At 64.1% G+C, this 57,671-nt stretch carries 51 protein-coding genes (1 of these 51 running past the window's edge); 29 read left to right on the top strand and 22 right to left on the bottom strand.

Translation table 11 applies throughout. From position 1 onward, the window contains the following. The 3 genes from L6639_RS39065 to L6639_RS39055 form a co-directional block, all read right to left on the bottom strand. Positions 1-229, bottom strand: the beginning of a protein-coding gene (locus L6639_RS39065) for a ribonuclease HII (protein ID WP_237866750.1). The gene continues 545 nt to the left of window position 1, outside the view; the window shows 229 of its 774 coding nt (coding positions 1-229); it begins with the start codon at positions 227-229; the stop codon falls past the left edge of the window. 77 nt (positions 230-306) lie between these two features. Beyond that, complete coding sequence (locus L6639_RS39060; RefSeq protein ID WP_237866747.1) at positions 307-762, bottom strand: VOC family protein; 456 nt, start codon at positions 760-762, stop codon at positions 307-309. 24 nt (positions 763-786) lie between these two features. Continuing rightward, complete coding sequence (locus L6639_RS39055) at positions 787-1,959, bottom strand: PA0069 family radical SAM protein (RefSeq protein WP_237866745.1); 1,173 nt, start codon at positions 1,957-1,959, stop codon at positions 787-789. Positions 1,960-2,169: 210 nt separating this feature from the next. Here L6639_RS39055 and L6639_RS39050 point away from each other — a divergent pair, with 210 nt between their 5' ends. The 4 genes from L6639_RS39050 (at position 2,170) to L6639_RS39035 (ending at position 9,380) form a co-directional block, all read left to right on the top strand. Next, the gene (locus L6639_RS39050) at positions 2,170-4,557 is read left to right on the top strand and encodes a phosphoketolase family protein (RefSeq protein WP_237866742.1); all 2,388 of its coding nucleotides are present in this window, start codon (positions 2,170-2,172) and stop codon (positions 4,555-4,557) included. Next, positions 4,554-5,744 (top strand): acetate/propionate family kinase, encoded by a 1,191-nt coding sequence (locus L6639_RS39045; RefSeq protein ID WP_237866739.1) that lies wholly within the window; start codon positions 4,554-4,556, stop codon positions 5,742-5,744. The genes L6639_RS39050 and L6639_RS39045 overlap by 4 nt, the downstream gene beginning before the upstream one ends. An 83-nt stretch (positions 5,745-5,827) precedes the next feature. Then, entirely contained in the window at positions 5,828-7,756 is a 1,929-nt protein-coding gene (locus tag L6639_RS39040; protein ID WP_237866738.1) for a hypothetical protein, read from the top strand. Positions 7,757-7,766: 10 nt separating this feature from the next. Beyond that, complete coding sequence (locus tag L6639_RS39035) at positions 7,767-9,380, top strand: PEP/pyruvate-binding domain-containing protein (protein ID WP_237866737.1); 1,614 nt, start codon at positions 7,767-7,769, stop codon at positions 9,378-9,380. Here the strand turns inward: L6639_RS39035 and L6639_RS39030 are convergent. After that, positions 9,374-10,213 carry an RMD1 family protein gene (locus L6639_RS39030; protein WP_237866736.1) on the bottom strand — a complete coding sequence of 280 codons (840 nt, stop codon included), beginning with the start codon at positions 10,211-10,213 and terminating at the stop codon, positions 9,374-9,376. The genes L6639_RS39035 and L6639_RS39030 overlap by 7 nt on opposite strands. 322 nt (positions 10,214-10,535) lie before the next feature. On the opposite strand from L6639_RS39030, the gene L6639_RS39025 reads away from it, so the two are divergent. Together L6639_RS39025 and L6639_RS39020 are read left to right on the top strand one after the other, a co-directional pair. Beyond that, positions 10,536-11,111, top strand: coding sequence for a glycosyltransferase family protein (locus L6639_RS39025; protein WP_237866734.1), 576 nt, complete (start codon positions 10,536-10,538; stop codon positions 11,109-11,111). 61 nt (positions 11,112-11,172) lie between these two features. Beyond that, complete coding sequence (locus L6639_RS39020; RefSeq protein ID WP_237866732.1) at positions 11,173-12,102, top strand: bifunctional helix-turn-helix transcriptional regulator/GNAT family N-acetyltransferase; 930 nt, start codon at positions 11,173-11,175, stop codon at positions 12,100-12,102. 197 nt (positions 12,103-12,299) lie between these two features. Here the strand turns inward: L6639_RS39020 and moaB are convergent, their stop codons facing one another. Together moaB and ypfJ are read right to left on the bottom strand one after the other, a co-directional pair. Continuing rightward, on the bottom strand, positions 12,300-12,863 hold the full coding sequence (moaB, locus tag L6639_RS39015) for a molybdenum cofactor biosynthesis protein B (protein ID WP_237866730.1): 564 nt from the start codon (positions 12,861-12,863) through the stop codon (positions 12,300-12,302). A gap of 156 nt (positions 12,864-13,019) precedes the next feature. Further along, positions 13,020-13,964: a KPN_02809 family neutral zinc metallopeptidase gene (gene ypfJ, locus L6639_RS39010; RefSeq protein ID WP_237866729.1), complete on the bottom strand. Its 945-nt coding sequence runs from the start codon at positions 13,962-13,964 to the stop codon at positions 13,020-13,022. Between the two features lie 415 nt (positions 13,965-14,379). Between ypfJ and L6639_RS39005 the strand changes: the two genes are divergently transcribed. From L6639_RS39005 to L6639_RS38995, 3 genes are all read left to right on the top strand, one after another. Next, a complete protein-coding gene (locus L6639_RS39005) occupies positions 14,380-15,510 on the top strand; it encodes a site-specific DNA-methyltransferase (protein ID WP_271606938.1) in 1,131 nt (376 codons plus the stop codon). A gap of 82 nt (positions 15,511-15,592) precedes the next feature. Further along, positions 15,593-15,919 carry a hypothetical protein gene (locus L6639_RS39000; protein ID WP_237866727.1) on the top strand — a complete coding sequence of 109 codons (327 nt, stop codon included), beginning with the start codon at positions 15,593-15,595 and terminating at the stop codon, positions 15,917-15,919. 119 nt (positions 15,920-16,038) lie between these two features. Beyond that, the gene (locus L6639_RS38995) at positions 16,039-16,719 is read left to right on the top strand and encodes a glutathione S-transferase family protein (protein WP_237866725.1); all 681 of its coding nucleotides are present in this window, start codon (positions 16,039-16,041) and stop codon (positions 16,717-16,719) included. Between the two features lie 52 nt (positions 16,720-16,771). Here the strand turns inward: L6639_RS38995 and L6639_RS38990 are convergent, their stop codons facing one another. The 4 genes from L6639_RS38990 to L6639_RS38975 form a co-directional block, all read right to left on the bottom strand. Beyond that, the gene (locus tag L6639_RS38990) at positions 16,772-18,781 is read right to left on the bottom strand and encodes a methyl-accepting chemotaxis protein (protein ID WP_237866722.1); all 2,010 of its coding nucleotides are present in this window, start codon (positions 18,779-18,781) and stop codon (positions 16,772-16,774) included. 225 nt (positions 18,782-19,006) lie between these two features. Next, complete coding sequence (locus L6639_RS38985) at positions 19,007-21,550, bottom strand: HWE histidine kinase domain-containing protein (RefSeq protein WP_237866721.1); 2,544 nt, start codon at positions 21,548-21,550, stop codon at positions 19,007-19,009. After that, positions 21,547-22,131, bottom strand: a complete 585-nt coding sequence (locus tag L6639_RS38980) for a biliverdin-producing heme oxygenase (protein WP_237866720.1) — start codon at positions 22,129-22,131, stop codon at positions 21,547-21,549. Before L6639_RS38980 ends, L6639_RS38985 begins: the two co-directional genes overlap by 4 nt. A 111-nt stretch (positions 22,132-22,242) precedes the next feature. After that, the gene (locus tag L6639_RS38975) at positions 22,243-22,689 is read right to left on the bottom strand and encodes a nuclear transport factor 2 family protein (RefSeq protein ID WP_237866718.1); all 447 of its coding nucleotides are present in this window, start codon (positions 22,687-22,689) and stop codon (positions 22,243-22,245) included. A gap of 90 nt (positions 22,690-22,779) precedes the next feature. Here L6639_RS38975 and L6639_RS38970 point away from each other — a divergent pair, with 90 nt between their 5' ends. Then, entirely contained in the window at positions 22,780-23,697 is a 918-nt protein-coding gene (locus L6639_RS38970; RefSeq protein WP_237866714.1) for a LysR family transcriptional regulator, read from the top strand. A gap of 71 nt (positions 23,698-23,768) precedes the next feature. Here the strand turns inward: L6639_RS38970 and L6639_RS38965 are convergent, their stop codons facing one another. Next, on the bottom strand, positions 23,769-24,389 hold the full coding sequence (locus L6639_RS38965; RefSeq protein WP_237866713.1) for a glutathione S-transferase family protein: 621 nt from the start codon (positions 24,387-24,389) through the stop codon (positions 23,769-23,771). Between the two features lie 129 nt (positions 24,390-24,518). Between L6639_RS38965 and L6639_RS38960 the strand changes: the two genes are divergently transcribed. Further along, entirely contained in the window at positions 24,519-25,796 is a 1,278-nt protein-coding gene (locus tag L6639_RS38960; RefSeq protein ID WP_237866712.1) for a flavin-dependent oxidoreductase, read from the top strand. A gap of 71 nt (positions 25,797-25,867) precedes the next feature. Here L6639_RS38960 and L6639_RS38955 read toward each other — a convergent pair whose 3' ends face one another. Further along, positions 25,868-26,293, bottom strand: coding sequence for a PaaI family thioesterase (locus tag L6639_RS38955; protein ID WP_237866711.1), 426 nt, complete (start codon positions 26,291-26,293; stop codon positions 25,868-25,870). A 197-nt stretch (positions 26,294-26,490) separates the two neighbouring features. Next, on the bottom strand, positions 26,491-27,591 hold the full coding sequence (mutY, locus tag L6639_RS38950) for an A/G-specific adenine glycosylase (RefSeq protein WP_237866770.1): 1,101 nt from the start codon (positions 27,589-27,591) through the stop codon (positions 26,491-26,493). Positions 27,592-27,713: 122 nt separating this feature from the next. Between mutY and L6639_RS38945 the strand changes: the two genes are divergently transcribed. The 9 genes from L6639_RS38945 to L6639_RS38905 all read left to right on the top strand — a co-directional run bounded on the left by L6639_RS38945 (position 27,714) and on the right by L6639_RS38905 (position 37,937). Continuing rightward, positions 27,714-28,205: a DUF721 domain-containing protein gene (locus L6639_RS38945; RefSeq protein ID WP_237866709.1), complete on the top strand. Its 492-nt coding sequence runs from the start codon at positions 27,714-27,716 to the stop codon at positions 28,203-28,205. 132 nt (positions 28,206-28,337) lie between these two features. Beyond that, entirely contained in the window at positions 28,338-28,994 is a 657-nt protein-coding gene (locus L6639_RS38940; RefSeq protein WP_237866708.1) for a DsbA family protein, read from the top strand. Positions 28,995-29,210: 216 nt separating this feature from the next. Next, positions 29,211-32,675, top strand: a complete 3,465-nt coding sequence (gene smc / locus L6639_RS38935; protein WP_237866705.1) for a chromosome segregation protein SMC — start codon at positions 29,211-29,213, stop codon at positions 32,673-32,675. Positions 32,676-32,806: 131 nt separating this feature from the next. Then, positions 32,807-33,787, top strand: a complete 981-nt coding sequence (locus tag L6639_RS38930) for a small ribosomal subunit Rsm22 family protein (protein WP_237866769.1) — start codon at positions 32,807-32,809, stop codon at positions 33,785-33,787. Between the two features lie 135 nt (positions 33,788-33,922). Then, positions 33,923-34,483, top strand: coding sequence for a LemA family protein (locus L6639_RS38925; protein WP_237866699.1), 561 nt, complete (start codon positions 33,923-33,925; stop codon positions 34,481-34,483). A gap of 31 nt (positions 34,484-34,514) precedes the next feature. Next, on the top strand, positions 34,515-35,771 hold the full coding sequence (locus tag L6639_RS38920) for a M48 family metallopeptidase (protein ID WP_237866698.1): 1,257 nt from the start codon (positions 34,515-34,517) through the stop codon (positions 35,769-35,771). A gap of 208 nt (positions 35,772-35,979) precedes the next feature. Beyond that, positions 35,980-36,732, top strand: a complete 753-nt coding sequence (locus tag L6639_RS38915) for a P-loop NTPase family protein (RefSeq protein WP_237866696.1) — start codon at positions 35,980-35,982, stop codon at positions 36,730-36,732. A 60-nt stretch (positions 36,733-36,792) separates the two neighbouring features. Next, positions 36,793-37,461 (top strand): hypothetical protein, encoded by a 669-nt coding sequence (locus L6639_RS38910; protein WP_237866694.1) that lies wholly within the window; start codon positions 36,793-36,795, stop codon positions 37,459-37,461. Positions 37,462-37,604: 143 nt separating this feature from the next. Then, positions 37,605-37,937, top strand: coding sequence for a GIY-YIG nuclease family protein (locus L6639_RS38905; protein ID WP_237866693.1), 333 nt, complete (start codon positions 37,605-37,607; stop codon positions 37,935-37,937). 17 nt (positions 37,938-37,954) lie between these two features. Here L6639_RS38905 and L6639_RS38900 read toward each other — a convergent pair whose 3' ends face one another. The 7 genes from L6639_RS38900 to petA form a co-directional block, all read right to left on the bottom strand. After that, positions 37,955-38,494, bottom strand: a complete 540-nt coding sequence (locus L6639_RS38900; RefSeq protein WP_011085277.1) for an adenine phosphoribosyltransferase — start codon at positions 38,492-38,494, stop codon at positions 37,955-37,957. Positions 38,495-38,503: 9 nt separating this feature from the next. Continuing rightward, positions 38,504-40,669, bottom strand: coding sequence for an anthranilate synthase component I (locus L6639_RS38895; protein WP_237866690.1), 2,166 nt, complete (start codon positions 40,667-40,669; stop codon positions 38,504-38,506). 231 nt (positions 40,670-40,900) lie between these two features. After that, positions 40,901-41,500, bottom strand: a complete 600-nt coding sequence (locus tag L6639_RS38890; RefSeq protein ID WP_237866689.1) for a hypothetical protein — start codon at positions 41,498-41,500, stop codon at positions 40,901-40,903. Positions 41,501-41,560: 60 nt separating this feature from the next. Further along, positions 41,561-41,986, bottom strand: a complete 426-nt coding sequence (locus tag L6639_RS38885) for a hypothetical protein (RefSeq protein WP_237866688.1) — start codon at positions 41,984-41,986, stop codon at positions 41,561-41,563. 114 nt (positions 41,987-42,100) lie between these two features. Further along, the gene (locus L6639_RS38880; protein WP_237866686.1) at positions 42,101-42,775 is read right to left on the bottom strand and encodes a dienelactone hydrolase family protein; all 675 of its coding nucleotides are present in this window, start codon (positions 42,773-42,775) and stop codon (positions 42,101-42,103) included. A 148-nt stretch (positions 42,776-42,923) separates the two neighbouring features. After that, positions 42,924-44,987: a cytochrome b/c1 gene (gene fbcH, locus L6639_RS38875; RefSeq protein WP_237866685.1), complete on the bottom strand. Its 2,064-nt coding sequence runs from the start codon at positions 44,985-44,987 to the stop codon at positions 42,924-42,926. Positions 44,988-45,049: 62 nt separating this feature from the next. Then, on the bottom strand, positions 45,050-45,580 hold the full coding sequence (gene petA / locus L6639_RS38870) for a ubiquinol-cytochrome c reductase iron-sulfur subunit (RefSeq protein ID WP_092227410.1): 531 nt from the start codon (positions 45,578-45,580) through the stop codon (positions 45,050-45,052). 280 nt (positions 45,581-45,860) lie between these two features. Between petA and L6639_RS38865 the strand changes: the two genes are divergently transcribed. The 7 genes from L6639_RS38865 (at position 45,861) to L6639_RS38835 (ending at position 51,023) form a co-directional block, all read left to right on the top strand. Further along, positions 45,861-46,319: a tRNA (cytidine(34)-2'-O)-methyltransferase gene (locus L6639_RS38865; RefSeq protein ID WP_237866684.1), complete on the top strand. Its 459-nt coding sequence runs from the start codon at positions 45,861-45,863 to the stop codon at positions 46,317-46,319. A 19-nt stretch (positions 46,320-46,338) separates the two neighbouring features. Continuing rightward, complete coding sequence (queE, locus tag L6639_RS38860) at positions 46,339-46,971, top strand: 7-carboxy-7-deazaguanine synthase (protein WP_237866683.1); 633 nt, start codon at positions 46,339-46,341, stop codon at positions 46,969-46,971. A 14-nt stretch (positions 46,972-46,985) separates the two neighbouring features. Next, positions 46,986-47,351 carry a 6-pyruvoyl trahydropterin synthase family protein gene (locus L6639_RS38855; RefSeq protein ID WP_237866682.1) on the top strand — a complete coding sequence of 122 codons (366 nt, stop codon included), beginning with the start codon at positions 46,986-46,988 and terminating at the stop codon, positions 47,349-47,351. Between the two features lie 4 nt (positions 47,352-47,355). After that, positions 47,356-48,255 carry an oxygen-dependent coproporphyrinogen oxidase gene (gene hemF, locus L6639_RS38850; protein WP_377819154.1) on the top strand — a complete coding sequence of 300 codons (900 nt, stop codon included), beginning with the start codon at positions 47,356-47,358 and terminating at the stop codon, positions 48,253-48,255. Then, the gene (locus L6639_RS38845) at positions 48,246-48,998 is read left to right on the top strand and encodes an HAD family hydrolase (RefSeq protein ID WP_237866681.1); all 753 of its coding nucleotides are present in this window, start codon (positions 48,246-48,248) and stop codon (positions 48,996-48,998) included. Before hemF ends, L6639_RS38845 begins: the two co-directional genes overlap by 10 nt. 329 nt (positions 48,999-49,327) lie before the next feature. Continuing rightward, positions 49,328-50,572, top strand: coding sequence for an ABC transporter substrate-binding protein (locus L6639_RS38840; RefSeq protein ID WP_237866677.1), 1,245 nt, complete (start codon positions 49,328-49,330; stop codon positions 50,570-50,572). Positions 50,573-50,804: 232 nt separating this feature from the next. Next, entirely contained in the window at positions 50,805-51,023 is a 219-nt protein-coding gene (locus L6639_RS38835; RefSeq protein WP_237866676.1) for a YodC family protein, read from the top strand. Between the two features lie 326 nt (positions 51,024-51,349). Here L6639_RS38835 and L6639_RS38830 read toward each other — a convergent pair whose 3' ends face one another. Together L6639_RS38830 and L6639_RS38825 are read right to left on the bottom strand one after the other, a co-directional pair. Then, a complete protein-coding gene (locus L6639_RS38830; RefSeq protein ID WP_237866674.1) occupies positions 51,350-52,156 on the bottom strand; it encodes a substrate-binding periplasmic protein in 807 nt (268 codons plus the stop codon). A gap of 449 nt (positions 52,157-52,605) precedes the next feature. Further along, on the bottom strand, positions 52,606-54,084 hold the full coding sequence (locus L6639_RS38825) for a DUF1254 domain-containing protein (RefSeq protein WP_237866672.1): 1,479 nt from the start codon (positions 54,082-54,084) through the stop codon (positions 52,606-52,608). A gap of 910 nt (positions 54,085-54,994) precedes the next feature. Between L6639_RS38825 and L6639_RS38815 the strand changes: the two genes are divergently transcribed. Both L6639_RS38815 and trpS read left to right on the top strand, forming a co-directional pair. Next, a complete protein-coding gene (locus L6639_RS38815) occupies positions 54,995-56,215 on the top strand; it encodes an acyltransferase family protein (protein WP_237866671.1) in 1,221 nt (406 codons plus the stop codon). Between the two features lie 299 nt (positions 56,216-56,514). Further along, positions 56,515-57,516 (top strand): tryptophan--tRNA ligase, encoded by a 1,002-nt coding sequence (gene trpS / locus L6639_RS38810; RefSeq protein ID WP_237866669.1) that lies wholly within the window; start codon positions 56,515-56,517, stop codon positions 57,514-57,516. Positions 57,517-57,671 lie beyond the last annotated feature (155 nt).

The raw sequence follows: 57,671 nt of genomic DNA, 5'->3' as shown, positions 1-57,671 counted from the left end.
CGTCGATGCCGCGCGGGATGCGGTCGGGGTCGAGAATCACGGCGGCGGCCACCACGGGGCCGGCGAGCGGCCCGCGGCCGGCCTCGTCGCAGCCCGCGACCGGCCAGATGCCGCGCTTGATCAGCGCGCGCTCGCGGCGGAAGCTCGCCTTGGCAGGCGCAGCCTTCTTCTCAGCGGCCTTCTCTGGCGCATCTTTGGCCGGCTTCTTGGCGGACTTGTCCCGAATCATGGCCGGGATCGTGCGCAAGCCGGCTCGCCCGCGCAACCGGGAACCCCGCGCAATTCCCGTTATTCAGACGGACCGCTCTACTCCGCCAGATGCACCCGCCGGTCGTCGCCGACCTCGATGCCGGGCGCGACAACGACCTCCCAGGGATGGCCGTCGGGGTCGGCGAAATAGCCGGAATAGCCGCCGTAATCGGTCTCATGTGCGGCCTTCAGCAGCGTGGCGCCCTTACAAAGCGCAAACGCCAGCACGGTATCGACCTCCTCCCGCGAAGCGCAGTTCCAGGCAAGCGTGACACCGCGGAAGGTTGTCGGCCTCGGCTGGTCCGGCAGCCTGGTGTCGTCAGCGAGCTGATCCCAGGGAAACAGGCCAAGCACGGGACCACCGGTATCGAAGAACGCAACGGCTTCACCCGTAACCTTGAGCCGGCGCGAAAAGCCGAGCGCATCGTAGAAGGCGATGCTGGCGCGGATGTCGCGCACACCAAGCGTGATCACCGTGAGCCGCGGTATCGGGGCCGGCAGATCCTTACTCATCACATACCTCGTTCGCTCCGCGCCTCAGAACAGGCTGAGCTGCTCGCCGTTCGGCTTCGGCTTGGCAAAATGATCCGTCGTCAGCTTCGAGCGGCGCTTGTTCAGCCCAAGCCGGTCGCAGGCGATCTCGAAGCGACGGCCGATGGTCCAGGCCATGGGACCGGTTCCTTTCATACGTTCGCCCCATTTCGAATCGTAGTCGCGCCCCCCGCGCATGTCGCGGATCAGGGTGAAGACGTGGCGATACCGGTCCGGATAATTTGCCATCAGCCATTCGCGAAAGAGATCGCGCACCTCCAGCGGCAACCGCAGCAGGACATAGGAGGCTTCCTTGACGCCGGCATGGGCGGCGGCATCGAGGATGCGCTCGATCTCGGAATCGTTCAGCGCGGGGATCACGGGCGCCACCATCACGGTGGTGGGGATGCCGGCGTCAGAGAGCTGCTTCAGCGCCTCCAGCCGTTTTGGCGGCGTCGAGGCCCGCGGCTCCATGGTGCGCGCGAGTTTTGGGTCGAGCGAGGTCACTGATATCGCGACCTTGGCAAGGTTGCGCTTGGCCATGCGCTGGAGAATGTCGATGTCGCGCACGACCAGCGCCGACTTGGTGACGATGCCGACGGGATGGCCGGTGCGCTCCAGCACCTCGAGAATGCCGCGCATGATTTTGCGCTCGCGCTCGATCGGCTGATAGGGATCGGTGTTGGTGCCGATCGCAATCATCCGCGGCTCGTAGCCTGAGGCCGCGAGCTCCTTCTCGAGCAGAACAGGCGCCTCGGGCTTTGCGAACAGCTTTGACTCGAAGTCGAGCCCCGGCGACAGGCCGAGATACGCGTGGGTCGGCCGCGCGAAGCAGTAGACGCAACCATGCTCGCAGCCGCGATAGGGATTGATCGAGCGGTCGAAGCCGATGTCGGGAGAGTCGTTGCGGGTGATCACCTTGCGTGAGGTGTCCACCCCGACCGTCGTCTTGAACGGCGGCAGGTCTTCCAGGCTCTGCCAGCCATCGTCGAAGGCGACGCGCGCCTCGGCTTCAAAGCGGCCGCTGGCGTTGGACTGGGCACCCCGCCCTCGCCTGCGCTGGCGGTCGATGGCGACAGCCAGTTCAGGAAAGTCGGCAGGAATATCTGAGAGCGCACCCGCCGGCTCGGAGGGCGCCGTGACCGGCGGGTGCTTGAGAGCAGAAGAGGCTGGACTCATGCAATCAAGATAACACGCCGAAGGAACAAATCAAGAACAAGAATCGAAAACGCGAAAACAACCCCATGCACAGTAGCGCTGCCCAAACTTCGCGCGCGGCCCTTTGACCTCACGCAACACCGCGTGAGCCCGCTTCCGTTTGATGCCGCGGAAGGATCGATCTCGCCGGAACCCGGTTGGTGACGATCCCGGGTGAAGGTCAGCAGGATTATGACAAATCAACAACAATCGGCCGCTGCAAGCAGCGACCTCGATCTCCTCGATCGTTACTGGCGCGCTGCGAACTATCTCTCCGTCGGGCAAATCTACTTGCTCGACAACCCGCTGTTGCGCGAGCCCTTGCGGCCCGAGCACATCAAGCCGCGTCTGCTCGGCCATTGGGGCACGACGCCGGGACTGAATTTCATCTACGCCCACCTCAACCGCGTCATCCGCGCGCTGGACCTGAGCGTGCTGTATGTCTGCGGTCCCGGCCATGGCGGTCCGGGCATGGTCGCCAACACTTATCTCGAAGGCAGCTACAGCGAGATCTATCCTAACATCCCCCGCGATGCGGACGGATTGCGAAGACTTTTCAGGCAGTTCTCTTTCCCGGGCGGCATCCCGAGCCACGCGGCGCCGGAAACGCCGGGCTCGATCCACGAAGGCGGCGAGCTCGGCTACGCGCTGGTGCACGCCTACGGCGCGGCCTTCGATAATCCTGACCTCATTGTCGCCTGCGTCGTCGGCGACGGCGAGGCGGAGACGGGCCCGCTGGCAGCGTCCTGGCACTCCAACAAGTTCCTCAATCCCACGCATGACGGCGCGGTGCTGCCGATCCTGCATCTCAACGGCTACAAGATTGCCAACCCGACCGTGCTCGGGCGGATGCCTGATAGCGAGATCCGCGATCTGTTCCGCGGGTTCGGCCATGAGCCGCTGTTCGTCGAAGGCGACGATCCAAAATTTATGCACCGGACGATGGCCGATGCGCTCGACGTCGCGATTGCCAGCATCCACTCCATCCAGCAGCACGCCCGCGACGGACGCAAGACGATCGAGCGGCCGCGCTGGCCGATGATCGTGTTGCGCAGCCCGAAGGGGTGGACCGGCCCGAAGGAGGTCGACGGCAAGAAGGTCGAAGGCTTTTGGCGCGCACATCAGGTGCCCGTTGCGAACTGCCGCGAGAACCCGGCGCACTTAGAGATTCTCGAGGACTGGATGCGCAGCTACGAGCCGGACAAGCTGTTCGACAGGAACGGTGCGCTCATTCCCGAGCTTCAGGCGCTCGCGCCGCAAGGCGAAAGACGGATGGGCGCCAACCCGCATGCCAATGGCGGGCTGCTGAAGAAGGAGTTGAAGCTGCCCGACTTCCGCGGTTTTGCCGTCGAGGTGCCCAAGCCCGGCGGCGTGACTGGAGAAGCCACGCGCGAGCTCGGCAAATTCCTGCGCGATGTCATCCGCCTCAACGCCGTGGAGCGCAATTTCCGCATCATGGGTCCTGACGAGACCGCGTCAAACCGGCTCGATGCCGTGTTCGATGCGACCGAACGCGTCTGGATGGAGCCGATCGAATCTTACGACGTGCATCTCGCACAGGACGGCCGCGTGATGGAGGTCTTGAGCGAGCATCTCTGCCAAGGCTGGCTGGAGGGCTATCTGCTCACCGGACGGCATGGCTTCTTCTCCTGCTACGAGGCCTTCATCCACATCGTGGATTCCATGTTCAATCAGCACGCCAAATGGCTGAAGGTGACGCGGCACCTGCCTTGGCGACGGCCGATCGCCTCGCTCAACTATCTCCTGACCTCGCATGTGTGGCGGCAGGACCATAACGGCTTCAGCCATCAGGACCCCGGCTTCGTCGATCTCGTCGCCAACAAGAAGGCCGACATCGTCCGCATCTATTTTCCGCCCGATGCCAACACGCTGCTGTGGATCGCCGATCACTGCCTGCGCACCTATAACCGCATCAACGTCATCGTCGCCGGCAAGCAGCCGGCGCCGCAATGGCTATCGATGCAGGAGGCGGCGACGCATTGCGATGCCGGCATCGGCATCTGGGCCTGGGCCGGAAATGAGGACGCCGGCGGCGAGCCCGACGTGGTGATGGCCTGCGCTGGCGACGTCCCGACGCTGGAGACGCTCGCAGCCGTTGATCTTCTCCGCAAGGCGCTGCCGGACCTGAAGATACGCGTCGTCAACGTCGTCGATCTCATGACGCTGCAACCGAAGGAGCAGCATCCGCACGGCCTGTCCGATCGCGACTTCGACAGCCTGTTCACGACAGACAAGCCCGTGATCTTCGCCTATCACGGCTATCCCTATCTCATCCACCGCCTCACCTATAACCGCACCAACCATGCCGGCCTGCATGTGCGCGGCTTTGCCGAGGAAGGTACCACGACGACGCCGTTCGACATGGTCGTGCTCAACGAGCTCGATCGCTACCATCTCGCGATCGAGGCGATCGAACGCGTGCCGGGTCTTGCAACTAAAGCCGCGCAGGTGAAGCAGCGGTTCCGCGACGCGCTGATCGAGCATTCGCGCTACGTGCGTGAGCACGGCGAGGACATGCCCGTGATCCGCGACTGGGTCTGGCCGGGCAAGGCGGCATGACAGCGTCGGTTCTCGTCCTCAACGCAGGCTCGTCGAGCATCAAGTTCGGTCTGTTCGATATTTCGGCGGGCGAGCCCGCCCTGCTCTGCAAGGGTCTGCTCGACGAGCACGAGGCGAAGCCGCGGCTGGTGGCGAGGAGCCCGTCGGGCGACACTCTGTTCGAGACGCAGCGGGAGGCATCCGATGCGGACGGCGGCCATCTGTTCGCCGAGGTGCTCGCTTTCGTCGAGGACCGTTTCGGTGATCACCGCCTGCGGGCCGTCGGTCACCGCATCGTTCATGGTGGTCCCGAATATTCACGCCCGGTCGAACTGACCGACGAGGTCTTCACCAGGCTCGAGGCACTGACGCCGCTGGCGCCGCTGCATCAGCCGCGGTGTCTCGCACCGGTCCACCCGGTCAGGACGATCAAGCCTGAGCTGACACAGATCGCCTGTTTCGACACCGCATTTCATCACAGTATGGCACCGCCGGCGAACCGCTTCGCGATCCCGAAGCGCTTCGAGGCACGCGGCCTGCGGCGCTACGGCTTCCACGGCCTGTCGTTCGAATATGTTGCGACCCGTTTGGCGGCGATCGCGCCCGAGCTTGCAGCCAGGCGCGTTGTCATCGCCCATCTCGGCAATGGCGCGAGCCTCTGCGCCTTGCGCGACGGCCGAAGCATCGACACCACAATGGGACTGACACCGCTCGACGGTCTGGTCATGGGCACGCGTTGCGGCATGATCGATCCAGGCGTGCTGCTCTATTTGCTACAGCAAGAGAGGATGACGACCGAGGATCTGCAGCATCTGCTTTATCACGAGTCAGGGTTGCTGGGCGTCTCCGGCCTCTCCGCGGACATGCGTACGCTGCTTGCGAGCAGCGAAGCTTCCGCGCGCGAGGCCGTCGATCTCTTCACCTTCCGCGGGGCGCAGGAGATTGCGGTCATGGCCAACACGCTGGGAGGGCTGGACGGCCTGGTGTTCACCGGCGGCATTGGCGAGCATGCGAATGAGATCCGCAGCGCAATCGGCGAGCGCCTCGCCTGGCTCGGCGTGCGCATCGATGCAGCGGCGAATGACGAAGGCCGCGAAAGCATCGGCGCTTCGGACAGCAGCGTTGCCTTGTTCGTCATTCCCACCAATGAAGAGAGCATGATCGCGCGCCACTGCGCCGATCTGCTGCGCAAGCCCGGTCGCTTATGACGGATTCATGAATGATCTAGCGCAACAGCTGTGCCGCCACCGCGCGGCATGATGTCGGGCGTCAAACGTTGCGCGGACGGATCATGAAAACCCAGATCATCGAAGAACTCGGACAGGGCGACATTCTGTTGCCGACCTTGGTGGCAGAAGGCCTCGCCGCCAACGACCGCATCAAGGTGCGCATGAGCGCACTCCAGGCGGCCGCTCAACATGCGCGGGACCCAAACCGGCCCGCGAGCGACCTCGGCATCGAGAGCCGGACCGCGGGCATTGCTCCCGCCGCAATCGCGACGCTGATCGGCGGCGCGCATATGATCGGACGGGACCGGCTTGCAGCCCCTGCTCTCGCGAAGTTGATGAAGGAGATTGAGGACGACGCCGCGACCATGATCCGCGCCGTCAAAGCCGGAACTCCCGACGAAGGCGCGAAGGCGGATGCGCGGCTCGAAGCCATCCGCAGCGCCGGCCTGCTCGATCCCGCAAGCGAAATCGAGATCGCCCGTATCGCGCGACTGACCGGCGTGACCGACGCGGCCGGCGACAGCCTGCACCGGCTGGTCATGGACCTGCACAAGCAGCTCAACAAGCTTGCGGCAAGCTGCTCGGAAGAAGCGCTCGACGGCGCCCATGTCTTCGGCCTGCATGGCGAAGACCGCGCCGCGGTTGCGGCCTTCATGACGGGGCTGAACGCAACGCGCGGCCTCAAGTTCAATCATCCCGGCCTCGACACCATGGCGACGCGGGCGGGCGGACGGCTCCTGATCCAGAATGACATCGGCACCACCGATGCGCATGTCGTCGTGATCGCGGTGAAGAAGAATGCGGTCACCGTCACCTACACCGACGTGCACCTGGCGCGCGCGAAATTCTTCATGTCGCTGTTCGACAGGTTCGAAGCAACATGGAGCGGCCTCGATCGACATACGGCTGCTGGTCTTGGTGACGAGAATTCGTTCTATCTCGTCACCGGTCAATACCAGGCGGATCATGCTGCGAAGCGCAACGAATTCCTGTCGGCGATCGGCGCTGCGCTGGTTTTCCTGATCGACTGGAACAAAGCCCGCAAATTGCTGCGGAGCTGGGTCGCGAAGGACGACGCGGCGCGCATCCTGGAATGGGCCGCGCGCAACCTGATCGGCCATCGCGGTTTTCTCGAGCTCGGCGGTAACGAATTGCTGGGCTCGGCGGTCCGGAACGCCGCCCCCTCGCGGATTGGCTTCGGCGAGCGGCTCGACCAGGCGCTGGGCCGCGCCGCCGCGATCGACTTTCTCAAGGCGGCACTGCGCGCCTCGACCGAGGCGCTGCTGGCCGGCCGCTCGGTGAGGACGGTCCGCGACCAGATCGAGGCTGACCTGGTGCGGCACCTCGACCGCGTCGACGGGACGCTGCTCGCGGCCGTGCTGCGCCAGACCGGCTTGGCGCACGATCTCGTCATCGCGATCACACGCCATATCGCGGCGGTCAGAGCTGGGCTGCCTGCCGACGGCAAGTTGCTGGCGGCGCGCTGTGCTGCGATCGAACAGAAAGCTGACCGCATCGCGCTGGAGAGCCGCAAGGAGGTCGACCGTCTCGATGCCCGCCCTGTGATCGGACAATTGATCGACCGCATCGAGGATGCCATCGACGAGCTGGAGCAGGCAGCCTTTGTCGCCTCGCTGCTCCCCGAGCGGGCCGATCCGACCCTGCTGGCTTCGCTGGCCGAGCTTTGTGTGGTGGCAGCGACAGCGGCCGAAACGGCTTCAAAGGGCATTGCGGCAGCAATGGACGTGCCGGATGGACGGCGGGTCGATTCCGAGCATGCGCTGGCCGCCGTAACCCGCCTGATCGACGCCGAACATGCGGCGGATACCAGGGAGCGAGCCACCACCACGCTGGTCTTCGGCGGAGGCTTCGACGTTGCGACTTCGCTATCGGTGATCGAGTTGGCGCGGGCCATCGAACGCGCCACCGATCGCTTCGCCGCTTTCGGCCATCTGCTCCGCCGTCACATCATGATTGATCTCGCAGCCTGAGGAAGTCACCATGCATATCGTGCGTATCGGCGCTGAGGCGACCGAACTGCGGCCCGCCGAGGAGATCGGCGCCAAGGCCGCGAACCTCGCTCGGATGGCAGCGCTCGGCCTGCCGGTACCGCCCGCCTTCGTGCTGCCTGTCAGGCTCTGCGCCGACGTGATTGCCGGCCATGCCCATGCTGTGCAGCACCTGCGTGACGGGCTGAAGGATGGGATCGCCTTCCTGGAGAGCGCAACCGGAAAACGCTTCGGCGACCGCCGGCAGCCGCTGCTGGTCTCCGTGCGCTCCGGCGCGGCGCGATCAATGCCGGGCATGCTCGACACCGTGCTTGACGTCGGCTGCACACTGGACGCCGTGCACGGGCTGATCCGCGCGACCGGCCGTCCCCGGCTCGCGTGGGATTGCCGGCGGCGTTTCCTCGAGAGCTTTGGCGAGACAGTGCTCGGGCTTGATCCCGCTCCGTTCGCCGCGCGCATCTCCGAGCTGGTCGACGCCGAAGGCGTGGCCAGCGACCGGGAGCTGGATGGCGAAGCGCTGGAGCGGCTGGCCGCCGCGGAACAAGCGCTGATCGAAGATCACGCCGATGGCTGCCTCGACGATGCAGCGGCCCAGCTCGAGGCGGCGGCACGGGCCGTCTACCAATCCTGGACCAGCGAGCGGGCGCAGACCTACCGCAAGCTCCAGCAGCTCGATGATCTCGAAGGCACCGCCGTCACCATCCAGGCCATGGTGTTCGGCAATGGCGGGCTCGCCTCGGGCGCCGGCGTCGCGTTCTCGCGCGATCCGTCGACCGGCGCCTCTCACACCATGATCGATCTCGTGCTTGATGCGCAGGGCGAAGACGTCGTGTCGGGCCGGCGCACGCCGGACCCCGACGACGCGATCGCCCGTGCGTTGCCGGGGATCCGGGCGGAGTTGAGCAATGTGCTGAAGCGGCTCGAGCGCGAATTTGGCGACGTGCAGGATGTCGAGTTCACGGTCGAGGACGGCAAGCTGTGGATGCTGCAGACCCGCTCGGCCAAGCGGACGCCGCGCGCTGCGGTCAGGATCGCGATCGATCTCGTGCATGAAGGATTGATCGCGAAGGACGAGGCGCTGACGCGCCTCGCCGGCATCGACGTTGCGTCGCTGGTCGATATCTCGCTGGTTGGCGCCGGCAAGCCGGCGGCCTCCGGCACCGGCGCCTCCGGCGGAATCGGCGTTGGCCGCGCGTCGTTTGATTCGGAAGGCGCCAAGCGCCTTGCGGCCACGGGCGAGCCGGTCATTCTGCTGCGCCCCGACACGAGCACGGCCGACATCGCGGGATTTGCGGTGGCAGCCGGCATCGTCACCGCGGTCGGCGCGCGGACCTCGCATGCGGCACTGGTGGCTCGGCAGATGGGCAAGCCGTGCGTGGTCGGCTGCGGTGAGCTGAAGATCGATCCGGACTCTCGGCGCGCCCGGCTTGCCGATGCGACGCTCTCGGAGGGCGACTGGATCACGATCGAGGGCGACGCCGGGCAGATTTATCTCGGGCGTTGCCAAACGTCGGAGACGCGACCGGAGGCCGAGCTCGCCGAGATCGTCGCATGGCAGTCGCAGAGTTGCGATCAACGGCGGGCAGGTGTGGAGACGTCTCAGTGAAGCCCGGCAAAGATCTGGATGCAGCCGATCACGACCTCGATCACGATCAGCACCACCACCGCGATTTCGAGCCGCAGTGAGCGTTGGGTGTCGATGATGTCGGTGAGCGCGTCGGCGGTGTCCGCGACGACCTTGAGCTTCCGCTCAAGTGTGTCCAGGCGCTCCTTCAGCTCGTACTCGTCTTCGAGACGCGCATAGAGCCGGTCGAGCTGCGGCTTTTCCCAGAGCGCATCGGGCTTTTCGGCGACGGCGACGCGGCCGGCGACGCGCTGCTGCACCAGCAGCGCATTGCCGATCAGTTGCAGGATGCCCTTGCGTCGCCGCGACGTCCGGCCCTTCTCGGCAAGCTCCCGCGCGAACGGCTCGATGACATCGAAGACCGCAGCGACACGCCGCTCGTCGCGCGCCAGTGACGTGCTCTTTGCAAGTGCGTCGGCGATCAGCAGCAGCCGCTCGTCGGAGAATTTCGAGAGGTTGATCGGCCCGCCCGGCTGGATCGCCTCGGCGTTTTCGTCCTTGCAGAGCTGCGCCTGGGCGGTCTCCTCCTCATGCGGGCTCAGCTCGCCGGTCACGCGCGACTTCAGGCTGTCGAGCAGCACCTTCTCCTCCGAAGGGAGGAGGCCGATCAGCACCACGACGCCGTAGCGGAAGATCACAGCGAGGCCGGCATGGACGCGAAAAGCCGCCGGCGTCGAGGAGACGGGAGAACCGATCTCGAGCCCCGACGGATTGATGCGTTCGCCGAGCATCACGGCGCGGATCCGCAAGGTCGGCGCGGGGTCCGGCTTCGGCGATGTTGACAGCGCGCCAACGGGAAGTTGATCGGCGTTCATTGGACACATCTCACTCAGCGCGTCAGCGATTCCAGTTTTTCCCATCAGCAAGGACATCGATGCAGCCAGGCGGAGGAATAAGGCCCTGGCCCGACATCGGCCGAGAAAAACCCCATTGGAGCTCACGCCCCTGCAGCTCGCCGAAACATTCGGCAACATGACCACCCTGCGCACGACACATTCGGCTGCGATGGACCGGCGGTGGTTTACCATCGCACTGCCAAGCACGGCCCGCAAAGTTGCGCTCGGCATCGCCGCATGTTTATGACAGTATCATAACGAGCTACGCTTCTCCCGAAGTGCGCATATCGAAGCATCTATCATGCTGAGTGTCATCATACCGACCGAAGGTGTCGAGCAGACGGCGGTCGCAACTCTGGCCGCGCTGGTACCCGGCGCTGCAGCGGGCATCATCAAGGAGGTGCTGCTGGTCGACGGCACCCGCAACGGCGTCATCGAGCGCGTTGCCGACGTCGCCGGCTGCCGTTTCGTCGGCTACGAAGGGACTTCGCAGGGCGCGGCGCTGGCCGCCGGTGCGCTCCAGGCCCGCTCGCCGTGGCTGATGTTTCTCCCCGCTGGCGCGGTGCTGGACACCGGCTGGATCGAGGAGACGACCCAGTTCATCCAGGCGGTCGCGGCCAGCGGCCGGGACCCCGCGGCCGTGTTCCGCTACGCGCGCTCGCCTTACGCCGATACGGGATTTCGCGACTTTGTGAGGTCTGTGGCGCGCAAGCTGGTCGGCCCGCTCGGCGATCAGGGGCTTTTGATCGCGCGCGACCATTACGACCGGATCGGGGGCCATCCGCCCCAAGCTCGCCGCTCCGAGGCCCGGCTGCTGCGGCGGCTCGGCCGTTCCTCCCGGACGCTGCTGCGCAGCCGGATCGTCATGGTCGGGTAGGCCACCAAATACTTGCCAAAGTCAAATAATTATTTGACAATGGCAATTATTGAGGTGTCCCATGCCAGTCAACGGTGCTGACGACCAGATCGCAGCGGTTCGCGCCTTCAACCGCTTCTATACCCGCAAGCTCGGTGTGCTCGACCAGCATTTGGGTCAGAGCCCGTTTTCGCTGAGCGAGGCCCGCGTGCTCTATGAGCTCGCGCATCGCGACGCGCTCGCGGCGAAGGAGATCGGCAACGAGCTCGGTCTCGACCCCGGCTATCTCAGCCGTATCGTTCAAAGCTTCGACGAAAAGGGGCTGATCACGCGCACGCCCCTGCCCACGGATCGCAGGCAGTACCAGCTCAGCCTTACCGCCAAGGGCCGCCAGACATTCACCAAGCTGAACCTGGGCTCGCAGAACGAGGTCGCCGCGATGCTGGCCCGGCTTTCGGCCGGCGATGCAACGCGGCTCACGCAGGCGATGGCGACCATCGAGACCGTGCTGGAGCAACGCCAGAGCCAGCCCGCGTCGGTCGTGCTGCGCAGCCATCGCGTCGGTGACATGGGCTGGGTCATCTCCAAGCAGGCGGCGGCCTATGCCGCGGACTATGGCTGGGACATCAGCTACGAGGCGCTGGTCGCCGAGATCTGCGCACAGTTCATCAAGAGCTACGACGCCGCACGCGAGCATTGCTGGATCGCGGAAGTCGGCGGCGAGCCGGTCGGCTCGATCTTCCTGGTCAAGGCCACCGACGAGCTCGCCAAACTCCGCCTGTTGCAGGTGGAGAAGAAGGCACGCGGCCTCGGCGTCGGCCGCGCGCTGGTCGAGCAATGCATTCAGGGCGCGCGCGAACGGGGCTACAAGAGGATGACGCTGTGGACGCAGAGCATCCTGGTCGCCGCACGCGGCATCTACAAGAGCGCCGGCTTCGAGCTGGTCGCAACCAAGCCGCATCACAGTTTTGGGCACGATCTGGTGGGTGAGACGTGGGAGATGGATCTGTAGCTGCGCGATGCGAGATGATTATTCTGGGAAAGGATATCTCTCCGGCGTGTCTGATCTCGTAGGATGCGCAAAGGCGCACTTGCGCCGTGCCCACGATCTTTCTCAATCAACAGAAGTCGTGGGCACGCTGTCGCTTTGCCCACCCTGCGATACCTTGTGGCTTGGCTTGCGAACGGTGCTTGCGCACCGACGCGCATCTACACCGTCGCGCCCTGCGCTTTCGGCCGGCGCAGATGCTCGTCCAGCCGCGGCATGATCTCGACGAAATTGCAGGGGCGCGTGCGGTAGTCGAGTTGCGCCGCCAGGATGCCGTCCCAGCCGTCGCGGCAGGCGCCGGGCGAACCCGGCAGGCAGAAGATGTAGGTGGCTCCGGCAACGCCTGCAGTGGCGCGGCTCTGGATCGTCGACGTGCCGATCTTGGCATGGCTCAGCATGTGGAAGGCGATCGAGAACCCGTCCATGCGCTTCTCGAACAGCGGCTCGATCGCCTCCGGCGTGACGTCGCGCCCGGTGAAGCCGGTGCCGCCGGTGGTGATGACGACGTCGACGCCGGCATCCGCGATCCAGCGGCGGATCACGGTGCGGATGGCCTCGACATCGTCGGTGACGATCTCGCGGGCGGCGAGATGATGGCCGGCCGCCGTGAGGCGATCGACCAGCGTCTGGCCGGATTTGTCGTCCGCAAGCGCGCGCGTGTCGGAGACGGTGAGCACCGCGATGTTGAGCGGGATGAACTGCTTGGATTCGTCGATGGAGGCCATTGCTCAATCCTCTCGTGTCCCGGACGCGCTGCAGCGTGAAACGCTGCTGCGCAGAGCCGGGACCCATTTGGAGGCTTGAGTGACCCGGCAATGTAGACCCCGGCTCGGCAGCGCACCGCTCAAGAAGCACTGCATCCGGGGCACGAGCATCTATGACTACGGCCCGCCGCCGCCGAACGTGTTGCAGGCTTGCAGCGTGCCCTGCTGATAGCCGGTCATGAACCACTGCTTGCGCTGCGCGGCGGAGCCGTGGGTGAAGGAGTCGGGCACCACGCGTCCCGTCGCCTGGCGCTGCAGTGTGTCGTCGCCGATCGCGCTCGCCGTGGTCAGCGCGGCGTCGATATCGCCGGCCTCGAGGAAGTTCGGACGCTTTTTCGCTTCGCGATTGACCCAGATACCGGAGAGGCAATCGGCCTGGAGCTCGACCTTCACCTGGAGCGCGTTCGACTCCGCCTTGCTGCTGGCCTGCTGCTGCAGCCGCGTCACCTTGGGGATGATGCCAAGCAGGTTCTGGATGTGATGGCCGGCCTCATGCGCAATGATGTAGGCGGAGGTGAAATTGCACGCCGATTTGCCGGAGCAACCGCGGAAGCGCGTCTCGACCTCGCGGAAGAAGCCCGTGTCGAGGAAGATGGTGCGGTCCGGCGGGCAGTAGAACGGCCCCATCGCCGACTCGGCCCGGCCACAGCGGCCGCCATTGGTGGCGTTGCGGAACAGCACGACCTTCGGGCCGGTGTAGGACTGGCCGGAGGCCTGGAAGATCTCGGTCCAGCGATCGTCGATCTCGCCGAGGATGCCCGAGATCATGCTGCCCATCTCGTCGGTCGGCGCACCGCGCTTGGCCTGACTGGACGGACGGTCGCTCTGGTAGCTCGGCGCCTGGCCGCCGCCGGTGAGGATCTCGGCGCCGCCGATCAGGATGCGCGGGTCGATGCCGAAGGCATAGCCGACCAGGCCCAGCACGATGATGGTGCCGATGCCGAGGCCGCCGCCGCCCATCGGCAGCCCGAACCCGCCGCCTCCGCCGCCGCCAAATCCTCCTCCACCGTCATCGCGACGATCCTCGATGTCGTCGCTGCGGCGGAAATCATCGTAGCGCATGGCGGGCTTCCCTCAGGTCGGCAATTGTTCGGCGTGGGCACGCGGAAACGCGAAAACCTTAACGCGCCACATAGCTAAAATTTCCATTGCGTTAATCAATATCCCGCTCGGCAATTATTGCCTAGTGCGACAGCGTGCAACGCCAGCAATTTTTTCCGAGGGCCAAGCATTTTTTTCCGAGAGAAACTTGAGAGTCTTTTGCAGATCCAGCCACCCTCGCAACGCGAAGAAACGCGAAACACACTGTAAAACACGGCAAATGCTCGCAGCTTCACGCGCGCGACACGCGATGCGGGGCCTGCTCACGAAAGCGGCGGGTTAAGTCGATTTTTACTTTGCCGCTTCATTGTAACGGTCAGTCGGTTGTTTGGTCCCGCGTCGCCGACAGCGTCGCCTGAGTCAGAGTTCTTGAGTCATGGTAGTGTCGCGTCGCGGGGCGTCTGCAAAGGCGCCCCGCACAAATTTTGAGTCTCCGTCGCACAGCATCATTCTCGGTGATTGCGTCGCCGAGATGTCGAAGCTTCAGGCCGGCTCGGTCGATCTCGTGTTCGCCGATCCGCCCTACAATCTGCAGCTCAAGGGCGATCTCAAGCGCCCCGACGAATCCCATGTCGATGCCGTCAACGACGACTGGGACAAGTTCGATTCATTCTCCGCCTATGACGATTTCACCCGCGCCTGGCTCCTGGCCGCGCGGGCTGCGATGAAGCCGTCGGCGACGATCTGGGTGATCGGCTCCTATCACAACATCTTCCGCGTCGGCGCGATCATGCAGGACCTCGGCTTCTGGCTCCTGAACGACATCGTCTGGCGCAAGACCAACCCGATGCCGAATTTCCGCGGCCGCCGTTTCACCAACGCGCACGAGACCATGATCTGGGCCGCGCGTGACGAAAAGGCCAAGGGCTACACGTTCAACTACGAAGCGCTGAAGGCGGCCAACGAGGACGTGCAGGCACGCTCCGACTGGCTGATCCCGCTCTGCACCGGCGAGGAACGTCTCAAGGGCGCCGACGGCAAGAAAGTGCACCCGACGCAGAAGCCGGAAGGCCTGCTCGCGCGCGTGCTGCTGTCGTCATCCAAGCCTGGCGATCTCGTCATCGATCCCTTCAACGGCACCGGCACCACCGGCGCCGTCGCCAAGCGTCTCGGCCGCTCCTATATCGGCTTCGAGCGCGACAAGACCTATGCCAAGGCCGCCGAAGCGCGCATCGCCGCGATCGAACCGCTGCCGGAAGCGAGCCTCGCTCCTTTCATGACCGCGCGCGAAGCGCCGCGCGTGGCGTTCTCCGAGCTGATCGAGCGCGGCATGATCATGCCGGGCACAAAACTGTTCGATGCCAAGAAGAAGCTGGGTGCACTGGTGCGTGCCGACGGCGCCATCATGTTCGGCGACAAGGTCGGCTCGATCCATCGCATCGGCGCGGTGGCGCAAGGCGCGCAGGCCTGCAACGGCTGGACCTTCTGGCACGTCGAGACCAAGAAGGGCCTCAAGCTGATCGACGAGCTCCGCGCCGAGATCCGCGCCGGCATGGGGGCGGAGTAGCCCAGCACACCCGGCACCTTGAACACCGCCACAGCCAGGACTAGATTCGCTGGATCAGCCCCGTCCTGACCGGCCGGCTCCCATGCGACGACAGTCCGAGACATTGCTACTGGTGCCGCTGCTGCCGATCTTCCTGGTCGGCATGTTTCCGATGTTCCTGATCGCCCTGCTCGGCTTTTTCGGCCTCGCTCTGTTCGGCGTGCTCGTGATCTGCGTCGGGCTCGCGAGCAGCAACGAGGCGCACGACAATTTCAATCACGATGTCATCGTGCATGGCTACGCGCGTGGCTCGGAGCGCAAGGCGCAGGCCTCCGACATGCATCTCGCCAGCCGGCTCGGGTTGCGGTTGGAAGCGGTCGGCGCGGCGATGATCCTTACGGCCGCCATCGGCCTTTGTTACGCCGGCTGATCTGCGCGGCGCGCAGATACCGCCCCGCAAATTCGCCGGTTGCTCTCCCCGGCCCTGTTCAGGCACAGAAAGCCGCGAGGCCGCATTCATGCTCCAAATGGGGAAATGGGGAGAGAAACATGCTCAGATTCTATTTCAACGGATCGCCGAACCCGACCAAGGTCGCGCTCTTCCTCGAGGAGGCAGGCCTGGCATACGAGCCGGTGAAGATCGACACCCGCAAGGGCGAACAGTTCGCGCCGGAATACTTGAAGATCAATCCGAACGGCAAGGTGCCGGCGATCGACGATGGCGGCACCATCGTGTTCGACTCGAACGCCATCCTGCTCTATCTCGCCGAGAAGACCGGACAATTCCTCCCCGCGAACCGCGCCGAACTGCTGTCATGGCTGATGTTCGTGGCAACAGGCGTCGGGCCCTATTCGGGTCAGGCCGTGCATTTCAAGCACTTTGCGCCGAAGGACCAGAACCACGACTACGCCCATAATCGCTACCAGTACGAGACCGATCGCCATTACAAAATCCTCGACGCGCATCTTGCCGGCCGCCGCTACATGGTCGGCGATGCCTATTCGATTCTGGACATGGCAGTGTGGGGCTGGGCGCGGATGGTGCCGTTCAAGCTCGGCGACGATGCCTTTGCGCGCTACCCGAACGTCAAGCGGCTGATCGACGACATCTCAGGCCGGCCGGCCGCCGCCCGCGCGCTCGCGCTGAAAGACAAGTTCATCTTCAAGGCCGAGATGGACGACGAGGCGCGCGCCAACATGTTCAAGCACATGGCGACGAAAGTGGCCTGACCTTATTGCCATGCGATGAAAGGCCACGCGTTCACGCATGGCCTTTTGTTTTTTAGGCGGCGTTGACCGACGCGAGGAACTTTGCGACCTCGGTCTTCAACCGGTTGCTGTCTGACGACAGCGAGCGCGCCGCCGACAGAACTTGCGACGAGGCCGAGCCGGTGTCGGCCGCGCCGCGCTGGACGTCGCCGATATTGGTCGAGACGCGCTGGGTTCCGTGCGCGGCCTGCTGGACGTTGCGGGAGATCTCCTGCGTCGCGGCGCCCTGCTCTTCCACGGCAGCGGCAACGGTCGAGGAGATTTCCGACAGCCGCTCGATGGTGCCGCTGATCTCCCTGATGGAGCCGACCGACTCTTCCGTCGCGGCCTGGATGCCGGAGACCTGCTGGGCGATCTCGCCGGTCGCCTTTGCGGTCTGCTCGGCCAGCGCCTTGACCTCGGAGGCGACCACGGCAAAGCCGCGGCCGGCCTCGCCCGCGCGCGCGGCCTCGATGGTGGCGTTGAGCGCCAGCAGATTGGTCTGGCCGGCGATGGTGCTGATCAGCTCGACGACGTCGCCGATGCGGGCAGCCGCCCTGGAGAGCTCGCTGACGCGGGCGTTGGTCTTGCTCGCCTGCTCCACGGCTTCGCCGGCGATGCGGGCCGATTCCTGGACCTGGCGAGCGATCTCGCTCACCGAGGACGACAGCTCTTCGGTCGCCGACGCGACGGCTTGCACGTTGGCCGAGGCTTCCTGTGATGCGGAGGCGACTTCCGTCGACAGATCCTGGGCGCGCGTTGCCGTCGTCGTCAGCGTGCCGGCGGAGGCCTCGAGCTCGCCGGAGGCCGACGACACGGTCTCGACGATTTCGCCGATCGCCTGCTCGAACTGGTCGGCGAGCCGGACCATGTCCTTCTTGCGGTCCTCGGCCTGCCGCGCCTCGCTCTCGGTCTGCTCGTGACGCATGCGCTCGGTGTCGATCATGTTGTCCTTGAACACCTGGATCGCCTTGGCCATGTCGCCGATCTCGTCCGCCTTGCCCCGTGAGGGGATCTCGACCGCGAGATCGCCGCCAGCGAGCCGGCCCATCGCGCGCGTCATCGAGGCCAGCGGACCGACGATGCTGCGGGCGATCAGGAAGGCGACGATGACGCTGAACACGACTGCAAGACCGCCTGCGGCCTCCTGAATCCAGGTCGTGCTGGCGATCACGCCTGCGGCGACCGTGCGCGTTCTCTGGGAGTCAGCCGCAAGTTGCGTGTCCGCGACCTTGAGCTTGTCGATGCTTCCGGCGATCAGGGGCGCAATGCTGCTGCGGTAAATCTCCTCGGCCGCGAGGATCGCGGCGGAGGTCGCCTCGAACGCTGCCTGGTAGGACGAAAGCGAGGTCTTGACCGGGGCGAGCGCAGACTTGACCTGCTCCGGCAGGGTGGCCTCCTGGAGCGCCGTGATCCGTTGCTGCGCCCTCTCGGTATTGGCTCTGAAGGTCGAGGATGCCTTGGAGTCGCGCATGGCGAGGAAGCGCCAGCTCGCCAGACGTGCCTGGAGGATCTTGGATTCGAGGTCGGCGACGGGCGCCGTGATCTCGGCATCGTGGGTGCCATGCGCCGCGATGACCAGCTTGCCGGCATTGGCATTCAGTTCCTCGCCACCCGGCAGGAGAGCGGCCTTGCCTTTCGTCGTCTCCTTGACCGCGGCGCCCATGCGCTCGCGCAGCGACTGCAGCTTGCCAATATCGGCAACGAGGCCGTCGTAGATCTTGCGCCGCTCCTCGGAGGCCGTCCCTGCCGAAGCGACTTTCAGCAACTCGATCGTCGCCGCCTCCCGTTCCGCGGCCTCCTTGAAGGCGGGCTCGTTGGCATCATAGATGTAGCGCAGATTGGCCCGCTGCAGCGCCTGGAGATGGACCGATATCTCTCGAATGCGGGCTGTACTGTCCGAGAAGGCAGACATTTTCGCGACCTGGTCCTGGACCGCCCACAGGTTCCAGACGGCAACTACGGTCATGATCAGGCCAACCGCGGCCAGAGCCGTAAACCCGGCGTAAAGACGTCCCCGGATTCTCAAACGAATGCCCCGCATGGTGATGCCGCCCCCAAGAATTCGGGCAGCCGAACGCCCTCATGGCGGCTCCGGCTGCGCGGCATCACCATGAAGCACACTTGTTAATTGTGTCCTTCTTGATCGGACCGAGGCGACGGCGGGGTAAGCGCCCGCCAAGGGTTCGATACAAGCGGATCAGCCGGCCGCGGCTTGCGGGAACTGCTCTCGGTCAGAACCGAGCGCAGCATGTCCGGACCCACGATATCAGGCGGTCGCCTGCTGCAATTTGCCGAGCGCGTTCTCGACCACTTCCAGCGTGTACGGCTTCTGCACCACCGGCGCCGAGGCGAGGTCGACGGGGATCGGCGCACGCTCGCCGTAGCCGGTCGCGAAGATGAAGGGCACGCCGATCTCCTTCAGCCTCAAGGCCACCTTGATGCTGCTCTCACTGCCGAGATTGAGGTCTAGCAGCGCAAAGCTCGGGCGCGTGCGCTCGATCGCGCGCATCGCCTGGTCGACGCTCGCCGCCGTATCGACATGCCGCGCCCCGAGATCGAGCAGGATCACCTCCGCCGCCATGGCGATGATGAGATTGTCCTCGACGATCAGGGCGGTGTCGGAGATGCGGGGACGGGCGGGCTGCTGTTCCTCGATGCGCATGGCGGCTCCTGCGATTGACGGCACCAGCTCGACGAAGTTCGGCGGGATCACGAACCTCGCCTGCACGCCGAGCAGGTCGAAGCGGATTTCGGCTTCGCCCTTGAGGTCGAACGGGACGGAACGCTCGATGATGGTGGTGCCGAAACCGCGGCGCGACGGCGGCTGCACCGGCGGACCGCCGCTCTCCTTCCACTCGATCTCGAGGCTCGAATTCGGGTCGACCCGCCAGATCACCTCGACCTGGCCGGTGGAATCGGCGAGCGCGCCGTATTTGGCGGAGTTCGTCATCATCTCGTGGACGACGAGCGCCAGCGTCGCGAACGCCTTGGGATCGAGCGCAACGTCGGGTCCGTCGATCTTCACGCGATCGGCGCGGGAGCCGAGATAGGCCCCGGCCTCGGATTCCAGCAGCGTCCGCAGCGCCACCGGCGCCCAGTTCAGATTGGTGATCTGGTCGTGTGCGCGCGCGAGCGCCTGGATGCGACCGCCGAGCACGCTGGCGAACTCGTCCACATTTCTTGCGGTGTCCTTGCTTTGCGCCACCAGCGCACGCACCAGGCTCAGGATGTTGCGGACGCGATGATTGAGCTCGGCAATCATCAGCTCCTGCCGCTCCTGGGCGCCGCGGCGCTCGCGCGCCGCAAGGTCGGACAGTTGCAGGATCACTTCGAGCAGCGTGACGCGCAGGCTCTCGGCGATGCGGATGTCGGCCGCCGACCACGGCTTGGACTGGCCCGCGACCGTCTCCTGCCAGAGCTCAAAGCTCTTGCGCGGCGTCAGGCGCGGCCCGTTCGGGCCTTCCTCGTAGACCTTGTCGGGCGCGCCCGCCCAGTTCACCGAACGCACCACCTCGCGCCGGAAAAAAATCAGGCAGTCGCGCGGCGTGCGCGAGATCGGAATGGCGAGGAAGCCGGCGGCGCGGTCACGAAACACCTCGCCGGCCGCATAGAGCTTTGCGATCTCCGCGCTGGCACAGATGCGGCCCGGCGAAGTCCGGTTGATGAAAGCGACGAGGTCCTTGACCTCGTCCTCCGTCGGCGTCTCGCCGTCGAGCGTGATCCTGTTGTCGGACCAGACCGCGACGCCATCGCAGGCGATCATCTTGCGGTAATCGCCGACGAAGTCGACGATCGCACGCCGGCTATGCTCGTGCGTGCCGGCGATCTCGATTAACCCCTCCTGGATCTTCTGGGCGTTGGCCTCGTAGGCCATATCACCCTCGCGCTCGCGCCCTTCCACGATCCAGGAGAACATCTGCCCGAACAGCTCGGACGCCGTCCGCTTCTCGAACGAGATGTAGCGCGGCGAATAATGGTGGCAGGCGAACAGCCCCCACAGCTTGCCGTCGCGCAGGATCGACACAGACATCGAGGCGCTGACGCCCATGTTGCGCAGATATTCGATATGGATCGGCGACACAGCGCGCAGCACGCTCATGGACAGATCGAGCAGCCCCGCATTGTGCGCTGCGGTCGACAGCAATGCGGCCGGCCTGGCGTTGATGTCGGCGATGATGCGCAGCCAGTTGCGCTGATAGAGGATGCGGGCCTGCCTGGGGATGTCGGAGGCCGGGTAATGCAGGCCGAGAAATTTCTCGAGGCCTGCTTCCGCAGCCTCCGCGATCACCTCGCCCGATCCGTCCGGGTGAAATTGATAGACCATGACGCGGTCGAAGCCGGTCAGAACTTTAAGCTGGCGCGCCGCTTCGCGGGCTAGCTCAGCCATGCCGCGGGTCTTGCGGATGCGCTCCAGCATCAGCCGCACCAGCTCGCCCGAATTGACACCCGCCTCGACGACGCTGGGCTCGGCCTCGACGACCACATACGCGCCGGAAAAATGGATCGATAGATCGTAAAGCGGCTTGCCCGGCTGGAGCTCGACGCCGAACACGCGTTCGGTCGAATCAGGACCGCCCAGCTGATCGACGCGGCTGCGGATGGTCTCGATCGCGGCTGCGGAGAAGACTCTTGCGAGCGGCTGCTGCAGCAGATCGGTGACGTCGCCGCCGAGAAAGCTGCCGGCATTGTCCGACGCCATGCAGATCGTGAAGTCCGACAGCAGCGTCAGCAGGAAGCCGAACGGCTGCACATTGCCGGGAATGTGGATCGGCTCGCGATCGCAATTGGTGAGATTGACCGCCTCGTTCATGCGCGATCCGCCGCCCGCTCGAAGGCAGCAAAGGCGCTGCGCGCCGCCGCGATCGCCTCGTCCTCGTCGCAGGCTTCTTCGCGTGCGAGCTTCGCCAGAAAACTCTGCCACAGCCGCTTGCCGGTGCCGTGGCTGAGATAGGCAGTGGCCTGCCCGATGCGCGGATCAGCCGCATCCGCGACGGCCTTCAGCAGGAATTTTGCACCGAGCCGGGAGCCCTCCAGCACGTACATGGTGCCGATCACGCCACTCTGTGTCAGCGGCGGCACCGACACGGTGGCATGCGCCTTCCGGCCGAGCCGGTCGAGATCGGCCGCGATTGCGGCGCTGCGCGCCCGCTCCGGCCAGTCCGGAAAATGTCTGGCGACTCCGGCATCCACGAGCGCAGCTTCGAGCGGCAACAGAGCGCCCGCGCTGGCCTGGAGAAAGCGTCGATAGCCGGAGAGCACGGTGAGATCGAACGCCGACATCTGCGCGTCGAGTTCGTGATGTGCCGCAGCCGTCGCGTCTCTCAATCGTTCACGGAGTCCGGGAAAGCTTCGTCCTGCCTGTATTGATACGTCCGAAGCCCCATCCAGCATGAAATTCCCAAACGCGCGCAAAGCCGGCGCGCGATTGCCCCGGAGACGAACGAACGCGGGCGGGACCAAAATGTTCCCGCCCGGTTCCGGACCGCTCGGGCCGGCATTCTTCTAGCCGGTCGCGGCGTTCCGAGCCGATTGCGGGAAAAGCCCGAGCGCTTTCTCGGTCAGCACGGAATCGCAGTACTCGCGGATCTCCTTGATCTTGCCGTCCGCGAACCGGAAGACGAGGCAATAGTCGTTGTCGTAACGCACGCCTTCGGGCGTGACGTTGTCGCCCTTGGCCTCGACCACGACGATGTCGCCATCGGCGATGAAGCGCTCGGCGACCGTGCGCGTGCGGTCGCGCAGGCGGGTGCGTACATAGCCGTGCAGATCGTTGAGGATCGCGTCCTTGCCCGTGAAGGTGCGCGACCAGGAATACTGGCCGGTGACGATCCATTTGGCGTCGTCGGCAAGGCTTGCGGTGAACAGCGATCGATCGCGGACGTCGGGGTCGGGGCTGGCGGCGGCGGCGAAAATGTCCTGCATCAGTTTCTTATTGGCGCTCGCGCTCATGGCGGCATCTCCTTTCATGGCAACACGGAGAACATCGCCGCTTGATGAGAATTCTTCAAATCGATAATGAATATGATATCTATTCACCTCATGAATTTGAATTCGCTCGACCTTAATCTCCTCAACGCGCTCGACGCCCTGCTGCGCGAGGCCAATGTCAGCCGTGCCGCCATGCGCATCGGACTGTCGCAGCCAGCCACCAGCCACGCTCTTCAGCGGCTGCGCGATATCTTCGGCGACCCGCTGCTGGTACGAACCGGCGCACGGATGGAGCTGACGCCGCGGGCGCAAGCCCTGCGCGCGCCGCTGGCGCAGGCGCTGGATCAGGTCCGCGGGCTGTTCGTGCCCGAGGAATTCGACGCCGCGCGCAGCGAGCGGTCATTTCGCCTGATGATGCCCGATCTCGCCGTCGAGCTATTGATGCCGCCTTTGATGGAGAAGGTCACGCGCCTTGCGCCCAACGTTCGCATCGACGTCGTGCCATGGCGGGGACCGGCGATCTTTCACGCCGAGTTCGCCCGCACCATCGACCTCGTGATCTCGATCGGCAACGCCTTCAAGGGTTTCCATCGCCAGCTGCTCTACACCGATAGCGACGCGCTCGCGGTGCGGCGCGGCCATCCCATGGGCGCCAAGCTGAAGCGACGCGACGCCTTCCTCGCCGCGCGCCATGTCGGCGTGATCATCCGCGGCCAGCCCGAAGACCTGATCGACACCTGGCTGCGCAGCAAAGGCATCGAGCGGCACATTTCGCTGGTGGTGCCAGGCTATCTCGAAGCGCTGCACGTCGCCGCCCGGACCGACCTCGTCGCCTTCGTGCCGCGGCGGCTGATCGCGGCGCTGTCAAAACAGTTCGGCCTCGTCACGATCACGCCACCGCTCGATCCCGGAATCGACGAGCAGTTCATGTTCTATCCGACGCGGGCGCAGATGGACCCGGGCTCGATCTGGTTGCGGCGGTTGATGCTGGAGACGGGGCGGGAGCTGGAGAAGCGGAAAGCCGGGTAAGAAGCGGCTTCGTCAAACTCGGTGTCGTCCCGGACAAGCGCGCCCCAAGCGCGCGCCGATCCGGGATCCGGTTACGCCTTCTGCGCGTCCATCACCTTGCGGATCGCGGGGCGATCCATCATCCGCTTGAAATGGTCGGCGATCTTCGGCGTGGCGTTGATGTCGACGCTATCGCCTTCGAGCCAGTGCGAGAGAGTGTGGAGATAGGGATCGCAGATTGTGAACTGATCGCCCATCACCCACGGCCCCTTGAACATCCTCTGTTCGATCAGGGCGAAGCAGGCGCCCATGGTCTTCGGCACCATCGCCTTCATGTCGGCAAACGAGCTCTCCTGCGTCGCCCAGCGCGCGCCGCGCATCTTGTGGGCGTGATTGATGTGCACGGTCGAGCAGAGATAGGAATTGAACGACTGCACCTGCGCGAAATCGAAGGGATCGTCGAGCGGCGCGAGTTTCGCCTTCGGGAAGGTTTGCGCGATATAGGCCAGCATCGCCGGCGTCTCGGTCAGGACGCCGCGGTCGGTTACCAGGGCCGGGACGCGCCCCTTCGGGTTGATGGCGAGATAGGCCGCGCTGTTCTGCTGATTGTCCTTGAAGCTCAGCCGCTCAGCCGTGTAGTCGGCGCCAGCCTCCTCCAGGGTCATGTAAGTGGCGAGCGCGCAGGTGCCGGTGGCGTAGTAGAGTTTGAGCATGTCGGACCTCATGGGAAGGCTGGAAACTAACGGCTGTTGCCCCCGAGGTCTATAGCACGACATCCTCTTCGCAGTTGCCCACATCCGCCCGCCTGTGCCAAGACGCCCACAATCGGAGGGGATCTTGTCATGACGGTACTTATCGCCGGCGGCGGCATCGGCGGGCTGACGCTTGCGCTCAGCCTGCATCAAATCGGCGTTCCCGTAAAAGTGTTCGAGAGCGTCGCGGAATTGAAGCCGCTCGGCGTCGGCATCAACGTGCTACCGCATGCGGTGCGCGAGCTGATCGAGCTCGGGTTGCTGGACAGGCTGGACGCCAGCGGCGTGCGGACCCGCGAGCTCGCCTATTTCTCCAAGCACGGCAAGCCGATCTGGAGCGAGCCGCGCGGGCTTGAGGCCGGCTACAAATGGCCGCAATTCTCGATCCATCGCGGCACGCTGCAGCAGATCCTGCTCGATGCCGCAATCGAGCGGCTCGGCCGCGACAACATCTTGACCAGCCACCACCTGACCGGCTGGACCGAGACGTCCGGCGGCGTGCGTGCCGACTTCATCGACAGGGCGACCGGCAAGGCCGCAGGCACCTATGAAGGCGCGATCCTGATCGCCGCCGACGGCATCCATTCCGCCGCGCGCGAAAAGCTCTATCCGAACGAAGGCCCGCCGATCTGGAACGGCCGCATCCTCTGGCGCGGCGTCACGCCGGCAAAAGCCTTCCTCACCGGCCGGACCATGATCATGGCCGGCCACGAGATCCTGAAGTTCGTCTGCTACCCGATCTCGAAGGAGCCGGACGCCGCAGGCAACCACCTCATCAACTGGGTCGCCGAGCGGCACATGCCGCCGACCTATCAGTGGCGGCGCGAGGACTATAACCGCACCGCGCGGCTGGAAGAGTTCCTGCCCTGGTTCGAGAGCTGGACATTCGACTGGCTCGACGTGCCCGGCCTGATCAGGAATTGCCCGCACGCCTACGAATATCCGCTGGTCGACCGCGATCCGGTCTCGCAATGGACGTTCGGCAAGGTGACGCTGATGGGCGACGCCGCGCATCCGATGTACCCGATCGGCTCGAACGGCGCCTCGCAGGCGATCCTCGATGCCCGCACCATCACCCGCGAAATCCTGGCGCATGGCCCGACGACCGCAGCGCTGCTCGCCTATGAGGCCGAGCGGCGGCCTGCAACCACCGACCTCGTGCTGCTCAACCGCAAGAACGGCCCCGAGCAGGTGATGCAGCTCGTCGAAGAGCGCGCGCCTGATGGGTACAAGGTCGTCACCGACGTGCTGTCGCAGAAGGAGCTGGAGGACATCGCCGCGAACTACAAGCGCGTCGCGGGCTTCCAGGTCGAGGCGCTGAACGCCAAGCCACCGATCGTGAGCAAGGACGCGCGGGCGAGGGTGTAAGCTTCCGCTTCGGGCGCGATGCCGATTGCTGTGCCCTCGCCCCTTGCGGGAGAGGGCAGTGGAGTACGCGGCTAGACTTTGCCCACCACCCTCGCCGCCTCCAGCAGCCGCTCGCTTGCGCTTGCCGTCGCCAGCACCGTGCCGTCCTCCGCCATCAGCTTGGCCTCGACGAATGCGATGGTCTTGCCGAGCTGCGTCACCCTGGCCTCGCCGATGATCGGCCCGGGCTTTGCGGGGCTGAGAAAGTTCACGGTCATGCTGATGGTCGTGGTGTAGAGCCGGCCCTCGCTCATCACGAGGACGGCGGGTCCCATGGTGTCGTCGAGCATGGCCGAGAGCATGCCGCCCTGGATGTAACCGGCCGGGTTGCAGAACTCGGGTCTGCCTTCGAAGACGAGCTTGATCCAGCCCTCGTCAGGTTTCGCGTCGAGCAGGCGCCAGCCCAACAGCTCGGCGCAGGGTGGCCTTGGAAAATTGTCGAGCGCGGTCGTGACCATGCGAACCTCCGTTGTCTTGCAACAGATAACGCAGGCCTGCTGCCAGGCTGGTGTCAGCAGGATAGGCCGCTAAAGCGCGATGAGATTAGGATAAATCGTCATCGCGCTTTAGGTTATTGTTTGAGCATGATCTCCGCGCAAACGCGTTCCGCGTTTGTCGCGAGGGAAAACCGCTTCGCACTTTTCCGGATCATGCTTTAGCGCTCCAGCGCGTGCGCAATCACCTTGCGCATGACGTTCGGCAGCGCTTCGTCGGCCAGCGTCGCGATCGGCACCCAGCGCATGCCCGCAGGCGCGCGCGTGCGGGCTTCGGCCTTCGCGGTGTAGACCACGAGCTCCAGCGGAAAGTGCGTGAACACGTGGGTGACCACGCCGACCTTGCGTTGCCAGCGCGACAGCCCCTTGATATCGGGCGCCTGCTGCTTCGCCGTCGCGTCCTCTTGCCCCGCAAGCCAGTCCGAACCCGGCACTTCGGTCATGCCGCCGAGCAAGCCTTTTTCGGGCCTTGAGCGAACCAGCAGCTCCTCCCCGCGCGTGACGACGAAGGCGGCACCGCGCCGCAGGGTCCCGCTCTTCTTCGGCGCCTTGCGCGGAAACGTCTCCTGCGTGCCCTGTGCGCGCGCCGCGCAATCCTCGTTCAACGGGCATAGCGAGCAGGCCGGCTTCTTCGGCGTGCAGATCGAGGCGCCCAGATCCATCAGGGCCTGGGCACTGTCGCCGGCGCGTGAGTTGGCCAGCAGCGTCGCAGCCAGTTGCTGGATCAGCGGCTTGGCCTGCGGCAGCTCATCCTCGACCGCATACAGGCGCGACACCACGCGCTCGATATTGCCGTCGACCGGCATGGTGTGACGATCGAACGCGATCGCCGCGATCGCGGCCGCGGTGTAGGGACCAATGCCCGGCAGTGCGCGCAGACCTTCTTCTGTGTCGGGAAAGGAGCCGCCATGTTGGCGCATCACCGCGACCGCGCAGGCATGGAGATTGCGCGCGCGCGAATAATAGCCGAGCCCGGCCCACATCCGCAGCACGTCATCAAGAGACGCACTCCCGAGCGCCGTGACATCAGGCCAGCGCGCGACGAATTTTTCGAAATAGGGCCCGACCGCTTTCACCGTGGTCTGCTGCAGCATGATCTCCGACAGCCAGACGCGATATGGATCCGACGTCTCCCCGGGTGCCGCGCGCCAAGGCAGCCTGCGGCGGTGGCGATCGTACCAGGCGAGCAGCAGCGTTGGACGCGCCGAACCTACCGACTGAATTGGTTCCGACTTGGCCTTAAGGGCAGATTTCGGGCTCATGGTCTCACTGTAGCGGCCTCGCGCCGATGTCTCCACGTCATGCCCGCGCTCGTCGCGGGCATCCACGTCTTTCTTCGTTGCGAGAAGCCTGCGGGCCGTGAGTTGGGGTGCTATAAGGCGCCATGGCCAAATTCCCACCCAAACCCGGCCCCATCAGCGCCAAGCCGCTCGGGATCCTGCTCAACGACGTCTTTGCCGAGGCCTATGCCAAGCAGGGCTTTGCGGCGCGCGAGCTGGTGACGCGGTGGGCGCAGATCGCGGGACCCGAGATCGCGGCGCATGCCGAGCCCTTGAAGATGCAATGGCCCCGGCCGGTCGAGGGCCAGCCGCAGGAGCCGGCGACGCTGGTGCTGCGGGTCGAGGGGCCGATGGCACTGGAAATCCAGCACTCGGCCGATGTGATCCTGGAGCGGGTCAACCGCTTTTTCGGCTGGAGCGCAGTCGGCAAACTCGCCTTCCGCCAGGCCCCCCTGTCGCGGCCCCGGCGCCCGGTGCCGCCCAGCCCGCCGGACCCCAAGCTGGTCGCCAAGGTGGCGGAAGGCCTGGGGGACATCGAAGATGAAGAATTGAAGACGGCGCTGGCGCGGCTTGGGGCCGCCATCAAGCGAAATTGAGCCTCATTCCCTGGCTATTCTGGACCTGTCCCTGCCGCTCGCCATTGCCTCAAACCACGTTTCAAGCTAGCGACAGGCCGCCCGGGAACCTTCATACCAGCCTCGGGTACCACGCCAATTCGGGAGCCGACCTTGATCATCACCCGCCGCGCCTTCACCACGATGCTGTCGCTGACCGGTCTTGCCGCGATCGCCGGGCTCTCGCCGCTGCGGTTCATTTCTGAAGCAATGGCGCAGGCTGCTGGTGACGTCGCCAAGCCGGTGTCGCTGCCCGACATGGCGCTCGGCCCCAAGGACGCCACTGTGACCATCACCGAATTTGCCTCGATGACCTGCCCGCACTGCGCGGCCTTCAACGAGCAGGTGTTCCCCAAGATCAAGTCGGAATACATCGACACCGGCAAGATCCGTTACGTCTTCCGCGAGTTCCCGCTCGACATCAAGGCCGCCGCCGGCTCGATGCTGTCGCGCTGCATCGCCAACGGCGACGCCGCGAAATACTTCGCCGTCACCGACATGCTGTTCCGCCAGCAGAACGACTGGGTGGTGAAGAACACCACGGAGACCCTGACCCGGATCGGCAAGCAGGCCGGCCTCACCCAGCAGCAGGTGGAAGCCTGCCTGAAGGACCAGGCGTTGCTCGACAAGATCGCCGCCGACCAGAAATACGCCAGCGACGTTCTGAAGGTGGATTCGACGCCGACCTTCTTCATCAACGGCGAGAAGATCAAGGGCGAGGCCTCGTTCGAGGAGTTCGCCAAGAAGATCAATCCGCTGCTGAAGAGCTGATTCGCTCGTCAAGATCCTGATTCGCATCTCGAAAGCCGTATCTTTCCCGGCATAAATCCCTTGGGAAAAGCGGCTTTCGCTGGTTGCCCTCGCGGCGCACCGCGGCCATTGTCCGCCGCATGAGGCGCCTCGCGCGACTCACCCAGAGAGTGACATTGCCTTCCATGGTACTGTCCCGGCAGGGGGATTCGCGCCTGCCAACAGAGATGCGTGCTTATGAAAATCACCCGCCTGCGCCTACACGGATTCAAGTCCTTCGTTGAGCCGACGGACTTCGTCATCGAGCCCGGCCTGACCGGCGTGGTCGGACCCAACGGCTGCGGCAAGTCGAATCTCGTCGAGGCGCTGCGCTGGGCGATGGGTGAAACCTCCTACAAGTCGCTGCGCGCCGCCGACATGGACGCGGTGATTTTCGCCGGCTCCGGCAACCGTCCGGCGCGCAACCACGCCGAAGTGACGATGACGATCGACAACGCCGATCGCACCGCGCCGGCGGCGATGAACGACAGCCAGTTGCTGGAAATCTCCCGTCGCATCGAGCGCGAGGCCGGCTCGGTCTATCGCATCAACGGCCGCGACGTGCGCGCCCGCGACGTGCAGATCCTGTTCGCGGACGCCGCCACCGGCGCGCGCTCGCCGGCCCTCGTCCACCAGGGCAAGATCGGCGAGATCATCCAGGCCAAGCCCGAGCAGCGCCGCCGCGTGCTGGAAGACGCCGCCGGCGTTGCCGGTCTGCACGCCCGCCGCCACGAGGCCGAGCTGCGGCTGAAGGCGGCCGAGACCAACCTCACCCGCGTCGAGGACGTGATCGGCCAGCTCGCAGGGCAAATGGAAGGCCTGAAGAAGCAGGCCCGCCAGGCCGTGCGCTATCGCGAGGTCGCGGCCAAGGTCCGCAAGGCCGAGGCCACGCTGTTTCATCTGCGCTGGATCGGCGCCCATGCCGACGTCAATGAATCCGGCCAGACTCACGATCTCGCCGTGCGAGAGATGGCCGAGCGCACCCAGCACCAGGCCGAGGCCGCCCGCATCCAGGCGATCCGCGCCGCCGAAATGCCGGCGCTGCGCGATGCCGAGGCGCGCGCCGCCGCCGGCCTCCAGCGCCTGACCAATGCCCGCGAGCTGCTCGACCGCGAGGAAGAGCGCGCCAAGGAGCGCGTCGCCGAGCTCGAGCGCCGTCTCGCCCAGTTCGAAGGCGACATTTCCCGTGCTCAGCAGCAGACCATGGACGCCGACGTCGCGCTGCAGCGGCTCGACACCGAAGACGCCGAGCTGAAGGAAGAGATCAAGTCGCGCGTCGAGAAGCGCTCCGGCGTCGACGAGCGCGTCGGCGAGGCCGAGGCGGTGCTGACCGAGACCGAGCAGCAATTCGCCGAGCTCACCACCGCGCTCGCCGACCTCACCGCCAAACGCAATCAGCTCGAAGCCAACGTCCGCACCCACCGCGACAAGCTCGCCCGTCTCGACCAGGAGATCGCGAATGTCACGGCTGAAGAGCAGAAGCTCGCTGCCGACACCGGCGGCTTCGGCGACCTCGAAGAGCTGACCGCCGCGGTCGAGACCGCCGAGCAGACGCTGGCGGCTTCGGAAGCCGCAGCTCAAGCGAGCGAGGCTGCGCATGTCGCCGCACGCCAGACACTGGAATCCTCGCGCTCGCCGCTGGTCGAAGCCGACAAGCGCGTGCAGCGCCTCGATACCGAGGCACGCACGATTTCCAAGATCGTCAACGGCGAGACCAAGAATCTGTGGCCGCCGATCATCGACGGCATCACCGTCGACAAGGGTTTTGAAAAGGCGATTGGCGCTGCGCTCGGCGACGATCTCGATGCGCCGATCGATCCCTCGGCGCCGATGCGCTGGACCAATGTCGGACACGCCGAGGGCGATCCGGAACTCCCCGAAGGCGTCACCCCGCTCGCCAACCACGTTCAGGCGCCGGCCGAGCTGACGCGCCGCCTGGCGCAGATCGGCGTGGTGCCGCGCGAGCGCGGGGCCGAGCTGGTCTCACAGCTCAAGACCGGCCAGCGGCTGGTCTCGCCCGAGGGCGACGTCTGGCGCTGGGACGGTTTCGTCGCCGCCGCGCACGCCCCGACCGGCGCCGCACGGCGCCTCGCCGAACGCGCCCGTCTCGTCGACATCGAGAACGAGCTGGAGCAGGCCCGCATCGATGCGCAGATCAAGCGCCAGGCGCTGGAGAATGCCGAGTCCGAATTGCAGATGGCGGCCAGCACCGAAGGCGCCAGCCGCGAAGCCATGCGAGCGGCGCAGCGCGAGCTGAACGTCGCGCGCGAGCGCCATGCCGCGGCCGAACGCGAGATCAGCCGCCACGCCGCCCGCAAGGCGACGCTGTCGGAAGCGCATAGCCGTCTTGCCGCCGACCGCGCCGAGGCCGAGGCTGCCTACGAATATGCCGAGGCCGGCATCAGCGAGCTGCCGTCGAGCGAGGACACCGAGACGCGTCTGGCCGCCGTCCGCAGCGACATCGAAAACCATCGCCGCATCGCCGCCCAGGTCCGCGCCGAGGCGCAGGCGCTGGCGCGCGAGGCTGAACTGGCCGACCGCCGCGTCCAGGCGATCCTCGCCGAGCGCACCGAGTGGGCGAACCGCAAGGAAAGCGCGGCCTCCCACATCGACACCATCCAGGCCCGTATTGCCGAGCTCACGATCGAGCGCAGCGAACTCGAGAACGCGCCCGCCGTGTTCGCCGAGAAGCGCAGCGCGCTGATCACCGAGATCGAATACGCCGAGAACGACCGCCGCATGGCCGCCGACGCGCTCGCCACCGCCGAGACCGCGATGGCCGAAACCGATCGCGTCGCCAAGCTGACGCTGGAAGCGCTGTCCAGCGCGCGCGAGGCCACCGCCCGCGCAGAAGAGCGCATGGAAGGCTCCCGGCGCCGGCTCGAAGACATCGAGCGCGAGATCCGCGACATGCTGGAAGTCGAGCCGCAGGCCGTCGCCGGTCTTGCCGAGATCGAGCCCGGCGCGGAGCTGCCGCCGCTGCACGACATCGAGGAAGACCTCGAGAAGATGCGCCGCGACCGCGAGCGCCTGGGCGCCGTCAATTTGCGCGCGGAGGAAGAGCTGCGCGAGGTCGAGACCCAGCACACCGGCCTCGTCACCGAACGCGACGACCTGGTCGAAGCCATCAAGCGGCTGCGCCAGGGCATCCAGAGCCTCAACAAGGAAGCGCGCGAGCGCCTCTTGACCTCGTTCGAGGTCGTCAACAACCACTTCAAGCGCCTGTTCGTCGAGCTGTTCGGCGGCGGTGAAGCCGCGCTGCACCTGATCGAGAGCGACGACCCGCTGGAAGCCGGTCTCGAAATCATCGCCAAGCCCCCCGGCAAGAAGCCGCAGACGCTGTCGCTGCTCTCGGGCGGCGAGCAGGCGCTGACCGCGATGGCGCTGATCTTCGCGGTGTTCTTGACCAACCCCTCGCCGATCTGCGTGCTGGACGAAGTCGACGCGCCGCTCGACGACCACAACGTCGAACGGTACTGCAACTTGCTGCACGAAATGACCGGCTCGACCGACACGCGCTTCATCATCATCACGCACAACCCGATCACGATGGCGCGGATGAACCGGCTGTTCGGCGTCACCATGGCCGAGCGCGGCGTCTCCCAGCTCGTTTCGGTGAGCCTGGCCGAGGCCGTGGACATTCTCGACCAGAACGTGGCGTGACACTGCGCGCGTTCCACACCCATTGACGTCATCATCCGTGAAGGCGGATGATCCAGTACGCCGCGCCTTCTCGGTTTAACGGCACTGTCTCGGAATACTGGATGCCCCGCCTGCGCGGGGCATGGCCGCGGATGATGATCTCACCCAACCTCCCCGCCGAACTCAAGGCCGCGCTCGACGCCAGGCTGCAGGGATTCTCCCGCACCGACGCTGCCCAGCGCTCACGGAAGATCTCGACGACGTATCGTGCCGGCGGCGGCTCCGGCACGATCAAGTCGGAAGCGGATGCGCTCGCCTATGCGCTGGCGCGGATGCCGGCGACCTATGCGGCGGTCGCCGCAAGCCTGAGTGCGCTGGCCGAGATCGCGCCCGACTTCGCCCCGGAAACATTGCTCGACGTCGGCGCAGGTCCGGGCACCGCGAGCTGGGCCGCCGCCGAAGCATTCGCCTCGCTGCAGGATTTCACCCTGCTCGACGCCAACTCCACCTTGAGCCGCCTCGCGCTCGACCTCGCGCGCGACAGCTCGCGCCTCGCCAATTGCCGCTATTTGCCGGGAGATGCTGCCACCAACCTCGCTGAGGTCTCGCAGGCCGATCTTGTCGTCGCGAGCTACATCATTGGCGAGCTCGGCGAGAGCGACCAGAGCAAGCTCGTGGAGACAATGTGGGCCAAAGCGCGCCACGCACTGGTCGTGATCGAGCCCGGCACGCCTGCCGGTTATGCCCGCATTCTCGCGCTGCGCCAGCAACTGATCGCGGCAGGCGCCTTCGTCGCCGCGCCCTGCCCGCACGAAAAGCCTTGCCCGCTCGTGGCACCCGATTGGTGCCATTTCAACCAGCGTCTGCCGCGCTCTCAGGCGCACCGCCAGATCAAGGGCGCCGACGTGCCGTTCGAGGACGAACGCTTCATCTACGTCGCGTTGACCCGCACGCCCCCCGCAGCCCGCACCGCACGCGTGCTGGCGCCACCGGAGGTCGGCAAGGTCGAGGTCACGGCCAAACTGTGCACCGAGGAAGGTCTCGAACTCGCCAAGGTCCCGCGACGCGACAAGGCTGGCTATGCCAGCGCCCGGCGCTGGCGCTGGGGCGATACCGTCCTGTCCGAAAGTTAACCTCGTCCCCCGCTTTTCCCTTGAACTCGGATGGCCCCCGATCCGACCAAGTCATACCTTCCCTCCGCGCGGGGCTCTCCCCCGGCTCCATTTTAGTTTAGGCTGTCCGCTCCAATTTCGTTTCAGGAGTTCTCCATGTCGACCGGCTGGATCGTTCTCGGCGTCATCATCGTTCTCGTGTTCTTGGCCTTCAGCGCCTACAACCGGCTGGTGGCGCTGGGTCAGCGCGTCGGCCAGGCCTTTGCTGATGTCGACGTGCAGCTCAAGCAGCGTCATGACCTGATCCCGAACCTGGTCGAGACGGTGAAGGGCTACGCCTCGCACGAGCGCGGCACGCTCGACGACGTCATCAAGGCGCGCAATTCGGCGATGTCGGCGCAGGGACCGGCGCAAGTGTCCGCCGCCGAGAACCAGCTCTCCGGCGCGCTCGGCCGGCTGATTGCGCTGTCGGAGGCGTATCCGGACCTCAAGGCCAACGCCAACTTCCAGCAGCTTGCGAGCGAGCTCTCCGACCTCGAGAACAAGATCGCAGCAAGCCGCCGCTTCTTCAACAACGCGGTCCAGGAATACAACACCGGCATCCAGCAGATGCCCGCCGCTTTGTTCGCCGGCATGTTCGGTTTCACCAAGAAGGACTTCTTCGATCTCGGCACCAGCCGCACCGAGGTCGAGGCAGCGCCTCAGGTGAAGTTCTGATCTGAGCCGACAAGCCGGCAGGGCGCGCGTCATGGCCGCGTATGGTCTCTACACGCACATCGCCTCGAACAAGTTTCGTTCGATGCTGCTGCTCGGCGGTCTGTTCGCGCTGGTCTATGTGCTGGTCTTTGCCGGCGCGCTTGTCGCCGAGGTCGTCACCAACGGCAATGAGACCGTCGCCTATTATCTGAACCGGGGCTTCCACGATCTCATCGTCGCCTTTCCCTTTGCGACGGCTGGGGCGATTGCCTGGATCGTCATCGCCTATTTCTTCCATCAGTCGATGATCGATGCGGTAACCGGCGGGCACGACGTCACCCGCCAGGAGGAGCCGCGGCTCTACAATCTCCTGGAAAATCTCTGCATCTCGCGCGGCATCACCATGCCGAAGCTGAAGATCATGGAAAGCCCGGCGCTGAACGCGTTCGCGACCGGCCTCAATCCGCGGCAATATGCCGTCACCGTCACCACCGGTCTCCTGAAGGCGCTGAACGACCAGGAGATCGAGGCGGTGCTGGGCCACGAACTGACCCACATCAGGAACGGCGACGTGCAGCTGATGGTGGTCGCCGTGATCATCGCCGGCGTGGTCGGCTTTTTCGGCGAATTGTTCTTCCGCTTGTTCACCAATTTGAGCTGGAGTTCCGGTGGCGGATCGTGGTGGTCGGGCTCCTCCTCATCGTCCCGCTCGTCCTCCTCGTCGAGCGACAACAAGAATTCCGGCGGCGGCGCGATCATCGTCATCATCATCGCGGTCGTGCTGATCGTGGTGGCCTGGCTGGTCTCGCAAGTGGTCAAGCTCGCGCTGTCGCGCTCGCGCGAATATCTTGCCGATGCCGGCTCGGTCGAATTGACGAAAAACCCTGATGCCATGATCTCGGCTCTGCGCAAGATCGAAGGCCGCGGCGAATTGCCGGGCGCGACCTCGGCGGTGATGGAGCTGTGCCTCGATAATCCGCGCGAAGGCTTTTCCGATCTGTTCGCGACCCACCCCTCGGTACAGTCCCGCGTCGACGCGCTGGTCAAATTCGCCGGCGGCCATGATCCCGGTCCGCTGCCGCCGCCCGGTGAAGAGACGGACCAACCCGAGACCGACGAGCCCGAGGCACAAGCCGATCAGCAAAACGCCCCTCCTCCGGTCCCGCATGGCCCTTGGAATGATGCAGGCAACCCGCCCGGTCCGCCGCCCGTGCCCGCGCCGAGCCCTGCCGGAACCGCTGCCGGTAATCCGCTCGGCCCTCTGGGCAATCCCATAGGTAATCCTTTGGGTCCTTGGGGCCGCCATTAAGCGAGCAATTCGTCACGCCTTGCAGCCGGTTTCACGGCCTTTGGGAAAAACTCCGGGAATTGCCGCTGGGCTGCGCCAGAGATTTGAATTCTCCCTTGTTTCTGCCATGTTCGCGCCCAACAGCAGACTCGGGACCATCCTTGGGACATCGATTTGGGGCCCGGCCGATCGCGACCTCGCGATCGGGGGCTCGCGTTAGGGGACAGCAATGGCAAAGCCGGCAGTGGTTGTGGTGGGCGCGGACAAGGGCGGGGTCGGCAAGACCACGGTATCGCGCACCCTGCTCGATTATTTCTCAGCCAACAACGTGCCGACGCGCGCGTTCGACACGGAGTCGCCGCGGGGAACGCTGAAGCGTTTCCACCCTGATATCACCGAGATCGTCGACATGACGACGACGGCTGATCAGATGAAGATCTTCGATACGCTCAACGCGACAAGCCCGTCCGTCACCGTGATCGACGTCCGCGCCGGCCTGCTGTCGCCGGCGCTGGCCTCGCTGCGCGACATCGGTTTCCTCGACGCCGCCAAGGCCGGCCAGATCACCTTCGCGGTGTTCCACATCCTGGGACCCTCGATCGCCTCGCTGGACGAGATCGCCGAGACGGCGGGCTTCATGACCGGCGCAAAATACTTCCTGGTGAAGAACTTCATTAACGACACCCAGTTCTTCCAGTGGGACCAGGCGACCTACAATTCCTACTTCCACCGCATCAAGGACGCGACCGAGCTGACCATCCCGAAGCTGAACGAAATGGCCTATGAGCAGGTCGAGGTCTCCTCGGTCCCGTTCCTGAAATTCGTGGCCAACAAGGGCATCCACGACGAGGCTGCGAACTATTCCTTCGTGCTGCGCGGCTATGTCCGGCACTGGCTGGCCAATGTCTGGAGCGAGTTCGACCGGATCCGCCTGACCGACATCGTCGGGTCGAAACCGGTGACCCGCAACAGCGAAAAATAGTTGCGAAGGCCGGGCTGATACGGCTGGATTGAGCGGTGAGTTCGCTCAGATAATAGCGTGATGCCCGCGACGCCCCTCTACATCATCTGCTCGCCCCGCCCGCAGGTCGGCAAGACGCTGCTGGCGCGGCTATTGAGCGAATTCCTGCTGCTCAAGAACGGCAATGTCGCGGCCTTCGACGTCAATCTGAAGGAGCCGTCGCTGCTCGACTACCTGCCGAAGGTGACCGAGACCGCCGACGTGATCGATACCTACGGCAAGATGCAGCTGATGGATCGCGTCATCGTCGACGACGGTCTTGCCAAGGTGATCGACCTTGGCTTCCACGCCTTCGACGAATTCTTCAAGATGACCGACGAGATCGGCCTGCTGAAGGAAGCGGCACGCCGGCATGTCGCACCACAGATCCTGTTCGTCGCCGACACCGACCGCGTTTCGGCCCGTGCCCACGAGATGCTGCGCCAGCAGATCCCGCGGATGAACCTGATCACCGTCGACAACGAGTTCGTCATCCGTGGCGAGCTGCCGCCCGCGATGGGAGGCGGCCGGCTGGTCCGCCTTCCCGCGCTGCCCGGCTTCCTCAAGACCTATATCGACCGGCTGAGCTTCTCCTTCACCGGCTATCTGCGCCAGGAGAAGGATTCCTCGACCGAGCTGCATCAGTGGATCCGGCGCAACTACCTCGCCTTTCGGGAGCTTGAGCTCAGCCTGATCCTGCAACGGTCCTGAGAGGCGTCATTCCGGGGCGCGACGAAGTCGCGAACCCGGAATGACGACCACGAGGGCTGAATATTTTATCCGGGTAATATTGACGCCGCGCGTCCTTGCCGCTATTGGGGCTGCACAACAGCATCCCTCAGCAAGGCCCTCCCGTGACCATCGACCGGAAAGCAGCCATCGCCGCCTACAAGGAGCGGAAGACCGTTGTCGGCATTTTCGTCGTCCGCTGCGCAGCCTCCGGCGAGGCCTGGGTCGGCCAGGCCCCGAACCTCGAGACCATCCAGAACCGCATCTGGTTCACGCTGCGCCAGGGCGGCCACCCCTGCCGCAGCCTTCAAGCTGCCTGGAACGCGCATGGCGAGGCTGGACTGACCTTCGGCGAATGCGAGCGGCTGGAGGATGAGGAGAGCGCTTATGTCCGGAACGCGCTGCTGAAGGAGCGCGCGCTGCATTGGCAGGCGAAGCTGAAGGCAGAGGCGATCTAAACCGCCTCAGCGGCGCATCAGTGCCCCTCGAACGTCATCAGCGTGCGCACCGGCACGTCCATGGCGCGCAGCTTGGCGGCGCCGCCGAGCTCGGGCAGGTCGATGATGAAGCAGGCCGCGACCACATTGGCGCCGATCTGGCGCAGCAGCTTCACCGCGCCCTCCGCGGTGCCGCCGGTGGCGATGAGATCGTCGACCAGGATGACGCGCTCACCGGGCTGGATCGCGTCGACATGCATCTCCATCTCGTCGATGCCGTATTCCAGCGAATAGGCGATCCGTACGGTGGTGTGCGGCAGCTTGCCCTTCTTGCGGATCGGCACGAAACCGGCCGAGAGCTGATGGGCCACCGCGCCGCCGATGATGAAGCCGCGCGCTTCCATGCCGGCGACCTTGTCGATCTTGTTGCCGGCCCAGGGATTGACGAGCTCGTCGACCGCGCGGCGGAAGGCGCGCGCATCCGCGAGCAAGGTCGTGATGTCGCGGAACATGATCCCCGGCTTCGGATAGTCGGGGATGGTGCGGACGCTCGCCTTCAAATCGTGGTCAAAGGTCATTGGTGCCTCTCAATTGACCGGCGCATCCAGCCGGAACGCATTCTCAACAATTCGCAAGCCCACCTCGCCGCCGAGCGACATCAGCGATTCCGGGTGGAATTGCACGCCGGCGACCGGCAGGGTCTTGTGCTCCAGCGCCATGGCAACGCCGTCCTCGGTGCTGGCGGTGACGCTAAGCACATCCGGCATGCTGTCGCGCTCGACAAAGAGCGAGTGATAGCGGCCAATGACGATCTCGTTCGGCAGATTGCGCATCAGGCGCCCGCCGCGCACCTGCACCCGCGAGGGCCGTCCGTGCGCGGGATGGGTGAGCTGGCCGAGCTCGCCGCCAAAATATTCGCCAATCGCCTGCACGCCGAGGCAGACGCCGAACACCGGCAGCTTGTTCTCCAGCGCCGCGTCGATGGTTTTCTTGATCCCGAAATCCTCCGGGCGGCCTGGCCCTGGCGACAGCACCAGCAAATCCCACCTCTTCTGCTTGAGCATGTCGAGCGCATGCACATAGCGGACCACGGTGACGCTCGCGCCCACCTGACGGAAGTAATCGGCGAGCATATGCACAAAGCTGTCGTCGTGATCGATCAACAGCACGCGCTTGCCCGAACCGGTCGCATCAGGAGCAAAGCTCGACAGCGGCTTCGGCGGATCGCCGCGGAGCGCCTGGAACAGCGCTGCGGCCTTGACCTGGCATTCGCGATCTTCCGCAGCCGGATCGGAATCGAACAGACAGGTGGCGCCGACGCGCACTTCAGCCAGGCCATCCTTCATGCGGATGGTGCGGATGGTGAGGCCGGTGTTGATGCTGCCGTCGAAATTCACCGCGCCGATCGCGCCGGCATACCAGCGCCGCGGCGAGCGCTCATGGTCCTCGACGAACTGCATCGCCCACAGTTTTGGCGCACCTGTCACGGTGACAGCCCAAGCATGGGTGAGAAAGGCATCGAGCGCATCGAAACCGGGGCGCAGCATGCCTTCGACGTGATCGACGGTGTGGAACAGCTTCGAATAGGTCTCGATCTGCCGGCGCGCCAGCACCTTGATCGTGCCGGGCACGCAGACACGCGCCTTGTCGTTGCGATCGACGTCGGTGCACATGTTGAGCTCGAACTCGTCCTTCTCCGAGTTCAGGAGCTGGCGGATCTGCTCGGCATCGCCGATCGCGTCGGTGCCGCGCGCGATCGTCCCTGATATCGGGCAGGTCTCGACGCGGCGTCCGTCGGAGCGCACGAACATTTCCGGCGACGCGGAGACAAGGAATTCGCCATCACCGAGATTCATCAGCGCGCCGTAGGGCGACGGGTTGATGACGCAGAGGCGCTGGAACACTTCGGCCGGCGAGCGCTCGCAGGGCTCGGCAAAGAGCTGGCCCGGCACGGCCTCGAATAGATCGCCGCGGGCAAAGGCGGCACGCGCGGTCTCGACCGTCGCCTGATATTCGCCGGGCGCGTGATCGGCAAAGCCCTGGCGATCCGTCTTCACATACGGACTCTCGGCCGTCTCGCGCGGCAGGCCTTCGGTGAACTTGCCCTTCCAGGCGAAATCGTAGGAGAGCACGACGCCGCGCCCGGTGGCGCGGTCATAGGCCAGCAGGCGATCGGGGACATAAAGCACGATGTCGCGCTGGTCATTCTCGCGCGCACGCTTCTGCACGAGGTCCTCGATCTGGAAGACGAGGTCGTAGGCGAAGGCGCCGAACAGGCCGAGCAGCCCGTCGTCATTGGCGTAGAAAGCGGCGATGATGTCGCGCACCAGCGACATCACGCTGGCGCGCCGCGTGCGCTGGTCTTCCTCGACTGGCGCATCGCCGCGGATGATATGGCCGGCAAGACGCGTCGTGGTCTTCTCGGAGATCACGACGCAGGGCTCGCGCAGGACGTCAGCGAGGAAGGCGATCAACACCTCGCCACGCGTGTTGAGTGCCTCCAGCCTGAAATCGGTGCCGACGGTCTCGAGCTTGAGCGGCGGATCGGAGAAGCCGAGGTCAAAGCTCTCGTAACGGCCCGGCACGGTCGTGCCCGAGGACAGCACCACGCCGCGGCGGCGGTCGAGCAGGTTGATGAGGTCGTCGAGCCGGTTGGCGTGACCGGTAAACTGCTCGGCCACGCGCGTGATCGCAAGACCGCCGCGGGTGACATAATCGCTTCTGGGTGGAAGGGCGAAGACTGTCCTGTTCATGTGGTCCTCTTACGAAACTTGCCGAGGGAACGCCACACAGGACAAACGATCAGGCCGCCGCGCTGTGCTGGCGACCTCTGACGATTTTGGGAGAATAAATCGCACCGGCCACCTCTTAGGAGGTGCGCCACCAACGACGGGATGGGCGGGCTGCGGTGCTCATGGGCCGGATACTCACCATGGCCCGGGGACGGCGTCAAGAGCCGCCGCCTTCGGTCGCCGGCTTTTGGGCTATTGCTCGGCCGGGCCAGGCCGCCAGTCGAATTTGCGCTTCTTCCGGTCCCATTTCAGGACCGCGAAGTTATCGCACTCCATACAGGCCCAGGCCACGATGCTGTTGTCGTCCCCCTTCTGCAGGGCACCGAATTGGTGATCCGTCCGCACGGCATTCACGAACCGGATCTTTGGCTTCCCTTCCGCCGATTGATCCAGGATGAGAATAAACCTGCCCTTTTGACCTGTGCACTCCTCGAAGACGCCGACCAACGCGACCTGCTTGGGCGCCGTACCATCGAAGCGCCCCTCAACGGCGAAGGACATGTTGGCGGCTGCCATCGCATCCGTACCACCCTCGAAGAGCAATTCCCTTGGAATGAGGTCTTTGCGGAATTCAGTGGCCTTGCACCAGTTCTTTCTTATCTCCCTGACGGGAAGACCGCGAACCTCCGTTGTGAACGGATGGAAGTCGGCAAGAACCCACCAGGCGATACTCTTAAGGTCGCCCTCAATGGTCACGAATGCCGGCTCGGCCTGAGCCTGCGCTGCGACCAACCAACAGCACAGAGCAAAGATCCACCGCGCGGCGCGGACGAACGTAAATTTATGAAGCATGGCCTCACTCCCGCAAGAACGTGCGATACCAACTCTCCGCACGCCCTGCATGGCGTCGTCCTAGTAGGCTCCGACCTCATATCCGATTGCTCGAAACCCGCTCTCGGGGGCATATCGGAATTCAAACGTGAATTCGGAATTCGTATCATGCCAAGTCAGTGCGCAGCGACCGTCGGGCAGCGATAGCAGCTTTGCGGTGTGCAGGTGCTTGCGCATGGCAGGCGTGAACAACGTGTCGTAACGCTGCAGAAATTCGGCCTCGCTCTTGACCGGCCCGCTCTGAACGTCGTGCTTGCCTTCCGCCGACCAGTACTCGACGGGGAAGGAGATCAGCTTGACGATGCGCGTCTTGTCGTTCGCGTTCGCGGCGCTCTCGAAATCAGTTCGGAATGTCTGGAATTCCGGCCCGTTGCATGCAGGCTCTTTCGCCCAGCAGGGCGCCGCAAGGCCGGCGACGAACAAGGATGCGATCAGGCAGATTTTCATAGGGATACTCGGCGCCAACGTGTTGGCTCCGACGCGGCAGGGTGTGCGACCACGCCAGAGCGGCCACCGGATTCCCGGCGGCCTGCTCTGTGTCGCTTCAACGCGTGACTGCGTTCACCCCAAATGCTTCCTGAAAAACTCCGTCGCCCGGCCCCAGGCGAGCTCGGCGGCTTCGCGGTCGTGCACGGCCTGGCGCTGCTCGTTGACGAAGGCGTGCTCGGCGTCATAGCGGAACAGCTCCAGCGACTTGCCGGCGGCTTTCATGGCTTTTTCGAAACCACTGACCAGCTCCGGCGTGCACCAATCGTCCTTGTTGGCGAAATGGGCCTGGAGCGGGATCTTGACGTCGGCGGGCTTGGCGGCCTGCTCCGGCGGAATGCCGTAGAACACGACGCCGGCGGCGAGCTCCGGCACATGCACCGCGCCGATGATGGTGACGGCGCCGCCGAGGCAGAAGCCCGTCAGCCCGACCTTGGCGCCGTTGCGCGACAGATATTGCGTGGCACCGCGCACCGTCTGCGTGGTGGCGTCCATGAAATCGAGCGAGTTCATCTCTTTGCCGGCCGCGTCCGTGTCGTGATACGGCACAACCTTGCCCTTGTAGAGATCGGGCGCGAGCGCATCGAAGCCGGCGAGCGCGAAGCGGTCGCACAGGCCCTTGATCTGGTCCGACAGGCCCCACCATTCCTGGATCACGACCACGCCCGGCGCGTTGCCGCGCGCGGCGTTGGCGAGATAGCCCGAGGCGTCCTTGCCGTCCGGGCGCTTGAAAGTGATGGTGGTTCCCATGGTGTCCTCCGACGCGTTCTGGGGAGAGCTGGGCGGTATTTTGGCCGCTGGGAGCGTGGAGCGCAATCTCGACGGACAACACACGCGCGTGTCCAACAAAAAAGCCCCCTTGCGGGGGCTTCTTCGTTCTCGTTTCGCGTCAAGCCGCTCAGTGCGAGTCGGCCCAGACCTTCTTCTTGGTGAAGTACATCAGGAACGCGAAGATGATCAGGAAGATGAAGACCTGGAAGCCGAGGCGCTTGCGCGCTTCCATGTGCGGCTCGGCGGTCCACATCAGGAACGTGGTGACGTCCTTGGCGTATTGCGCGACCGTCGTCGGCGAGCCGTCGTCAAAGGTCACCTGGCCATCGCTGAGCGGCTTCGGCATCTTGATGGCGTGGCCCGGGAAGTACTTGTTGTAATACGAGCCTTCCGGAATGGTCACGCCTTCCGGCACCTTGTCCTCGAAGCCCTGCAGCACCGCCGCGACGTAATCCGGGCCCTGCTCCTGGTACTGGCTGAAGAAGTCGATCAGGAACATCGGGAAGCCGCGGCCGTACGAGCGCGCCTTGGTGATCAGGGAGAGGTCGGGAGGCGCCGCGCCGCCATTCGCCGCGCGAGCGGCCTGCTCGTTCGGGAATGGCGAGGGGAAGTAGTCGGCCGCCCGGCCCGGGCGCTCGAACATCTCGCCCTGGTCGTTCGGGCCGTCCTTGATCTTGTAGTCGGAGGCAAACGCGGCCACCTGCGCCGTCGAATAGCCGGGACCACCGGGATCGCCGAGATTGCGAAAGGCGATCAGGGACAGGCCGTGGCAGTTGGAGCAGACCTCCTTGTAGACCTTCAGGCCGCGCTGGAGCGCACCGCGATCATACTTGCCGAAAGGGCCGGCGAACGACCAGCTGTTGCCCGGCGGCTTGGTGCCGCCTTCCTCGGCGCGGGCATCCTGCAACGAACCGAGGAACAGCGCGCCGGCTGCGACGAGCGCGACCGCGATCGAGGCGACGGCCTTGCCGCTCTTGGCGAGGATCGCCTCCGAGATCGAGTTCGGCACCGGCCGCGGCTTCTCGATGCGCGAGAGCAGCGGCAGCACGATCAGGAAGTAGGCGAAGTAGCAGACCGTCAGGACCCGGCCGGCGATCACGTAGATGCCTTCCGGCGGCTGCGCGCCGAGATAGCCGAGCAGGATGCAGACCGCGACGAAGATCCAGAAGAACTGCTTGGCCAGCGGACGGTACTTCGACGAACGCGTCCTCGCGCTGTCCAGCCAGGGCAGGAAGCACAGGATGATGATCGCCGAGAACATCCCGATCACGCCCGCGAGCTTGTTCGGGATCGAGCGCAGGATCGCGTAGAACGGCAGGTAATACCATTCCGGCACGATGTGCGGCGGCGTGACGCCCGGGTTCGCCGGAATGTAGTTGTCGGCATCGCCAAGATAGTTCGGCATGTAGAAGATGAACCAGGCGTAGAGCAGCAGGAAGCAGGCGACGCCGAAGCCGTCCTTGATGGTCGCATGCGGCGTGAACGGCACCGTGTCCTTTTCCGTCTTCGGCTCGACGCCGTCGGGATTGTTCTGGCCGGCGACGTGCAGTGCCCAGACGTGGAGCACGACGACGCCCGCGATCAGGAACGGCAGCAGATAGTGCAGCGAGAAGAAGCGGTTCAGCGTCGGATTGCCGACCGAATAACCGCCCCACAGCAGTGTCACGATGCTCTCGCCGACATAGGGAATGGCCGAGAACAGATTGGTGATGACGGTGGCGCCCCAGAAGCTCATCTGGCCCCAGGGAAGCACGTAGCCCATGAAGCCGGTCGCCATCATCAGCAGGTAAATGATGACGCCGAGGATCCAGAGCACCTCGCGCGGCTCCTTGTAGGAACCGTAATAGAGGCCGCGCAGCATGTGGACGTAGACCGCGAAGAAGAACATCGACGCGCCGCAGGCATGCATGTTGCGCAGCAGCCAGCCGTAGTTCACGTCACGGACCAGCAGCTCGACCGACTTGAAGGCGAGATCGGCATGCGGCGTGTAGTGCATCGCCAGGATCACGCCGGTCAGGATCTGCATCCCCAGCATGAAGGACAGTATGGCGCCGAAGGTCCACCAATAGTTCAGATTGCGCGGGGTGGGATAGACGACGAAGGAGGAATGGACGAGACCCATGATCGGCAGGCGCCGCTCGATCCATTGCAGTGCCGGATTGCTCGGCTGGTAGTCGGATGGTCCGCTCATGATGCGATCCTGAGGAAATAAAACGACGAGACGGTTCGAGGCTTCGGACGCGGGTCCGAGGCTCAGCCGATCTGGATTTTGGTGTCGGAAACGAAAGTGTACGGCGGCACGGCCAGGTTCGCGGGCGCGGGCCCCTGGCGGATGCGGCCGGACGAATCGTACTGCGAACCATGGCAGGGGCAGAAGAACCCGTCGTAATTGCCTTCATGGGCGATCGGGATGCAGCCGAGATGAGTGCAGATGCCGATCACGACCAGCCACTGATCATGGCCAGACTTGACCCGGGCCTCGTCGGACTGCGGATCGGGCAGGCTCGCGACCGGAACGGCGCGCGCCTCGTCGATCTGCTTCTTGGTGCGGTGGCTGATGTAGATCGGCTTGCCGCGCCAGAACACCTTGATGTCCTGCCCCTCGGCAACCGGGCTCAGATCGACCTCGATCGGCGCACCCGCGGCGATGGTCGAGGCGTCCGGATTCATTTGGGAGATAAAGGGCCAGAGCGCGGCCGCGCCCCCCACGGCTGCAGCTGCCCCCGTTGCAACGAATAAGAAATCACGGCGTGTCGGATGGTCCGCCGAAGACGCTGTCGTCACGATTCCAACCCTTTCTTCTTATGCTGCCGGTGGAACCGCTCCAGGAGCCCCCAAGGTCCCCGGAACAGCGCTGCCGGCGCCCGCGGCCCCCCGCGGCGGCAGAACTTGGCTTGTCCTCGCCAAAACAAGGCGAAAAACAGCAGTCCAGAATCGTTCTATTGGCACCCTTGCAGGGCGAGCGCAAGCCCGCTAACGGCGCGGGAGCGTGCAATGCACGAATTCCCGCGCTAGCGATGTTTTATTGAGACAATTCCGTCCCGGCCGAAGCCCTGTAACGCCCATGCAGATCGCACTTTTCCAGCCCGACATTCCCCAGAACACCGGCACGATTCTCAGGCTCTGCGCCTGCCTGGGCATCGCCGCCCACATCATTGAACCGGCCGGCTTCCCGGTCTCCGACCGGCATTTCCGCCGGGCGGGAATGGATTACCTCGGCCATGTCAGCATCACCAGGCACGACTCCTGGACCAAATTCGAGGAATGGCGGGCGGCACAAGGCTACCGCCTGCTGCTGTTCACCACCAAAGCCGCCACCGACTACCGCGATTTTCATTACCAGACGTCGGACATCCTGCTATTCGGGCGCGAGAGCGCCGGCGTCACCGACGCGGTGGTCGAGGCCGCGGATGCGCGGCTGGTGATCCCGATCACGCCAGGGCTGCGGTCGCTCAATGTCGCCATGACCGCGGCGATGGCCGCAGGCGAAGCGCTCCGGCAGGTCCGGAACCCGCACGATTGAACATGACGAGGAGAGATCAGTGAGCTACGCGGTCAAGGAAATCTTCCTGACCCTGCAAGGCGAAGGCGCCCATGCCGGGCGCGCGTCGGTGTTCTGCCGCTTCGCCGGCTGCAACCTCTGGAGCGGCCGGGAGGCGGACCGCAGCCAGGCCGCATGTCAGTTCTGCGACACGGATTTCGTCGGCACCGACGGCACGCTCGGCGGCCGCTACGCCACGGCGGTGGAGCTCGCCGACACCATCGCCGGGCAATGGACTGGAGCTGCCTCCAACCGCTATGTGGTGCTGACCGGCGGCGAGCCGCTGCTCCAGGTCGACGACGCCCTGGTCGCGGCGCTCCATGCGCGAGGTTTCGAGATCGGCGTCGAGACCAACGGCACGGTCGAAGCACCCGAGGGCCTCGACTGGATCTGCGTCAGCCCGAAAGGCGGCAGCGAGCTGGTGTTGCGCCAGGGGCACGAGCTGAAGCTGGTCTATCCGCAGGCCCTAGCCGCGCCCGAGACTTTCGAACGCCTCGCCTTCGAGCGCTTCTCGCTGCAGCCGATGGACGGACCTGAAGTCATCGAGAACACCGCGCGCGCGATCGACTATTGCCTGCGCCATCCGCAATGGCGGCTGAGCGTGCAGACGCATAAATCGCTCGGCATCAGATAGGACTGAACGGACAGATGTGGGAATTGACGAAACAGTTCCGCTTCGAGGCGGCGCATACGCTGAAGGGGACGACCTTTGGTGAGGCGAGCGAAGAGATCCACGGCCACTCCTTCCGCGCCGAGGTGACGGTGCGCGGCACGCCCGACCCTGCGACCGGCATGGTGGTCGATCTCGGCCTGCTCCAGCGCGCCATCGAAGAGGTCAGACTCACGCTCGACCACAAGTTCCTCAACAAGATCGAGGCGCTGGGCACACCGACGCTGGAGAACCTGTCGCGCTTCGTCTGGGAGCGGCTACAGCATATCGGCAAGCTGACCCGCGTCAGCATCCACCGCGACAGTTGCAACGAGAGCTGCACCTATTACGGTCCGCAAGGCTGACGACATGACATCCATGCTGGACCCAACACTGATCGAAGACCGCAAGGCGCGCGCGCGCGCCTGGTTCGAGCGCTTGCGCGACGACATCTGCGACAGCTTCGAGCGGCTCGAGGATGACGCGCCGGAAAGCCTCTATCCCGGCACGGCCGGCCGCTTCAATCGTGCGCCCTGGCAGCGCACCGACCACAGCGGGGCCAAGGGTGGCGGCGGCGTGATGTCGATGATGTCCGGCCGGCTGTTCGAGAAGGTCGGCGTGCATTGCTCGACCGTGCATGGCGAATTCGCGCCCGAGTTTCGTGCGCAGATTCCGGGCGCAGCGGACGACCCGCGCTTCTGGGCCTCCGGCATCTCGCTGATCGCGCATATGCGCAATCCGCACGTGCCGGCGGTGCACATGAATACGCGCTTCGTCGTCACCACCAAGGCGTGGTTCGGCGGCGGCGCCGATCTCACGCCGGTTCTCGACCGAAGGCGCACGCAGGAAGACGCTGATACGCTGGCCTTCCACGCCGCGATGAAGGAGGCTTGCACCGGCCCCAACGGCGTCGCCGACTACGACAAGTACAAGAAGTGGTGCGACGAGTATTTCTATCTGCCGCACCGGAAAGAGGCGCGCGGCGTCGGCGGCATCTTCTACGACTGGCACGACAGCGGCGACTGGGACGCCGACCTCGCTTTCACGCAGGATGTCGGCCGCGCCTTCCTGAAGATCTACCCTGACATCGTCAGGCGCAATTTCGCGAGCGCCTGGACCGCCGAGGACCGCGAGGAGCAGTTGATCCGGCGCGGGCGCTATGTCGAGTTCAATCTGCTCTACGACCGCGGCACCATCTTCGGGCTCAAGACCGGCGGCAACGTCGACTCCATCCTGTCGTCGCTGCCGCCGGAGGTGAAATGGCCATGAGCATCGTCAAGCCCGTCGTGAAATCTCTGCCCCGCGCCATGCTGATCGACATGGACGACACCATCCTGTCAGCCTATGGCCGGCCCGAGATCGCGTGGAACACGATCGCCGAGGAATTCGCCGAGGAGCTCGCACCGCTGCCACCGGCGCAGGTCGCCATGGCCGTGCTGGCCTATGCGCGACAGTTCTGGTCGACCGCGGGAGCGGAGTGGCGCATGAAGCTCGGCGAGGCGCGCCGCCTCACGGTGCGCGGCGGCTTTGCTGCGCTCGCTGCAAGCGGTCACCGCGCCCTGCCCGACGATCTCGCCGATCGTGTCGCCGAGCGCTTCACCACCTATCGCGAGGAAGCGATCTTCGTCTTCCCCGGCGCGCATGATGCGATCGACGCCTTCAAGGCGCACGGCGTCAGGCTCGCGCTGGTCACCAACGGCGCCGCCGACATGCAGCGCGCCAAGGTCGAGCGCTTCGAGCTCGCCCATCGCTTCGATCACATCCAGATCGAGGGCGAGCATGGCTTCGGCAAGCCCGAGGAGCGCGCCTATCTGCATGCGATGGAGGCGCTCGGCGTCACCGCCGAAGACACCTGGATGATCGGCGACAATCTGGAATGGGAAGTCGTGACGCCGCAGCGCCTCGGCATCTATGCGATCTGGCTCGACGCGCATGGCGACGGCCTGCCCGAAGGCTCGACCGTCAAGCCCGACCGCATCATCCGCTCGCTGACCGAGCTCGTGCCGGGCTAAATCCCGAAAACAACCCCATGCACAGTAGGTGGCGCTGCAAAATCAGCAGCTTGCCGCACAATGTGCCGCGACTGCGGATTTTACGAAAATTCGTTGACCCGTCGGGCAAAACAGGCGCATGATGCCATGGTGGCGAAGTTTGCCAGGGACTTCTTCGGCGGCAAGTACGAGCGCCCCGGTCAGTCATATTGACCGATCGCGCCAAGGTGCGGACGGCACGTGGCTCTCCCGTCGACAGGCATTGACGAAACGCGTTCAGTCTCAACGCGAGACCCGACAAGAGGTCCTCAACAAACGAGCACCTTCATAAGTTCACAGGGAGAAACGAAATGCCTTTCGTCACGCGACAATTGGCGGCGTTGTCGACCGCCATCATTTTGTTCGCTTCCAGCGGAAGCGACGCACTTGCTCAGAAAAAATACGATACCGGTGCAACCGATGCCGAAATCAAAATCGGCAACATCATGCCGTATAGCGGGCCCGCGTCGGCTTATGGCATTATCGGCAGGACGATGAGTGCCTATTTTCGGATGATCAACGACAACGGCGGGATCAATGGCCGCAAGATAAACTTCATTTCCTACGACGATGGCTATAGTCCACCGAAGACCGTGGAACAAGCGCGCAAGCTCGTCGAGAGCGACGAGGTCTTTCTGATTTTCGCGTCGCTCGGCACGGCTACCAACGCCGCTATCCAGAAATACATGAATGCGATGCGTGTGCCGCAAATATTCGTGTCGACCGGCGCGTCACGGTTTGGCGATCCTGAGCATTTTCCATGGACGATCGGCTGGCAGCCGACGTACCGCGCGGAGGCACGTATCTATGCAAGCTACATCCTGACGAACCATCCGAACGCCAAGGTCGGCGTGCTCTATCAGAACGACGATTTCGGCAAGGACTACATTCAAGGCCTGAAGGACGGGCTTGGCGAGAAGTTTGACAAAACCGTCATCGTCAGCGCGCCCTATGATGTCGGCACCCCAACAGTAGATTCGGAAGTCGTGGCGATCAGGACTGCGAAACCCGACGTCTTCATCAATATTGCCACGCCCAAATACGCGGCGCAGGCGATCCGGAAAGTCGCTGAACTCGATTGGCACCCGATCCACATCATGACGAATGTCTCGAACTCTATTGGTGGAGTCATAAAGCCCGCCGGCGTCAAGAACGCCGAGGGGATCCTGACCGCCCTCTACAACATGGACGTAACCGATCCGCAGTGGGACAGCTACCCCGGCATGCAGCGCTTTCGAGCTTTCCTGGCAAAGTATTATCCGGAAGCCGACAAGTCCGACGCCGGCACGATCGCGGCCTACAATCTGTCGACGGGATTGGTTGAAGTTCTGAAAGAGTGCGGTGACAATCTCACACGCGAGAACGTCATGAAGGTGGCCGCCAATCTTGATTTCGAGGTCGAAACCCTCCGTCCAGGTATCCGCGTCAAGACCTCACCGACCGATTTCTATCCGATCGAACAGATGCGAATGAGCCGATTCAACGGCGAACACTGGGAGGGGTTTGGTCCGGTCATCGACTCGCACATTGATCAGGTGGCACTTTCCACCAAATAACCAGTTGCAGTAGAGGACGCGGAGATTGCGCCTCCACATTTCGAATGCACCAGGATGAGGAACGGTGATGGATTTGAGGCGGATGTGTGCCGCTGCCCCATCGCTCATTTGGCTGCGATGCCGAATTTGGTCGCTATAGGGGCATGGCGGACCCTCGCCAGCCCCGCCCCGTGTTCGGCGTGTCATGACAACTTGCTAGCGTTGCATCCGGGTCAACTCGAAAGGACAGTCCATGGAATTGAAAGCCGGCGATATCGTCATGCTCAAATCGGGCGGCCAGCCGCTGACCGTTGCGGAGGTCAAGGGCGAGGACGTGCTCTGCGTCTGGATGGGCATGGAAGGCGATCTGTTCCGCGAAACGCTGCCGCTCGCCACCCTCATCCAGGTGGAAGAAGAAGACGAGGATGAGGACGACGATGACGAGGAAGAAGACGAGGAGGACGAGGAGTAGACCCGCCCAACACCACATCCTGGTTGGATCCGAGCTTTCCGCTCCGGCACTCCCGATGTCCGCTTCTGTGCCTGCCACAGCACAACAGCGGACATTCGAGACATTAAGACAGGGAGTTACGGTGCCGGCGCACTCGACTTGCAGGACACCGCGGGTCATGAAGTGCTGGCACCGTCATCGACGCGATCCATCACACGGTCATCCACAGCCCTAAAGCGCGATGAGATTAGGATGAATCGTCATCGCGCTTTCGGTTATTGTTTGAGCATGATCTTTTCGGAAAACCGCTTCGCACTTTTCCGGATCATGCTTAGTGCCCGGCCTCCTTAGTGCCCGGCCTTGGGCCCCAGGTATTTCTCAAAGATGGCCTCAAAGCTGTGGTCGTCCTTCATACTCGTCAGAGCTCGATCGAAATCGGCGATGACTTTCGAATAGTCACTTTGCTTGTTGAATGCCAGATAACTTGGAATCTCGTCGATGCCTGGAGACAGCTCCCTTATCTTGTCCTGATACCCCTTGTTGCGCGCGGCATCGAGGACGACATGCCGGTAGCCGATCGCCAGATCGATCCTCTTCAGGGCAAGCATGCCAACGAGGGTATCGACATTGTTGGTTTCGACGGTCGTCGACCACACCCCCGTCTTGAGTGCACTATCGACCTTGAGGCCGTAACTCGTGGCCCTGATTGTCCCGATCCTAAGCCTTCCCAGCTTGCCGATGTCGCCGTCAAACATCACATCGGAATCGGCAGGGACAAAAAACGCCAGCACCTGTGTGATGACCGGGACGTTGGTGTAGGTGAGAAACTCATTTCGCTCAGGCAGCTTGAAAACCGAGAATATTCCGTCGACACGGCCGCTGCGAACTTCCGCCAGGCAACGTGCCCAGGGCATCACCTGGACTTCAATCGGCTCGCCAGTCCTTCGAAAGGCTTCGGTCACGACATCGACAAGTATTCCTGCCGGCTTGCCATCATTAATATAGGCTGTGGGCGAGCTGTCGGCGGCCACGAGGACAAGGCCGGCGGGATACGCAGTGCCGCAGCCCGTTGTCGCGATCGCAAGGGCGAACAGGAAGGATCTCAGAGGACCAGCACCTTTGGCTGAATCCCGGATGCGCTGATTTCGCATCATGTTGAACTTTCGCGGCGCAGGCTCACGCGCAAATCGAAGTCACGCGCGAATCTCGCACCTCCGCGGGGAGTTGCCAAGCGCAAAGGGATTTGGAACCGAGGGAGACATTGGAATTGGCAACTGAACTTGCTTCGGCGGCACCTGCAGCGGCCGGCCTTGGCAGGAAGCGCGCATCATGTGGCGGCTGGTCCTGGCCTGCATGTCGATGCTTCCGACCAGCATCTCATCGCACGTGCGGTCGGTCATCCTGCTAGGAGGATGAAGACGAGGAGGAGGACGACGAGTAGGCTCGGCCAAGCCTGCATCCTCATGCGCGCTATCGGAGCGCCCGGCTCCGACGCGCAAGATGTCCGCTTCTCCGCCGACAACGGCGCAAGAGCGGGCATCGCTGGATATCGGAGAAGGGCTCCAATAGCGGAAATGAGGAGGAAGCTTCGACCTCCTCGCTGCTACAGCGGCTCAATCTCGCCGGGCCGCCAAGTCTTGTCGAACCACGGCTGGAGCGGGCCGTAAAGACGCAGGAGCGTATTCCATCCTTTGCCGGGAATGGTCTGCACCCAGTTGTTCTCCTTGCCCACCGGCGCCTTCGGCCCGAAATAGATGTCCACTGACCCGTCCGCGTTGGGCAAGAGTTTCGGGTTCTGGCTGGTTGCGGCTGGCCAACGCTGGTCGGTTTGCAGCATGGAGCGGGTCTGATTGTCGTAGAGGATGACCGACCAGAATTGCTTGACCGGGATGTTGGGCGGCAAGTGCAGCTTGTAATTTTTTCCGCCGTCGAGGGGCTCGTTTTGGCTATCAACGAACGCGGCCATGTACTGCGATCCCTCGCCAACTGACTTCGAATCCATCGCCGGCGTCACGCCCGTCGCGTAGAAGAAGAATGCGGAGTAGGCATCGAGGATACGCGCGCCGTTTTCCTCGAACTTATAACCGCCGAAGAAGCCCGTTCGCCACGCGCTGTCGGGATAATAGTAGCTTTCCTTGATCCGCAACCGGCCATTGATTGTACGGGCGGTGGCGTCACCTACCAAGGCGGCTTCGGTCAAAATTTTCTTCATGCGTGCATCGGGCGCGAAGGGCTTCCCCTTCTGGATGCCGACCGATGCGTAGAGGCCGAGTGTGACCGGGTCAACTGTATCGGTCGGCTCCTCCTGCACAACCTGATTCAGATACTCCCAAAATGGATAGTCTCCCGGCGCCAGCGTGCTAAATGCCTTACCGGAAACATGGACGAAATTGAGTTTCGGGGGATTGGCAGCATCTTTCAGGCGATAGATCCGCGTGTGTTTTTCGACCGAGTCGACGCCCGGCTTCGGATCGCCGTTCACCAAGAACGAGCGCCACGGAACCCAGACGCTGAACGTCGCCGTCTTCACGACAAAGTATCCGCTTGGCACCTCACCGTTGTAGCCGGGCGGCAGGATCAGGTACTTGCCGCCCTGCCCCTTGTCTGGCCCGACGAGCCCAACATCAGTAACAAAATTATACCACATGTCGTTGATGAGGCCGAGCACATTGGGTGGCACTTCGAGGACCAGAGGCCCGTCGCGCAGGTCGAGCCAAAACCAAGTGTAGGGCGTGTTGTTGTTCGGGGTGAGAAAAAGCGACTTCGAGTCCATCCTATCCTCGAAGATAGGCACCGTCAGATTGAACGGCCCCAGTTCCGCGATGCCCTTTCGATTTGCCAATTGGTTCACTGGAGCTAAGGCTAACAGGTAGGCTTGGACGGCGTGTTGGAAGTCTAAATTGTCGTAGAGCTTTTCCACGGTCGCATCATCAGGAAAGCCGTCGAAGAACTTCAGCATCCCAAGGCGGGTCTCCACCTTGTCCGGGATTGCAACGCCCGGCGGTATCGGCGTTTGCATCTTGTATTGCTGAGCGTTGAGCGGAATTGCCGAGAGCGCCACAAACGACAGCGCAGCAACCATTGATGCCACCAATTTCATGATGCGGCCCGTCTTGTCAGATGTTGAACTAAAAAACAGTTCTGCGGAAATCCGATGTTGGGATTTCGAGCAAGGCTACGAATCTCGCGAAATGACCGGTCAACGTCTGCCAGCGCGATTGACCGGGCCACCGCGATTTACGGTCCCAGCACCCACCACCGCTTGTCGTGCAACGGGCCGCGGCCGCAGCACTACGCCTGGCCGCGCGACACAATTTGCAGGATAATCAACATACGTGCAGTACACTACGGCACCCGCCTTTTCGGCGCTTGCGCCCATGATCCCTACTATCGTCAAAGCAACTAATGTGACCGAGACCGACAGCTTCATTTGGACGACCTCCATTCAGAAATTCTAGAATGAGCCTCTGGAGCGCCCCCGTCTTGATGCAAGTCAAGCGCGTCAATCCGCGCGGCGAGGGCACTATCCGAGCCGAGTCAGGACATGCCTAGTTTGGCCGCGCGGTAGCCTTGCAGACGTGCCGCTGCACCTGCCGTCCATCCGGGCGATTTTCCTTTGTGGGTTGCTGATGTCCGCTTCGGGTCGATCGCGTCGCTTCGGTCGGAGCAACGTGGCGTCCGCTTTACCCCTCACGATGACATCTACGCATGGATCGGAATCTGCCGCCAGGCGCCATGAGCGGACAACGCGCAGCTTTCCCATGGCTGATCCCGAATTTGATCCGGCGGTAGCCTCGGCGCCACCGTGAGAAACATCACACAGCGCGGAGGCGCGGTACGAAGCGTTCGCCAATATCTGCAAAGAATCCGAGCTTTTCGAACCATCGGCGGAGACAGCGTGACCAACGTCGCAGAGCCCGGTGAAGGGATCCAATATCTGCAACGGGATCGTTTCATGGATCGGAAGCACTCCCGTGAAGAACCATTTTGCATTGCTGGATCCGCTGCGCTTCGCCACCGCTCTCGGCGTCGCCGTTTTTCACCAGATGTTCTGGTCATGGGCCTGGGTTTCGATTGGCGTCCCGGGCTTCGAGCGCTACGTCGCCGCCGATGTCCTCTACCCGTCTGCCGCGCCCTTCACATGGTTCGGCTGGGTGGGCGTCGAAATCTTCTTCGTCATTTCCGGCTTCGTGATCGCCAATTCCGCGTGCAAGTCGTCGCCAGGCGAGTTTTTGCTCGGTCGTGCACTCAGGCTTTATCCGGCGGTTTGGGTTTGTGCCACCGCGACCCTTCTTGTTCTGCTTCTCTTCGGAAGCGGACCGGCATCCGAATTCATCCTGCCCTACATCGACGCCATGCTGATGGTGCCCAAGGGGGTCACAGGGCAGTGGCTTGACGGCGTCTACTGGACGCTGGCTGCCGAGACCGCGTTTTACGGCCTCGTGTACTGCGCGATGCTCACGAAGAAGGTCACGCTGCGGCACCTGGCTTGGGGTCTCACCATCTACAGCGCGATATTCAATGCTGTCGCGTTACTGGTGCTGTCGTGCACGACGCCGTCCGATTTGCCCTACCTCGTCATCCTGATGTTTCGGGTTCCGGCCGCGGCATTCCTGTTGAATCATGGCTGCTTCTTTGCGCTCGGCATCTGGCTGTTCATTTCTTCAAACAGAGAACTGACGAAGCTCGAGCGGGTCGCCGTTGCCGTCGCCTGTCTTTCGGGCGCCGCGGAGATCTACTATTTTGCGTCTTTCTTCCTGACCAGCATTCCCGCCATCGCGGACCAGTCTGCCCTGGTGCCGATCATGGTTTGGGCCGCCGCGGTGCTCCTCATCGCCGTGGCCGCGAACCGGAACAGGCGCGCTGCGGGTGTCGCCTCTCCTGAGGCGCCGGCCTATTGGCGAACGCTCGGACTGATCACCTATCCGCTCTATCTCAGCCACAACGTCGTCGGCACCGCGATCATTCGTGCCCTGGTCGATGCCGGGCTGGATGCCACCACGGCCGTGTGGGTCGAGCTGGGCATTCTTGTCCTGATCTGCTGGTTGATTTGCGCGAAGGTCGAGCCGGTCATCAGAGCTGCGATGACCAGAACGATCACATATTTCGGACAGCTTCCGGCAAGACTGCCGACATCGACGCGCCCGAGGTTTTCCCGGGGGCTGGGCCTTCGGCCGCCCGTGCCGGCAAAGATGATCGCTACGTTGCGATAGAAGATAGAATGCCGGAGCCATCGCGCCTTAGACCAGGCTCAGGACCCATTAGCAATGCGGGCGTAACGACCGCTCCGAGCCCTTTGCCGTCATTCACGCGGCACCATATGTTGACCCGTTTCCGCGCATAGCCTAGAGAAATTTTCATGAAACGCACGATGACCATTGTCAAACTTTGGTGGCTGGCCTGCTGACAGGGCGGCCGGACGTTTCATTGCATCTGGGGCCGCCGCAAGGGCGGCCTTTTTGTTTTGATGATCCCCCCATGCGGTGTCCCCCTCATCTCACAAGGACACCCCATGACCAGACCCGTTATTCTGACCGGCGACCGCACCACCGGCGCGCTGCACATTGGCCACTATGCCGGATCGTTGCGCAACCGTCTGCGGTTTCAAGACACCCACGAGCAGTTCCTGCTCCTGGCCGATACGCAAGCCCTGACCGACAATGCTCATGACCCCGACAAGGTGCGGCGCAGTGTGATGGAGGTGGCGCTGGACTACCTTGCCGTCGGGATCGACCCAGCCAAGACCACGATCTGCCTACAATCCCACCTGCCCGCGCTTGCCGAGCTGTCGATGCTCTATTTGAACTTCGTGACCGTCGCCCGGTTGGAGCGCAATCCCACGATCAAGGATGAGATCCGCAGCCGCGGCTTCGGGCGCGACATCCCGGCAGGCTTCCTGTGCTACCCTGCGGCGCAGGCGGCGGACATTACCGCGTTCAAGGCGACTGTAGTGCCGGTGGGCGAGGATCAGGCGCCGCTGATCGAACAGACCAACGATATCGTGCGCCGTATCAACACCGCCGCCGGACAGGCCATCCTGCTGGAAGCGCAGGCCGTCATTCCACAGGCGGGGCGGCTGCCGGGCGTGGACGGGAAAGCGAAGATGTCGAAATCCGGCGGCAATGCCATCGCTCTTTCGGCCTCGCCGGACGAGATCGCGGCGGCGGTGAAGGCGATGTTCACCGACCCGAACCATCTACGGGTCGAAGATCCCGGACGAGTGGAAGGCAACGTCGTCTTCACCTATCTGGATGCTTTCGATGAAGACCGCGCCGCGCTGGAAGGGCTGAAGGCGCAGTATCGGCGGGGAGGAACAGGCGACAGCAAGATCAAGCGTCGCCTCGACGACATCTTGCAGGCGCTAATCGGGCCGATCCGAGAACGAAGGGCGCAACTGGCCAAAGATCCCGCCTTTGTGCGCGACGTGATCCGCAGCGGTACGGAAAAGGCGCGGAGCCGGACCGAGGCAACGAAGCGGGAAGTTGTCGAAGGCCTCGGGCTGTTCATGTTGTAACCTGACATAGAAGCAGGCCGTCATTGGCTTTGATCAATGAGTCCTGACCCTAGCACTACTTTGGCAGAATGTGTTTTAGCCGCTGTTTTTCAAGGATTTGCTTTCGGCAATATGGGCATTGCTGAGACGGCGGCCGAAGGATGAGATCGACGATG

Source organism: Bradyrhizobium zhengyangense, from assembly GCF_022012555.1.
Lineage (GTDB): Bacteria > Pseudomonadota > Alphaproteobacteria > Rhizobiales > Xanthobacteraceae > Bradyrhizobium > Bradyrhizobium zhengyangense.
Note: the sequence above shows the minus strand (reverse complement) of the source record. Positions and strands in the feature narration are given on the sequence as shown.

Excerpts from the sequence above, each read along its gene's own strand:
- L6639_RS38830 (WP_237866674.1), bottom strand. The coding sequence starts at position 52,156 with ATGATGCGAAATCAGCGCATCCGGGATTCAGCCAAAGGTGCTGGTCCT.
- L6639_RS39030 (WP_237866736.1), bottom strand. The coding sequence starts at position 10,213 with ATGAACGCCGATCAACTTCCCGTTGGCGCGCTGTCAACATCGCCGAAG.
- mutY (WP_237866770.1), bottom strand. The coding sequence starts at position 27,591 with ATGAGCCCGAAATCTGCCCTTAAGGCCAAGTCGGAACCAATTCAGTCG.
- smc (WP_237866705.1), top strand. The coding sequence starts at position 29,211 with ATGAAAATCACCCGCCTGCGCCTACACGGATTCAAGTCCTTCGTTGAG.
- L6639_RS38845 (WP_237866681.1), top strand. The coding sequence starts at position 48,246 with ATGGCCATGAGCATCGTCAAGCCCGTCGTGAAATCTCTGCCCCGCGCC.
- L6639_RS38890 (WP_237866689.1), bottom strand. The coding sequence starts at position 41,500 with ATGCTTCATAAATTTACGTTCGTCCGCGCCGCGCGGTGGATCTTTGCT.
- L6639_RS38835 (WP_237866676.1), top strand. The coding sequence starts at position 50,805 with ATGGAATTGAAAGCCGGCGATATCGTCATGCTCAAATCGGGCGGCCAG.
- L6639_RS38895 (WP_237866690.1), bottom strand. The coding sequence starts at position 40,669 with ATGAACAGGACAGTCTTCGCCCTTCCACCCAGAAGCGATTATGTCACC.
- L6639_RS38885 (WP_237866688.1), bottom strand. The coding sequence starts at position 41,986 with ATGAAAATCTGCCTGATCGCATCCTTGTTCGTCGCCGGCCTTGCGGCG.
- L6639_RS39000 (WP_237866727.1), top strand. The coding sequence starts at position 15,593 with ATGCGACGACAGTCCGAGACATTGCTACTGGTGCCGCTGCTGCCGATC.
- L6639_RS38910 (WP_237866694.1), top strand. The coding sequence starts at position 36,793 with ATGCCCGCGACGCCCCTCTACATCATCTGCTCGCCCCGCCCGCAGGTC.
- L6639_RS38980 (WP_237866720.1), bottom strand. The coding sequence starts at position 22,131 with ATGCTGGATGGGGCTTCGGACGTATCAATACAGGCAGGACGAAGCTTT.
- L6639_RS38990 (WP_237866722.1), bottom strand. The coding sequence starts at position 18,781 with ATGCGGGGCATTCGTTTGAGAATCCGGGGACGTCTTTACGCCGGGTTT.
- L6639_RS38970 (WP_237866714.1), top strand. The coding sequence starts at position 22,780 with ATGAATTTGAATTCGCTCGACCTTAATCTCCTCAACGCGCTCGACGCC.
- L6639_RS39060 (WP_237866747.1), bottom strand. The coding sequence starts at position 762 with ATGAGTAAGGATCTGCCGGCCCCGATACCGCGGCTCACGGTGATCACG.
- L6639_RS38975 (WP_237866718.1), bottom strand. The coding sequence starts at position 22,689 with ATGAGCGCGAGCGCCAATAAGAAACTGATGCAGGACATTTTCGCCGCC.
- L6639_RS39005 (WP_271606938.1), top strand. The coding sequence starts at position 14,380 with ATGGTAGTGTCGCGTCGCGGGGCGTCTGCAAAGGCGCCCCGCACAAAT.
- L6639_RS38855 (WP_237866682.1), top strand. The coding sequence starts at position 46,986 with ATGTGGGAATTGACGAAACAGTTCCGCTTCGAGGCGGCGCATACGCTG.
- hemF (WP_377819154.1), top strand. The coding sequence starts at position 47,356 with ATGACATCCATGCTGGACCCAACACTGATCGAAGACCGCAAGGCGCGC.
- L6639_RS39035 (WP_237866737.1), top strand. The coding sequence starts at position 7,767 with ATGCATATCGTGCGTATCGGCGCTGAGGCGACCGAACTGCGGCCCGCC.
- L6639_RS38925 (WP_237866699.1), top strand. The coding sequence starts at position 33,923 with ATGTCGACCGGCTGGATCGTTCTCGGCGTCATCATCGTTCTCGTGTTC.
- L6639_RS38995 (WP_237866725.1), top strand. The coding sequence starts at position 16,039 with ATGCTCAGATTCTATTTCAACGGATCGCCGAACCCGACCAAGGTCGCG.
- L6639_RS38960 (WP_237866712.1), top strand. The coding sequence starts at position 24,519 with ATGACGGTACTTATCGCCGGCGGCGGCATCGGCGGGCTGACGCTTGCG.
- L6639_RS39025 (WP_237866734.1), top strand. The coding sequence starts at position 10,536 with ATGCTGAGTGTCATCATACCGACCGAAGGTGTCGAGCAGACGGCGGTC.
- L6639_RS38825 (WP_237866672.1), bottom strand. The coding sequence starts at position 54,084 with ATGGTTGCTGCGCTGTCGTTTGTGGCGCTCTCGGCAATTCCGCTCAAC.
- ypfJ (WP_237866729.1), bottom strand. The coding sequence starts at position 13,964 with ATGCGCTACGATGATTTCCGCCGCAGCGACGACATCGAGGATCGTCGC.
- L6639_RS38915 (WP_237866696.1), top strand. The coding sequence starts at position 35,980 with ATGGCAAAGCCGGCAGTGGTTGTGGTGGGCGCGGACAAGGGCGGGGTC.
- L6639_RS38965 (WP_237866713.1), bottom strand. The coding sequence starts at position 24,389 with ATGCTCAAACTCTACTACGCCACCGGCACCTGCGCGCTCGCCACTTAC.
- moaB (WP_237866730.1), bottom strand. The coding sequence starts at position 12,863 with ATGGCCTCCATCGACGAATCCAAGCAGTTCATCCCGCTCAACATCGCG.
- L6639_RS38930 (WP_237866769.1), top strand. The coding sequence starts at position 32,807 with ATGATGATCTCACCCAACCTCCCCGCCGAACTCAAGGCCGCGCTCGAC.
- L6639_RS39055 (WP_237866745.1), bottom strand. The coding sequence starts at position 1,959 with ATGAGTCCAGCCTCTTCTGCTCTCAAGCACCCGCCGGTCACGGCGCCC.
- L6639_RS38955 (WP_237866711.1), bottom strand. The coding sequence starts at position 26,293 with ATGGTCACGACCGCGCTCGACAATTTTCCAAGGCCACCCTGCGCCGAG.
- fbcH (WP_237866685.1), bottom strand. The coding sequence starts at position 44,987 with ATGAGCGGACCATCCGACTACCAGCCGAGCAATCCGGCACTGCAATGG.
- L6639_RS38920 (WP_237866698.1), top strand. The coding sequence starts at position 34,515 with ATGGCCGCGTATGGTCTCTACACGCACATCGCCTCGAACAAGTTTCGT.
- L6639_RS39045 (WP_237866739.1), top strand. The coding sequence starts at position 4,554 with ATGACAGCGTCGGTTCTCGTCCTCAACGCAGGCTCGTCGAGCATCAAG.
- L6639_RS39050 (WP_237866742.1), top strand. The coding sequence starts at position 2,170 with ATGACAAATCAACAACAATCGGCCGCTGCAAGCAGCGACCTCGATCTC.
- L6639_RS38840 (WP_237866677.1), top strand. The coding sequence starts at position 49,328 with ATGCCTTTCGTCACGCGACAATTGGCGGCGTTGTCGACCGCCATCATT.
- L6639_RS39040 (WP_237866738.1), top strand. The coding sequence starts at position 5,828 with ATGAAAACCCAGATCATCGAAGAACTCGGACAGGGCGACATTCTGTTG.
- trpS (WP_237866669.1), top strand. The coding sequence starts at position 56,515 with ATGACCAGACCCGTTATTCTGACCGGCGACCGCACCACCGGCGCGCTG.
- L6639_RS38985 (WP_237866721.1), bottom strand. The coding sequence starts at position 21,550 with ATGAACGAGGCGGTCAATCTCACCAATTGCGATCGCGAGCCGATCCAC.
- L6639_RS38900 (WP_011085277.1), bottom strand. The coding sequence starts at position 38,494 with ATGACCTTTGACCACGATTTGAAGGCGAGCGTCCGCACCATCCCCGAC.
- L6639_RS38880 (WP_237866686.1), bottom strand. The coding sequence starts at position 42,775 with ATGGGAACCACCATCACTTTCAAGCGCCCGGACGGCAAGGACGCCTCG.
- L6639_RS38945 (WP_237866709.1), top strand. The coding sequence starts at position 27,714 with ATGGCCAAATTCCCACCCAAACCCGGCCCCATCAGCGCCAAGCCGCTC.
- L6639_RS38865 (WP_237866684.1), top strand. The coding sequence starts at position 45,861 with ATGCAGATCGCACTTTTCCAGCCCGACATTCCCCAGAACACCGGCACG.
- L6639_RS39020 (WP_237866732.1), top strand. The coding sequence starts at position 11,173 with ATGCCAGTCAACGGTGCTGACGACCAGATCGCAGCGGTTCGCGCCTTC.